This is a genomic window from Streptomyces krungchingensis, from assembly GCF_054729265.1.
This window is the reverse complement of record NZ_JBPUKY010000001.1, coordinates 5538680-5594498: the sequence shown is the minus strand read 5'-3', so window position 1 is coordinate 5594498 and position 55819 is coordinate 5538680. Positions and strand designations below refer to the sequence as shown.

Below are 55819 nucleotides of genomic sequence, written 5' to 3'. Positions count from 1 at the left end.
CGAACGCAGCCGAGCGTCTGGAGAAGGCCGGATTCCGCCAGGTCGCCGAGACCGACGCGTGGGACGGGACGAGCGGCGGGAAGTACGTACTGCGCGGAGGCGCCATCGTCGCCTGGTACGTGCCGGAGGGCGCCCAGCCCCACACCCCCTTCCGGATCGTGGGCGCACACACCGACTCCCCGAACCTGCGCGTGAAGCCGCAGCCCGACACCGGCGCGCACGGCTGGCGCCAGGTGGCCGTGGAGATCTACGGCGGCCCCCTGCTGAACTCCTGGCTGGACCGGGACCTCGGCCTCGCGGGCCGGCTCTCGCTGCGGGACGGCTCCACCCGCCTGGTGAACATCGACCGCCCCCTGCTCCGCGTACCCCAGCTCGCCATCCACCTGGACCGCTCGGTCAGCGCCGACGGACTCAAGCTCGACAAGCAGCGCCACATGCAGCCCGTCTGGGGACTCGGCGAACCCCGCGAGGGCGACCTGATCGCCTTCCTGGAGGAGGAGTCCGGACTGCCGGCGGGCGAGGTCACCGGCTGGGACCTGATGACCCACTCCGTCGAACGCCCCGACTACCTGGGCCGGGACAGAGAACTGCTGGCGGGTCCGCGCATGGACAACCTGCTGTCCGTGCACGCGGGCACCGCCGCCCTGGCCGCGGTCGCCACGGCCGACTCGCGGCTCGGGTACATCCCCGTCCTCGCGGCCTTCGACCACGAGGAGAACGGCTCACAGAGCGACACCGGCGCCGACGGCCCGCTCCTGGGCAACGTGCTGGAACGCTCGGTGTTCTCGCGCGGCGGCTCCCTGGAGGACCGGGCACGCGCCTTCGCGGGCACCGTCTGTCTGTCCTCCGACACGGGCCACGCGGTCCACCCCAACTACGCCGAGCGGCACGACCCGACGCACCACCCCCGCGCCAACGGCGGCCCCATCCTCAAGGTCAACGTCAACAACCGCTACGCCACCGACGGTTCGGGCCGCGCCGTGTTCGCCGCCGCCTGCGAGAAGGCCGGCGTGCGCTTCCAGACCTTCGTCTCCAACAACGCCATGCCCTGCGGCACCACCATCGGCCCCATCACCGCCGCACGGCACGGCATCAGGACCGTCGACATCGGCGTGGCCATCCTGTCCATGCACAGCGCCCGCGAACTCTGCGGCGCCGACGACCCGTTCCTCCTGGCCAACGCCCTGGTGGCCTTCCTGGAGGGGTAGTTCACCCACCCCTGCCGCCGCGACGGGCGATCGCCTCCGCATGGCCGGGCCCGAGCCGGGTACCCGGGTCGGGCCCGGGAAGACACCGTGTCTGCTCCGGGATGCCGAGCCAAGGAGGCGACACTCATGGGCCTGGGCGGATGCATCATCCTGATCGCCGCAGGAGCGATCCTCACGTTCGCGACCGACTGGAACATGGAGGGGGTCAACCTCGACCTCGTCGGCGTCATATTCATGATCGTCGGACTGATCGGGGTGGCGACCTTCAGCAGCATCGCCCGGCGCAGGCGCGTCGTGGTGCCGCCCACCACCCCGGTCGTGGAGGAGGAGCGCCACCACCCGGGCGGCTACAGCAACGGATACGGCGCCTGAGCACCCACACGGCCGGACGCCCCGGGCCGGCAGCGGCCGGCCCGGGTCCGCCCCTCACTCGTCCATGCCGGCGAGAACCAGCGGCAGCCGGTCCGTACCCGACGCGGTGAGCCGGACCGGCACACCCCAGTCCTGCTGGTGCACATGGCAGGCCGGGTACTCGTTGGCCGGGTCGTCGTCGCACGACGCCGCCATCGCCGACACGTGCAGAACACCCTCCGTCACGGCCGGATCGAGCTCCAGCACCCGCGAGAGATCGGTCCCCGCGCCCTCGCCGCCCCGCAGCAGCCCGGGCGGCGTCGACGAGACCAGCAGACGGGTCGACGGACCGTAGCGGGTGTCGAGCTTCTGACCGGCCGGAGCCTGGAAGATCACATCCAGGCGCAGCTCACCCGGCGCGACCTCCGTGGCCGCCCGCTGAGTGCGGTGGGCGACCGCCTCGACCCGCACGGCCTCCTCGGGCAGCCGCAGCCGCGTCAGCCGGTGGCGCGCCGACTCCACGACCACGATGTCGTCCCCGACGAGCACCGCGTCGCTCGGCTCCCGCACGTCCGTGGCGAGCGTGGTCACCTCGCCCGTCGCCGGGTCGTAGCGGCGCAGCGCGTGGTTGTACGTGTCGCTGACGGCGACCGAACCGTCGGGCAGCGCCGTCACCCCCAACGGGTGCTGCAGCAGCGCCTGCCCGGCCGGACCGTCACGGTGCCCGAAGTCGAAGAGCCCGGTCCCCACCGCCGTGTGCACCGTCCCGTCGAGGTCGACCCAGCGCAGCGCCGACGTCTCGGAGTCCGCCAGCCAGAGCCGGTCGGCGGTGGCGGCGAGCCCGGACGGCTGCGCGAACCAGGCCTCCTCGGCCGGCCCGTCGACCAGCCCCTCGTTCGTCGTGCCCGCGGCGACGCCGACCGTGCCCCGCGCGGGGTCGTACGCCCACAGCTGGTGGACCCCGGCCATCGCGATCCACACCCGTCCGCCGAACACGGCCACGTCCCACGGCGACGACAGGTCCACCTCACGCGCGGGCCCGGACGTCGGCGACCCCTGCCACCACTGGCGGCCGGTGCCCGCGAGCGTCGTGACCTCGCCGGTGGCCAGGTCCAGGCGGCGCAGGGCGTGGTTCACGGTGTCCGCGACGACGACCGTGCCGTCGTCGAGCAGAGCGAGACCCTGAGGCTCGCTGAACCCGGCCTCGTCGGCCGGGCCGTCCACGAAGCCGCGCGCACCCGAGCCGATCCGCCGGATCACCGACTCGCCGTCCTCCGCCAGCTCCACGAGCTGGTGCCGGGTGGTATCGCTGACCAGGAGGTTCCCGTTCGGCAGGGCGAGCGCCTTGCCGGGGAAGCGCAGCACGGTCGGCTCGGGCTCGGGCGCCACGTACGGCCCGTCACCGCGCCGCAGGGTCCCCTTGGCCTCGTGCTCGGCCTCCAGCTCCTCCACCAGCCGGGCGATGGCGTGCGCGTGCCCCTCCCCGGCGTGCTGGGCGACCACGTACCCCTCGGGGTCGATCACGACGAGCGTCGGCCACGCGCGCACGGCGTACTGCTTCCAGGTGGCGAGCTCGGGATCGTCCAGCACCGGGTGCTCGACCCCGTACCGCTCGACGGCGTCGACGACCGCCTGGTGCTCGGCCTCGTGCACGAACTTGGGCGAGTGCACTCCGATGATCACCACGGTGTCGCGGTGCTTCTCCTCCAGCTCCCGCAACTCGTCCAGGACGTGCAGGCAGTTAATACAGCAGAAGGTCCAAAAATCGAGAATTACGACGCGTCCTCGCAGGTCGGCGAGGGTGTACGGGGTGCCGCCCGTGTTCAGCCAGCCGCCCTTGCCGTTCAGCTCGGGGGCGCGGACGCGGACGCGGCGGGTGGTGGGGGCCGGGGCGGAGTCGTTCATGGATCAAGGGTGCCACCACGCGCCGGCACTCAGCTCAGCGCGTGTCCCGTGGTCGCGTCCACGTGGTCCGGGACGTCGTCGTGGCGGTCGCCGACGGTGAGGGTGCCGGTGGGCTCGAACATCAGGATCGAGGCGCCGTGCGGGGCGACCGGCTTGTGCTCCGTGCCGCGCGGCACGGTGAAGACGGAGCCCTTGGGCAGGACGACGGTCCGTTCGCCGGCCGCCTCCCGGAGCGCGATGGTCAGCTCGCCCTCCAGGACCAGGAAGAACTCGTCGGTGTGGTCGTGGACGTGCCAGACGTGCTCGCCCTCGACCTTGGCGACGCGTACGTCGTAGTCGTTGACGGCGGTGACGATGCGCGGGCTCCACAGTTCGGTGAAGGAGGCCAGGGCGCCGGACAGGGAGACGGGGTCGCTGCTCATGGACTCATCCTCGGCCTGGCCCGGCCTCCGGACGAGTGCTAGAAATCGCATATGGCGCAACGATCCTCTCAGTCCGGTCCGGCGGGAGGCGCACCGCTCGCCGCCCGGGCCCCGTCCCCCGCCGCGCGGGGCGTGCACCGTGTCGTCCTCGTCGTCGACGAGAACTCCAACCCCTTCGAGATGAGCTGCGCGATCGAGGTGTTCGGGCTCCGCCGGCCGGAACTGGGGCGGGAGCTCTACGACTTCGGGCTCTGCGCCGCCGGGGAGCGGACCCGGATGCGGGACGGGTTCTTCACGCTCACCGGTGTGGACGGGCTGGAGGCGGCCGACGGGGCGGACACGCTGATCGTGCCGAACCGTCCGGACACCGGCACGCCGCGCTCCCCCGAGGTCCTGGACGCCGTTCGCCGGGCGCACGAGCGGGGGGCCAGGCTGATCGGGTTCTGCTCCGGTGCGTTCACCCTCGCGGAGGCCGGGCTGCTGGACGGGCGGCGGGCGGCCTGCCACTGGATGTGGGCGGATGCCTTCCGGGCGCGGTTCCCGCGGGTCCGTCTGGAGCCGGACGTCCTGTTCGTGGACGACGGGGACATTCTCACCGCGTCGGGGAGCGCGTCCGCGCTGGATCTCGGGCTGCATGTCGTGCGACGCGACCACGGCGCGGAGATCGCCAACGCCGTCTCGCGGCGGCTGGTCTTCGCCGCGCACCGTGACGGCGGGCAGCGCCAGTTCGTGGAGCGGCCGCTGCCGGAGGTGCCCGACGAGTCCCTGGCCCCGCTGCTGGCCTGGGCGCAGGAGCGGCTCGGTGAGCCGCTGACGGTCGCGGATCTGGCCGTGCGGGCGGCGGTGAGTCCGGCGACGCTGCACCGGCGTTTCCGTGCCGAGCTCGGCACCACCCCGCTGGCGTGGCTGACGGGTGAGCGGGTGGCGCTCGCCTGCCGGCTCATCGAGCGGGGGGAGGAGCGCCTGGACGTGGTGGCGGACCGCAGCGGTCTGGGGTCCGCCGCGAACCTGCGGGCGCGGCTGCGGCGGGCGACGGGACTCAGCCCGTCGGCCTACCGGCGGCGTTTCGGACCGCCTGCCGGGGAAGCGGTGAGGGCATGAGATTCCTCGTACGCGACCGGCTCCTCGGCTTCGGCGACGACTACTGGATCGAGGACGACCGCGGCAACAAGGTCTTCCTCGTCGACGGCAAGGCCATGCGTCTGCGGGACACCTTCGAGTTGAAGGACACGCGCGGGCGCGTCCTGATCGACATCCACCAGAAGATGCTCGCCCTGCGCGACACGATGATCATCGAGCGGGACGGCGATCCGCTGGCGACCATCAAGCGCAAGCGTCTGTCCCTGCTCCGCAACCACTACCGGGTGTCGCTGGTCGACGGCACCGAACTCGACGTGAGCGGCAAGATCCTCGACCGTGAGTTCGCCATCGACTACGACGACGAACTCCTCGCTCAGATCTCCCGTCGCCGGCTCCACGTCCGTGAGACGTACGGGGTCGACGTCGTACGGGACGACGCCGACCCGGCGCTGCTGATCGCGGTGGCGGTGTGCGTGATCCACCTGGCGGAGAAGGAGCGTGGCGAGGACTGAGGAGGGGCGCGGGGGCCGGGCGGTCCGGTCCCGTCAGGCCTGTCGCCGGGGTGTGTCCAGCCCCAGCAGGCGGTCCTTCAGCGCGGGGAACTGCTCGCGCGTGTCGGCGACCTTGGCGGGGTCGAAGTCCACGGTGAGGACTTCCTCGCCGGCTCCGGCCTCGGCGAGGACCTCTCCCCACGGGTCGACCACGAGGGAGTGGCCGGCCTGGGCGACTCCGGCGTGCGTGCCGGCCGTTCCGCAGGCGAGGACGTAGGCCTGGTTCTCGACGGCGCGTGCCTGGGCGAGCAGTGTCCAGTGGGAGCGGCGCCGTTCGGGCCAGCCGGCCGAGAGCACGAGGGTCTCCGCGCCGGCGTCGACGAGTCCGCGGAAGAGTTCGGGGAAGCGGAGGTCGTAGCAGGTGGCGATGCCGACCACGGTCTCGGGCAGACGGACCGTCACCAGTTCCGATCCCGCGCCCATCAGCACGGCCTCGCCCTTGTCGAAGCCGAAGCGGTGGATCTTCCGGTACGAGGCGGCGAGTTCACCGGAGGGGGAGAAGACGAGGGACGTGTTGTAGAGGGGGCCTTCGGGGGCCCGCTCGGGGATGGAGCCGGCGTGCAGCCAGACACCCGCGTCGCTCGCCGCCTTGGCCATCACCTCGTAGGTGGGTCCCTCCAGCGGTTCGGCCTCGGTCCGGAACCCCTCGTAGGCGAACGCGCCGGTCGTCCACAGCTCGGGCAGCACGACGAGGTCGGCTCCGGCTTGTTCTCGTACGAGAGACGCGACACGCTGCCGACGCGATTCGACCGATTCGGCGTCGTTTACGTCGATCTGGAGGAGAGAGGCGCGCACACTACCACCGTCCTGGCATTCGAGCCGTCGATACGGGCCTACGATCGTCACACGAAAGCACTGCCGGGGTGCCTCACAGCAGCGTAACTTAGCGTCCCAAGACACCCGCTGCCTGTGCACTGCCCGCGTCCAACCGCCCGAGGGGTCCCGTTCCGTGAGTCTGCATCCCAGCCTTCAGTCCTACGCCGACGCCTGGACCCACTCGATCGAAGCGATATCAGAGCTGGTGCAGCCGCTCGTGGAGGGCGAGTGGAACCGGCGAACGCCCTGCCCGGGCTGGTCCGTGCGCGACATCGTGTCGCACGTCATCGGGCTGGACTGCGAGATGCTCGGCGACCCGCGGCCGATCCACACGCTCCCCCGCGACCTGTACCACGTGACGAACGAGTACCAGCGGTACATGGAGATGCAGGTCGACGTGCGGCGCCACCACACCGCGCCGGAGATGACGTCCGAGCTGGAGTACACGATCATCCGCCGCAACCGGCAGCTGCGGAACGAGACCAGGCAGCCCGACAGCAAGGTGCGCGGCCCCCTCGGCACCGAGATCACCCTCGAACAGGCCATGCGGAACCGCGCGTTCGACGTGTGGGTGCACGAGCAGGATCTGCGTACGGCGCTGGGCCGGCCGGGCAATCTCGACTCCCCGGGCGCGGCCGTCGTCCGTGACCAGCTCCTCGCGGCGCTGCCGAAGACCGTCGCGAAGGACGCCGGTGCTCCCGCGAACTCCGCGGTGGTCTTCGACGTCCACGGCCCCGTCGAGTTCCTGCGCACGGTCCGCGTCGACGCCGACGGCCGCGGCACGATAGACGGTGCCCCTTCCCTCGGCCCCGCCGCCTCGCTCTCCCTGGACTGGGAGACGTTCGTCCGGCTGGCCTGCGGCCGTGTGCACCCCGACGCCGTCGCCGACCGCATCAAGACCGAGGGCGACCCGGATCTGTCGGCGGCCATCCTGCGGAACTTCGCGGTCACCCCGTAGGCGGCTCCGCCCGTCCGGCCGGGGGTTGTCCCCGGCCGGGGCAGGGCGTCCCGGCCGGGTCGCGGCCAGGGGGTTTCGTCCCCTAGGCCGGCACGTGCACCGTCTCCACCCGGCTGGCGACCAGCCGTTCCCGCTCGCGCCGGGCCACCCGCCCGCGGAGCCGGAAGATCTGGCTCAGTCCGACGGCCTGGAGGACGAACACGGCGGCGAAGGCCACGCGGTAGTTGTCACCGGTCGCGTCGAGCAGCACGCCGATGGCCAGCAGGGTCGTCATGGAGGCGACGAAGCCTCCCATGTTGGTGATGCCGGATGCGGTGCCCTGCCGCTCCGGCGGGTTGGCCGGCCGGGCGAAGTCGAAGCCGATCATCGAGGCCGGTCCGCAGGCCCCCAGCACGGTGCACAGCACGATGAGCACCCACATCGGCGCGCGGTCCCCGGGGTAGGCGAGCGTGCCGGCCCAGACGACCGCGGTCGCGGCCACCGTGCCGAGTGCCAGCGGCAGCCGTGCCGAGTGGTGCCGGGCGACGATCTGCCCGTACACGAGGCCGACCACCATGTTGGAGAGCACGACGAGCGTCAGCAGTTCGCCGGCGGTCGCGCGCGAGAGTCCTTGTGCCTCGACGAGGAACGGCAGGCCCCACAGCAGCAGGAACACCATCGCCGGGAACTGTGTCGTGAAGTGCACCCACATCCCGAGCCGGGTGCCGGGTTCCCGCCAGGACGCGGCGATCTGCCGGCGCACGTACGCGGAGCCCCGGTGCGGGAAGGGCTCCGGGTCGTGGCCGTCGGGGTGGTCCTTCAGGAACAGCAGCAGGAGCACCAGCACGACGACTCCGGCGAGCGCGCTGCCCGCGAACGCGGCGGTCCAGCCGACCCCGTGCAGCAGCCGTGCGATGACGAGGGTCGAGACGAGGTTGCCGGCCATGCCGACCAGGCCGGCGAGCTGCGCGACCAGCGGGCCGCGGCGGGCGGGGAACCAGCGGGTGCCGAGCCGCAGCACGCTGATGAAGGTCATCGCGTCACCGCAGCCGAGCAGCGCGCGCGAGGCGAGGGCCGTGCCGTAGGAGGGGGAGAAGGCGAAGCCCAGCTGTCCGGCGGTGAACAGCAGGACTCCGATGGTCAGCACCTTCTTGGTGCCGAGCCGGTCGACCAGCAGGCCGACGGGTATCTGCATGCCCGCGTACACGAGGAGCTGGAGGATCGAGAAGGTGGACAGTGCCGAGGCGTTGACGTGGAAGCGGTCCGCCGCGTCGAGGCCGGCCACTCCCAGTGAGGTCCGGAAGATGACGGCGACGAAGTAGACGGCGACGCCGATGCCCCAGACGGCGATGGCGCGCCGTCCGCCGGGCGGGTCGCCGGGGAGGGTCGCGGTGCTCATCGGACCTCGCCCCGCGCCAGGTTGGAGAACCAGCTGACGTGCCGGTGGATGATGTCGACGACGGCCTCGGCGTCACCGGAGCGCAGCGCTTCGAGGATCTCCTCGTGCTCGGTGAGCGTCTTGGTGATCCGGTCGGGGTGGGCGTGCATCACGGCGACTCCCATCCTCAACTGCCGGTCGCGTAGCTGGTCGTAGAGCCGGGAGAGGATCTCGTTGCCGCCGCTGCGGACGATCTCGGCGTGGAAGCAGCGGTCGGTGACGGCGGCGCCCGCCAGGTCTCCGGCGGCGGCCTGCTCCTTCTGCCGTTCGAGGAGTTCCTCCAGCCGGGCGATGAGCTGCGGCGGGGCCGGGAGGGCCTTGCGTGCGGCGTGCTCCTCGACGAGCTGACGGGTCTCGACGACGTCCGCGATCTCCTGGGCGGAGACGGGCAGGACGAGTGCGCCCTTCTTCGGGTAGAGCTTGATGAGCCCTTCGACCTCCAGGCGCAGCAGGGCCTCGCGCACGGGTGTGCGGGAGACGCCCACGGCCTCGGCGAGCTCGCCCTCGGTGAGCAGCGTGCCGCCCTCGTAACGGCGTTCCAGCACGGCCTGCTTGACGTGTGCGTAGACGCGGTCGGCGGCGGGCGGCTGTTTCACGGGCTGCTTCACGTCCTGCTGCGCCCGCTCGGCGGGCCGGTCGGCGGAGTCGTGCACGTGCGGGTCGGCGGGCGCGGGCGGAGCTGAGGGCATGCGCACATCATAGATACAACACGTACGCATGCTGCCGGACGTTTCAGCATGCGGACCCCGAAGCCCCCTCATGTAACCCAGGTCACACAATTCCCACCCCATCGCCGTACATCCCTTTGCGCGCCTCAAGAGTCCGTACGTGAGACGGCACTCTCATGTGCCGACCTCCCAGGGGCATTTCGCGCATTCGGAGCGTTCATTTTGATTACCGGCATTAAGGGCACGCGTTTCCGCAGGGCCGCCGCTGTGACCGTCACGACCGGCGCCGTCCTGGCGGCCGGAGCCTTCGGCGCGGCACCCGCGGGCGCCGTGACCACGCCCACGATCGCCGCCAAGGGCGGCTACGTGATGAACAACGGCACGGGCACGACCCTCTACACCAAGGCCGCGGACACCAGGCGTTCCACCGGCTCCACCACCAAGATCATGACGGCCAAGGTGGTGCTGGCCCAGTCGAACCTGAACCTCGACGCCAAGGTCACGATCCAGAAGGCGTACAGCGACTACATCGTCGCCAACAACGCCTCCCAGGCCCACCTGATCGTCGGTGACAAGGTCACCGTCCGTCAGCTCCTGTACGGGCTGATGCTGCCCTCCGGCTGCGACGCCGCGTACGCCCTCGCCGACAAGTTCGGCACCGGCACGACCCGTGCCGCCCGCGTGAAGTCGTTCATCGGCAAGATGAACGCCAGCGCGCGCAGCCTCGGCCTGACGAACACGCACTTCGACTCGTTCGACGGCATCGGCCACGGCTCCAACTACTCGACGCCGCGCGACCTGACGAAGCTCGCCAGCAGCGCGATGAAGAACTCCACGTTCAAGACGATCGTGAAGACGCAGAACACCCGGCAGAAGGCCACCACCAAGAGCGGCGGCTACCGCTACTACGACTGGGAGAACACCAACAAGCCCCTGCTGACCGGCTACAGCGGCACCATCGGCGTCAAGACCGGCTCCGGCCCCGAGGCCAAGTACTGCCTGGTCTTCGCCGCCACCCGCAACGGCAAGACGGTCATCGGCACGGTGCTCGCCTCCACCTCGATCACCGCCCGCACCTCGGACGCCAAGAAGCTGCTCACCTACGGCTTCGCCAAGTAGGTCCGCACACGCGCGAGAAGGGGCCCGCCGCGGCACGCGGCGGGCCCCTTCGCCGTTCCCGGGCGGACACTCCCGGTCAGGCCGTTCCCGGTCAGCCGTGCATGAGCGGCGAGCCGTAGAGATCCTTGGTGATCGCGCCCTTGCCGTCACCCTCGATGTCGTAGACGACGGTCGAGTCCGAGGACCAGTAGAGGTCCTTGTTGTACGTCACCGACGGCACGGTGCAGGTGCTCGCGGGACCGGGCTCACCGGGGCCCGAGTAGTTGCTGTTGAACAGGGACGTCCAGTCGCACGTCTTCGACGAGACGACGGTGTCGCTGCCGCCCGAGTCGGAGCGCGACTCGACCCGCGTGGTGATCTTGAACGAGGTGAACCTCTTGCCGTTGTCGATCACCTGGTCGTCGACGATGTTCCAGGTGACGTTGCTCGACGCGGTCATCTTCCCCGAGGTGACGTCGGCACAGTTCTCTATGTAGTACGTCGTCGCGGGCTTCTGGCCCGGGAAGATGATGTCGAACTGATGGGTGAACGCGTCCGAGCAGCTGCTCACCGCGGCCGCCGGGGAGGCGAAGGCGATACCGCCGGCGAGCGCGCCGCCCACGAGCGCGAACGTGGCGAGAGACTTTCCGACCGTCAAGGGAATTCCTTTCGAGAAGGGCCCACGTCCGTAAGAGTGGGCCCGCCGCAGCATTTCCGCGTCGGCGGGCACATACGGGATGACGGTTCGGCGCCGGGTTCTTCGAGACCCGGCCGGGCGCGCGGAGTTCGGCACGTCCGCAGCCCCTTCCCCCGCTTTTCCCCCCGCCCTGCGCCGGATGGTTGGTCGTACCTCCCGACGGAGGTGATCTTAGGCAGCCGAAGATCGGGAAATGTAGGGGAATTCGCAGCTTGGCTCATTTACGCCAAAGGGGCGCCCCTCTCCTTCGAGAGGGGCGCCCCTTCAGGCGTTCCGGGTCACGCCCAGCTGATCAGCCGCTTCGGCTGCTCCAGGATCGCCGCCACGTCGGCGAGCACCTTGGAGCCGAGCTCGCCGTCGACCAGGCGGTGGTCGAAGGAGAGCGCCAGCGTGGTGACCTGGCGGGGCTTGACCTTGCCCTTGTGCACCCAGGGCTGGAGCTTGATCGCACCGACCGCGAGGATCGCGGACTCGCCGGGGTTGAGGATCGGCGTGCCCGTGTCGACTCCGAAGACACCGACATTCGTGATGGTGACGGTGCCGCCCTGCATCGCTGCGGGCGACGTCCTGCCCTCGCGCGCCGTGGACACCAGCTCCGCCAGCGACTCGGCCAGCTGGGGCAGCGTCTTGCCGTGCGCGTCCTTGATGTTCGGGACGATCAGTCCGCGGGGCGTGGCGGCGGCGATGCCCAGATTCACGTAGTGCTTCTGGACGATCTCCTGGTTGGCCTCGTCCCAGGACGCGTTGACCTCGGGGTTGCGCTTGATCGCGACCAGCAGGGCCCGGGCGATGAGCAGCAGCGGGTTCACCCGCAGCCCCTGCATGCCGTAGACCTCGGGGGACTGCTTGATCTCCTCGACGAGCTTCATCGTGCGCGTCACGTCGACCGTCACGAACTCGGTGACGTGCGGCGCGGTGAACGCCGAGCCGACCATCGCGGCCGCCGTGGCCTTGCGGACGCCCTTGACCGGGATGCGGGTCTCGCGCGCCGCGTCGTGGGCGACGGCCGGCGCGGGCGCCTGGGCCGGGACGGGAGCCGGGGCCTCCGTCACGACGGGCGCCTGAGCGGGGGCCGGGGCCACCGCCGCGTGCACGTCCTCGCGCGTGATGATGCCGTCCGGGCCCGACGGGGTGACCGTCGCCAGGTCGACGCCGAGGTCCTTGGCGAGCTTGCGGACCGGGGGCTTGGCCAGCGGGCGCTCCTTGGCGGCCTGGCCGTGGCCGTTGAGCTCGCCCTGGATCGCCGCGGCCGCGGGGAACTCGGCCTGCTGGGCCGGGACCTCGGTGCCCTTGCGGGGGCGGCGCTTGGTGGAGGACTCGGCGACGCCGTACCCGACGAGGACCGGCTTGCGGCCCTCGGACTTGGGTTCCTCGGCGGCAGGAGCCTCCGCGGGGGCCGCGGCCGGTGCGGGAGCCTCCGCGGCACCGCCGGACACGTCCACCGCGATGATCACCTGGCCCACGTCCACCGTCACCCCCTCGGGGAAGCGGAGTTCGCGGACCACACCGTCGAACGGGATGGGCAGCTCCACGGCGGCCTTGGCGGTCTCGACCTCGCAGACGACCTGGCCGTCCGTGACGGTGTCACCGACCTGGACGTACCACTTGAGGATCTCCGCCTCGGTGAGCCCCTCGCCCACGTCGGGCATCTTGAACTCGCGGAGCCCCGACGCGTTCTCAGTCATCGTCGTCACGACCCTCTCCTCAGTACGCCAGCGAGCGGTCGACGGCGTCGAGCACCCGGTCCAGGCCCGGAAGGTACTCCTCCTCCAGGCGCGCCGGCGGGTAGGGGGCGTGATAGCCGCCGACCCGCAGGACGGGTGCCTCCAGGTGGTAGAAGCACCGCTCGGTGATCCGGGCGGCGATCTCCGCGCCCGTACCGAGGAAGACCGGGGCCTCGTGCACCACGACCAGGCGGCGGGTCTTCTCGACCGAGGCCTGGACGGAGTCGAAGTCGATGGGGGACATCGAGCGCAGGTCCAGGACCTCGATCGACTTGCCCTCCTCCTCGGCCGCCGCGGCGGCCTCCAGGCAGACCTTCACCATCGGTCCGTACGCGGCGAGGGTCAGGTCGGCGCCCTCGCGCACCACACGCGCCTTGTGCAGCGGGCCCGGGATCGCGTCGGTGTTGACCTCGGCCTTGTCCCAGTAGCGCCGCTTCGGCTCGAAGAAGATCACCGGGTCGTCGCTCTGGATGGCCTGCTGCATCATCCAGTAGGCGTCGCTCGCGTTCGACGGGGAGACCACCTTCAGGCCCGCCACGTGCGCGAACAGCGCCTCGGGGGACTCGGAGTGGTGCTCGACGGCACCGATGCCGCCGCCGTACGGGATACGGATCACGACGGGGAGCTTGATCTTGCCGAGCGCCCGCGCGTGCATCTTGGCGAGCTGCGTGACGATCTGGTCGTACGCCGGGAAGACGAAGCCGTCGAACTGGATCTCCACGACCGGGCGGTAGCCGCGCAGGGCCAGGCCGATCGCGGTGCCGACGATGCCGGACTCGGCGAGCGGGGTGTCGATGACCCGCTCCTCGCCGAAGTCCTTCTGCAGACCGTCGGTCACCCGGAAGACACCGCCGAGCTTGCCGACGTCCTCGCCCATGATGAGGACCTTGGGGTCGGCGTCGAGGGCCGTGCGCAGCGATTCGTTGATCGCCTTGGCCAGCGCCATCTTTTCCGCAGCCATCGTTACTTGCCCTCCCCTGCGTCCGCGAACGACGCCTGGTAGGCGGCGAACTGGGCTCGCTCCTCGTCGACGAGCGCGTGCCCGTCCGCGTACACGTTCTCGAAGATGGCGAAGTGGTCCGGGTCAGGCATGGCCCGGACGACGTCGCGTACTCGCTTGCCCAACGCTTCGCTCTCGGCCTCGAGTTCCGCGAAGAATGCCTCGTCCGCGTGGTTCGAGGCCTCCAGGTAGGTGCGCAGGCGCAGGATCGGGTCCTTCGCCTCCCACGCCTCGCGCTCCTCGTCGGCCCGGTACTTCGTCGGGTCGTCGGAGGTCGTGTGCGCGCCCATACGGTACGTGTACGCCTCGACGAGGGTGGGGCCCTCGCCGCGGCGGGCGCGCTCCAGCGCCCACTTGGTGACCGCGAGGCAGGCCAGCACGTCGTTGCCGTCGACGCGGACGCCGGGGAAGCCGAAGCCCTGCGCGCGCTGGTAGAGCGGCACGCGGGTCTGCTTCTCGGTCGGCTCGGAGATGGCCCACTGGTTGTTCTGGCAGAAGAACACGACGGGGGCGTTGTAGACCGCGGAGAAGGTGAAGGACTCGGCGACGTCGCCCTGGCTGGAGGCGCCGTCACCGAAGTACGCGATCACGGCCGAGTCCGCGCCGTCCTTGGCGACGCCCATGGCGTAGCCGGTGGCGTGCAGCGTCTGCGAGCCGATGACGATCGTGTACAGGTGGAAGTTGTTGCTGTTCGGGTCCCAGCCGCCGTTGTTCACACCCCGGAACATGCCGAGCAGGTTGGTCGGGTCGACCCCGCGGCACCAGGCGACGCCGTGCTCGCGGTAGGTCGGGAAGACGTAGTCGTCCTCACGGGTGGCGCGCCCGGAACCGATCTGGGCGGCCTCCTGGCCGAGCAGCGAGGCCCACAGGCCCAGCTCGCCCTGGCGCTGGAGGGAGGTGGCCTCGGCGTCGAAGCGGCGGGTCAGCACCATGTCCCGGTACAGGCCGCGCAGGTCCTCGGGGGTGATGTCGGCGACGTACGGGTCGTACGTGGCGTCCTTGACCCGCTTGCCCTCCGGGGTCAGCAGCTGAACGAGCTCGGGCCCGGCGCCCGTCGTGCCGGGCGACTTCTTGGCGGCCGCGCCGGTGCGCTTGCTCGCGGCGGTCTTCCTGCCGGTCGCGCCGGCGCCCTTGGTACCGGTCGTCCCGGTGCTCGCGGCGCTCTTCGTACCGGCGCTGCTTCGCGGCTTGCGCGCGGCAGTGCTCTCCACGGTCACGTGTGCTCCTCCGTCGGTCCGGCCCCCGGGGTTGCCGGGTGGCTGGGGATCCCCCTTGCCCTTTTCCGAGCTCGGGGGAGCGGCTCGCCTGTTCCGGTTCCCGTGCACGGGGTGGGTGCCACTCGGCCGGGAACAGGCGTGACAGGTGCCCCGGCGAGCGCCCTGCAACAGCCACGTTACCCAGTGCTTCACAATTCTGTGAAACCCCTCCTGACCTGCGATTTTTGTAGGAATTCCAAGTACTTTCAAACGTGGAATTCCTACTACATCAAGTCGTGGGGAACACCTGCTGGTCACAGCACTGGTCACAGGCCTTGCAAGGGGCCGGAACACGGGCACGTTATCCCGGCCACCCCGGAGACGGGAAGAGTTCACTTGGGGCAATGCCGATGACCATGTGTGACACTGACACCGTGCACCAAACCGGGAAAATCACCGTATTTCTCCTCGACGACCATGAGGTCGTCCGGCGTGGCGTCCATGAGCTGCTGTCCGTCGAGGAGGACATCGAAGTGGTCGGCGAGGCCGGTACCGCGGCCGACGCGCTGGTGCGGATTCCGGCCACCCGCCCGGACGTCGCCGTCCTGGACGTACGCCTGCCGGACGGCAGCGGTGTGGAGGTCTGCCGCGAGATCCGGTCCCGGGACGAGGACATCAAGTGCCTGATGCTGACCTCGTTCGCCGACGACGAGGCCCTGTTCGACGCGATCATGGCCGGGGCCTCGGGATACGTCCTGAAGGACATCCGCGGCGACGAGCTCCTGTCCGCCGTGCGCGACGTCGCGGCCGGGAAGTCCCTGCTCGACCCGGCGGCCACGGCCCGCGTCATGGCGCGGCTGCGCAACGGCGGCACCAAGGACGACGGCAAGCTCGCACAGCTCACCGATCAGGAACGCAAGATCCTCGACCTGATCGGCGAGGGACTCACCAACCGCGCCATCGGCGAGCGGCTCCACCTCGCCGAGAAGACGATCAAGAACTACGTGTCGAGCCTGCTGGCCAAGCTGGGCATGGAGCGGCGCTCGCAGGCCGCCGCCTATGTGGCCCGCAAACAGGCGGAGCGGCAGCACAGCCGCTGAGCGCGGACCCGGCCGGCCCGCGCCGCCGGCCGCCCATTCGGGACCTATGGCCCCTGCATGAGGGGCGGGCGCCCCTTTTTTCGCCGCCCGCGGGTGCCGGAGATTGGGGGCATGCCCACCGACGAACGGCGCGCCGACACGAGGTATGCCGACGACCAGCCCGCCGGAGAGCCTTCCACCGCCACGCGGTCCCGCATCGAGCGGTCCCCCACCGGACAGTCCCCCGCCGACCGCCTCGCCGTGCACCTGATCGGCAGCGCCGAGTACGGCCGTGTGGCCACCAGCAAGCGCGCGCTGCCGCTCCTCGCGCTCGCCCGCCACATCGTGTCGGACGGGCGCGTCCTGCTGCGCATGTCCCGCAGCCTCGGCTATCCGGACGCCTGCGCCGGCAGCGTCGTCGCGTACGGCACCGACAACGTGGGCTCCGCGCGGCCCGGCGAGGCCCTGTGGTCCGTGCAGATCGTGGGTCAGTGCGAGCCGGTCGAGCCGACCGCGGCCCAGCTGGAGCTCTTCGGGCCGGTGCCGCCCCTCGCCGACGGCGAGCCGTACGAGCCGGTCTACCTGGGCATCGAGCCGCGGCTCTGCACCGTCCACTCGGCGGACGGAGGCCTGGAACGGCGATTCCGGCACATCCTGTGACCATCGCGTGATCGAACACGACTGTGTGTGACAAGTACGAGGTCAGAGCCCCTGCTCGTGCCCTACCATCTGGCGCGTGCCGGGCTCATCCGTACCACCCCTCGTGTCTCACGCGCCCCCCTTGGGCGCCCTCCTCCGCCAGTACTCCGCCGGTTCCGCGCTGACCTGCGACCCCGTCGACCAAGGGCTGCTGAACCGCGGCTACCGGCTGTGCACCACCCGGGGCCGGTACTTCCTGAAACACCACTTCGACCCGGAGACCGCCGACCCCGCCGCGATCGCCCGCCAGCACCGGGCGACCCAGCGCCTCGCCGACCTGGGCGTCCCGGTCGCCCCGCCGCTGGCCGGCGCCGACGGACGCACGGTCGCCGTGGTCGGGGGCCACGCGTACGCCCTGCACCCGTGGATCGACGGAGGGCACCGGCACGGCGGCCAGCTCAGCACCGAGCAGTGCACACGCCTGGGGGCGCTCCTGGGCGTCGTACACGCCGGTCTGGAGCGGGTGATGCCGGCACAGGGGCGAACGCCCGCGAGACGGGCGGCCTGCGCCGATCCCGCCGACACCTTCGCGCTCATCGACCGGCTGCTCGCCATGGTGCGACGCCACCGCCCCGCCGACGCCTTCGACGAGCTCGCCCGGCACCGGCTCCTGGAGAGGCGCGCCCTGCTGGAACGGCACGCCGACCGCCGTCCTGCGCACGGCGGTTCGGTCGGCTGGGTGCACGGCGACTTCCACCCCTTCAACCTGCTCTACCGCGACGGGGAACCCGCCGCGATCGTCGACTGGGACCGGCTGGGCGTCCAGCCCCGCGCCGAGGAGGCGGTACGCGCCGCGATGATCTTCTTCGTACGGCCCATCGGTTCGCTCGACCTGACGAAGGTGCGGGCCTACGCGCGCGCGTACCGGCGCACCGCCGACGCCGGCCCCGCCGAACTCGCCGCCGCCGTGCACCGCGTGTGGTGGGAGCGCCTCAACGACTTCTGGATGCTGCGCTGGCACTACGAGCGCGGGGACACCCGTGCCGACCCGCAGTTCCCGGCGGCCTCGGCCCTGGTGATGTGGTGGACACGGGAGTACGAGTCCGTGTGCGAGGCGTTCGCGGGATGACCGGCCGTCCAGGACGCTCCGCACCCGCACGCGCGCGTGCCACCCCGGCAACGGAACGCGCGCGTGCCGCCCGTTTCCGGGCCGCACGCGCGCGTGGACGGTCTTCTCGCCCCGGGGCGGTCAGCCCCGGACGGTCACGCTCAGGGACCCACCCCGTCGGTGGCCCCGGTGCCGCCCTCCGTCGGGTCGACGGTCTCCGTCGGGTCCTGCGTCGGCGTCGTCGGGTCCTCCGTCGGCTCCTCGGTGGTCGGCGTCGTCTTGGTCGGCTCGTCCGTCGGCTCGTCCGTCGGCTGGGCGGTGTCGCTCGCGGAGGGCGTGTACGACGGTGTGTAGTCGGGGTCGCCGCCGGTGGTCGACGAGTCCTCGGTGGACGTGTCCGTCTCCTCGTCGGTGGCCTCGTCGCTCGGCGCCTTGCTCGACCGGTCGTCCGTGCGGGAGTGGGTGGCGCTCGGCGACTTCGTGGTGTCCGTGCCTCCGCCCGCCTCGCCGCCGGTCTTGTTCAGGGCGAGCGCGACACCCGCCGCGATCGCGATCACCGCGAGGACCGCGAGCATCCACAGCTTGCCGCGGCCGCCGCCGCGGTTGCCGTGCCCCTCGAAACCGCCGTCGTCCCCGCCGCCGTAGGGCGGGATGATCGGCGCGGGGATCTGCGTGGTGCCCGACTCCCCGGGATGCGGCAGCGCCGTCGTGCCGGCGAAACCGGAGGCAGGGGTGTGCAGACCCTCGTGCATGGTGACGGGGCCGGTGTTCCAGGTGCCGGTGTGCCCGCCCTGGTCGTAGAGCATCTGGAGGGCGTACTGGACGAGCCCGCGCATCTCCTCGGCCGTCTGGAACCGGTCGTCCGGCTCCTTGGCGAGTGAGCGCATGACCAGCCCGTCGAGCTCCGGCGGCGCCGCGTCCGAGGCCTCGGACGGGGGCACCGGAATGTCCTGGACGTGCTGGTAGACCACCGACAGCGGCGTCTCGCCGGTGAACGGGGGCCGCAGCGCCAGGAGTTCGTACAGGAGGCAGCCGGTCGCGTACAGGTCGGAACGGTGGTCGACGGCCTTGCCGAGCGCCTGCTCCGGGGAGAGGTACTGCGGGGTGCCCATGACCATGCCGGTCTGGGTCATCGTCGACTGCGCGCCGTGCAGGGCGCGGGCGATGCCGAAGTCCATCACCTTCACCGCACCGGTGTTGGTGATGATGACGTTCGCCGGCTTGATGTCGCGGTGCACGATGCCGTGCTGGTGCGAGTAGGCGAGCGCCTCCAGGACCCCGGAGACGATGATCAGCGCCTGCTCGGGGCCCGGGGCCTCGGCGTTGATCAGCAGATCCCGGATCGTCCGGCCCTCGACGATCTCCATCACGATGTACGGGACGACACCGTGGCCGACCACGTCCTCGCCGGAGTCGTACACCGCCACGACCGCATGGTGGTTGAGCCCGGCGACCGACTGGGCCTCACGCGTGAAGCGGGCCTTGGACACCGGGTCCTCGGCCAGGTCGGAGCGGAGCAGCTTGACCGCGACGGTTCGTCCGAGGCGCACGTCCTCGGCCGCGAACACCTCGGCCATGCCGCCCCGGCCGAGTCTGCGGGTCAGCCGATATCGGCCGTCGCCGACCAGCCCGCCGTTACCCCACATCTCCGGCGCATCTGACATACCGCCGCCAGTCGCCTCGGGGTCGGACGGGCCCTGAGCGCGCTGCTGCTGTGCCATCGGTCCTCGCCGTCGTTTCTGCCCGCGGTCTGCGCGGTGGTTGTTACGGTCTCCGTCGGGCCACGCTACAGGCTCTGCGCAAGGCACCGGTCCGGGATGAAAGTGAGATGGACCGGCCATCAAACCCGGCGCGGGTCCACGCGTGCAAATTCTGTGTACCGGGCGTACGCCGGCTGTAACGCTTCCGCGACGCTTCTTTCGCAGACGGTCACGGAACGGGCACCGAACTTGACGTGTCGGTGCCCTGGGGCAGACTTGGCCGGGAATAAGCCAATCGATCACCGAAGACCGGTCGCATCGCAGCAGTCGCGCCGGACAATCGATCACGGACCGCGGGAGCAACCAGCCGCTGCCGCCGCGCCGATGGGGGACGCAGAACATGAGCCAGGACGGCGCACAGGGCCGGTACGCGGGGCGTGCGGTCGCCGGCGGCCGCTACCAGCTGCGCGATCTGCTCGGCGAGGGCGGCATGGCCTCGGTGCACCTCGCGTACGACTCGGTGCTCGACCGACAGGTCGCGATCAAGACCCTGCACACCGAGCTCGGTCGTGAACAGGCGTTCCGTGAGCGGTTCCGGCGCGAGGCCCAGTCGGTGGCCAAGCTCACGCACACCAACATCGTCTCGGTCTTCGACACCGGCGAGGACGACCTCGACGGCATGACCACCCCGTACATCGTCATGGAGTACATCGAGGGCAAGCCGCTCGGCTCGGTCCTCGACGCGGACATCCAGCAGTACGGGGCGATGCCCGCCGACAAGGCCCTGAAGATCACCGCGGACGTGCTGGCCGCGCTGGAGATCAGCCACGAGATGGGCCTGGTCCACCGCGACATCAAGCCGGGCAACGTCATGATGACGAAGCGCAACGTCGTCAAGGTGATGGACTTCGGCATCGCCCGCGCCATGCAGTCCGGCGTCACCTCGATGACGCAGACCGGCATGGTCGTCGGCACCCCGCAGTACCTCTCCCCGGAGCAGGCGCTCGGCCGCGGCGTGGACGCCCGGTCCGACCTGTACTCCGTCGGCATCATGCTCTTCCAACTGGTCACCGGACGCCTGCCGTTCGAGGCGGACTCGCCGCTGGCCATCGCCTACGCGCACGTCCAGGAGGAGCCGGTCGCGCCCTCCTCGGTCAACCGCTCGCTGCCGCCGGCGGTGGACGCGCTGGTCGCCCGCGCCCTGAAGAAGAACCCGAACGAGCGCTTCCCCAGCGCCGAGTCGATGCGCGACGAGTGCCTGCGCGTGGCCCAGTCGTTCCAGGCCGTCGCGCCGAGCATCGTGCCCGGCGCCCAGACGTCGAGCGGCGCGGGCGTCGGCTCCGCCGTCTTCCCGCCCGTCGACCAGGGCACCCCGGCCCCGGGCCCCGTGCAGACGCCGTACCAGCCGGGCCCGTACGGCACGCCGACCCCGGCACCGACGCCGTCCCCCGCGTACGGCTATCCGCAGCAGGGCGGCTACCAGTCGCCCCCGCAGACCTCCGCCTACTCCCCGCAGCAGGGCACGTCGACGCCCCCGCCGTACAACCTGACGCCCCAGACGCCGTCGCCCGCCTCGGGCGGCTCCGGCCGCAAGAGCAACCGCGGCATCGTCATCGGGTCGATCGTGGTGGCTCTCGTCGCGATCGGCGGCCTGATCACGGCGCTCGCGATGAACGGCGGCAGCGACGACAACAACAAGGGCGGCGGCGACGCCAGCAAGTCGCCGACCGTGGTGGCGGGGCACAAGGGTCCGGACACGTCGAAGACGATCGAGACGGAGAAGTGCACCGACCCCCAGGAGTCCTACGACGACCCGGACAAGATCATGGTCCCGGACTTCCAGTACAAGAACCTGAAGTCGGTGAAGTCCTGCTTCCAGGCCGCCGGCTGGCAGATGAAGGTGACCCGCGTCGACGAGAACACCTACGGCGAGGACACGATCATGGATCAGTTCCCCTCCGCCGACACGGACGTCGACCCGAAGAACATGCCGGAGATCGAGCTCAAGGTCTCCTCGGGCGACCCGGCCTGACCCCGGCGACGTCCCGCACCACCACGGCGACGGGCCCGGCACTTCGGTGCCGGGCCCGTTCCGTCTCGTCAGGGGTGGAGCCTGGGCCTACAGGTACGGTCCGCCGGAACGGCCGCCGGAGCGAGGGTCCTCGTCCCCCTCGGCACCGCCGACCCCGGGTGGGAGAGCGCGGCGCATCGACTCCAACTGGGCCCTGGCCGCCATCTGCTGCGCGAACAGCGTCGTCTGGATCCCGTGGAAGAGTCCCTCCAGCCAGCCCACCAACTGGGCCTGCGCGATCCGCAGTTCGGCGTCGCTCGGGGTCGCCTCGTCCGTGAAGGGCAGGGAGAGCCGCTCCAGTTCCTCGACGAGTTCCGGCGCCAGGCCGTCCTCCAGCTCCTTCACGGAGCTCGCGTGGATCTCCTTGAGCCGCACCCGGCTGGCCTCGTCCAGAGGTGCGGCGCGCACCTCCTCCAGCAGCTGCTTGATCATGCTGCCGATGCGCATCACCTTGGCCGGCTGTTCCACCATCTCAGTCACCGGGACCTCGCGGGAGTCCTCGTCTCCGGTGCCGCCGAGAGCCATCCCGTCCTGGCCGACGACCAGGATCTGAGGGTTCTCCGGCGACCTGTCGTTCCTCGGCATCTCCATGCCGCCATTCTCTCGCACGCCTCCACCCCATCACGGTGGTGCCCCCCGCGCAGGATGATCCACCCCGTACGCGGGCTCCGTCTTCCACCGCGCGCCGTGCGACGGTCACGGACCGTCGACGTGACCCGGCGGACACCGGTCACGCTCCGTGGAGATTGCCGCGTGCGGGCGACCACATTCCGTTCATGCACCGGCATGGACCGTCACGCTCCGTCGAGATGCCGGGCGCACCGCGTCATGTGAGGCTGATCCCGTCCGACTTCCGCGACCCGACCCGTACCGGGAGGGGGTCACCGGTGTGACTCCATGGCTTCGAACGCTGCACACGACCGGACTGCTGCTGGTCATCCTGACCGCCGCCGGCCACCACCCCTCGTATGCCGCCGCGCCCGTCCCGCACGCGCCCGGCCCGGCCCCGTACGCCGCACCCACCCCGGACGGCAGCGCCTCCGCGCCCCGGTCCGGGGACCCCACGGCGCACGCCACCGCCTCCGCCTCCGCGTCCCGGTCCGCAGACCCCGCCGCGTCCACCGGCACCCCCACGCCGCGCGCCACGAAGTCCGCCCCGAGCGCCGACTCCTCCCGCGCGGGGAGCCTGGCGGGTGAGGGACGTGTCCGCCCCGGGCGTCCGGACCCGGACCCCACGGACCCCTACGACGCCGAGGACTCGGGGGACACCGACGAGACCGGGAACACCGCGGACGAGGACACGGAGCCCACGTACGGCGACACCGACCCCGGCGCCGACACGGACCCGAGCGGCGACCCCGAGGCCGCCGTCCCGGACAACTCGGCGGCGGGCATCGCCCCCGAGCCGTCACGGAGCGACCCGGCGTCCGAGCCGCAGACCGTCGCCCACCCCGAGCCCGAGTCCGAGCCGGTGCTCGAGATCCTGCCGCTGGGCAGCGGGCTCATCCTCATCGGCCTCGGGCTCGGCCTGGCCTTCCTGGCCCTGCGGGTCCGCGTCCGCTGAGACGGGCTCCCGCGGCGGGGGTCCCGCGCGGGGTGCAACCCGTATGGCGGAACCTCGCGAGCCGGGCCCCTGCAAGGCCCGGCCGAGCGGGAGGTGACCCGAACGGCCGAGCCTTGCGGGACGAGCCCCGTGAGCGGTGCGGCCCTCGTGAGCGGCACAAGGTCTGTGGGGAGCGCGAGCCCCGGGCTCGTGTCCCGGGAGCGGTGTGAGCCCCGTGACGTGCCGCGCCCGCTGAGCGGCCTCTAGGAGGTCACGAGCAGCACCTTTCCGATGTGTCCGCTCGCCTCCAGGACCCGGTGGCCCTCCGCCGCGTCGCTCATCGGCAGCTCACGGTCGACGATCGGACGTACGTGACCGGAGTCGATCAGCGGCCACACGTGCTCCCGCACCGCAGCCACGATGGCCGCCTTCTCGCCGAGCGGACGGGCGCGCAGCGAGGTCGCGCTGATGGCGGCACGCTTGTTGAGGAGCGTGGCGATGTTCAGCTCGCCCTTGATGCCGCCCTGCATGCCGATGATCGCGAGCCGTCCGTTGGCGGCCAGGGCCCGCACGTTCCGGTCGAGGTACTTGGCACCCATGTTGTCGAGGATGACGTCGGCACCCGCGCCGTCCGTGGCCTGCTTGATCTCCTCGACGAAGTCCTGTTCGCGGTAGTTGATCAGGATGTCCGCGCCGAGCTCGGCGCAGAAGTCGAGCTTCTCCTTGCTGCCCGCCGTCACCGCGACCCTCGCGCCGACCGCCTTCGCCAGCTGGATCGCCATGGTGCCGATGCCGCTGGAACCGCCGTGCACCAGCAGGGTCTCGCCGGGGCGCAGGTGGGCCACCATGAAGACGTTCGACCAGACGGTGCAGGTCACCTCCGGCAACGCGGCGGCCTGCCGGACGTCCAGGTCCGCGGGCACGGGCAGCAGCTGCCCGGCCGGCACGGCGACCTTCTGGGCGTATCCACCGCCCCCGAGCAGCGCGCACACCTCGTCGCCGACCGCCCAGCCCGAGACGCCGGGACCGAGGGCGACGACACGGCCCGAGCATTCGAGTCCGGGGTACGGCGACGCCCCGGGCGGCGGGTCGTACAGGCCCTGCCGCTGCAGCAGATCGGCGCGGTTGACGGCGCTGGCCGCCACCTCCACCAGCACTTCTCCATCGGCGGGTACGGGGTCCGGGACCTCGTCCCACACCAGCGCCTCGGGCCCACCAGGTTCAGGAATCGTGATCGCGTACATGAGAGGGACGCTACTCCTCGGCAACGCGGCGACGCGGCTCGGTCACGGCGCGCGGCGCCGGCGGATCCGGCCGGCCGGGCCGGGGGACCGGCGGCTCAGGTCCGCGGCAGCGGCCGGATGTCGGGGGTGACCTGGGTGCCAGGGGTGGCCCGCGCGATGGTGATGAGACGGTCCGTCAACTGGAGTGCTCCGACGGCCGGATCGTCGTAGCCGAGCACCCGGTGCCCCCGTACGACACTCACCACCAGGTCGTCCGTCTCGCGTACGCCCTTGCCCACCTCGGCCTTTATGACCGGTCGTTCGACGATGTCGAGGCCGGTGCCCTGCTGGATGAGGTCCTCCATGACCATGCCCGCGGCGGGGCTGAGCACCGAGAGCCCGAGCAGTCGGCCCGCGGCGCTGGCGCTGGTGATGACCGCATCGGCGCCGGACTGCTGGAGCAGCGGCGCGTTCTCCTCCTCCCGCACCGCTGCGACGATCTTCGCGGAGCGGTTGAGCTGCCGGGCGGTCAGCGTGACCAGTACGGCGGTGTCGTCCCGCTGGGTGGCGATGATGATCTGCCGCGCCTTGTGGACCTCGGCCCGCATCAGCACATCGCTGCGCGTCGCGTCGCCGATCACTCCGGCGTAGCCGTCGGCCGTCGCCGCCTCGATCACCTTGGAACTCGGGTCGACGACCACGACCTGCTCCTTCTTCAGCCCGGTCGCACAGACGGTCTCGATGGCCGACCGCCCCTTGGTCCCGAAACCGACAACGACGGTGTGATCCCTCAAGGCCGCCCTCCAGCGGTTCAGCCGCCACTCCTCACGGGTCCGTTCCGTGAGGACTTCCAGCGTGGTGCCGACCAGGATGATCAGGAACAGCACACGCAGCGGCGTGATGACGAAGATGTTGGTGAGCCGGGCGGCGTCGCTGACCGGGGTGATGTCGCCGTATCCCGTGGTGGAGAGGGTGACGGTCGCGTAGTACAGGGCGTCCAGGAAATCGACGGAGCCGTCCGAGCTGTCGTTGTACCCGTCCCTGTCCAGCCAGACGATCACCGCCGTGGCGACCAGCAGCGCCAGCGCCATCGCCAGACGTTTGACGACCTGGCGGATCGGGCGTTCCACGACTTTCCGCGGGAGCTTCACCCGATGGGTCACGAGATGTTCGCCCGCTTGGCGGGCGATCGCGTCATGGCCCGGAAGTTTCACGTGAAACACACCCCGTTCGGTCTCATCGGAACCGCCCCCCGTCTCGGGCTCTTCGGATCTGTACGCCGCTCGCGTTCACCGGAACCGGATCCCGCCCGGAATCATGTGACGCACACGTCGATACCCGCGGTTGCCCAGGGCAGGTCCAGGAGTTCGAGCTCCTGTCCCGCCCGTGCCCCGCCCGGCGGGATCACGGCGAGGGCGTCGGACGCCGCGATGCCCCGCAGCATCGCCGGACCGTTGTAGTGCAGCGGCACGGCCCGGTCGGCACGCAGCGCCACGGGGACGAGCCGGGTGTCGTACGGGTGGCCGTGCACGGCTTCCTGGAGGGGCAGCGTGTACGGCTCGGGGGCCACGCGTCCGGCGAGGGTGCGCAGCAGGGGTTCGGCGAGCGTGAGCAGCCCCGAAACAGCGGCCAGGGGGTTGCCGGGCAGGCCGACGAGATGCTGGTCCTCCTTGGTGCGGGCCAGCAGCATCGGATGCCCGGGGCGCACCTTGACGCCGTCCACGAGCAGTTCGGCGCCGATGCGGTGCAAGGTGGGGTGCACGTGGTCGACGGGACCGGCGGCGGTGCCACCGGTGGTGACCACCAGGTCGGCCGAGGAACCGGTGATCGCCTTGTGCAGCGCCTTGGCGTCGTCGCCGAGCCGGCGCACCGCGACGACCTCGGCGCCGAGCGCCCGCAGCCACGGTGGCAGCATCGGGCCGAGCGCGTCCCTGATGCGCCCCTCCTGGGGCAGCCCCGAGGAGAGCAACTCGTCCCCGAGGACCAGGACTTCGACGCGCGGGCGGGGAACGGCGGAGAGCGTGTCGTATCCGGCGGCCGCCGCGAGGCCCAGTACGGCGGGGGTGATCACCACACCGGCCGGGAGCAACTGGTCGCCCGTGCGGCACTCCTGGCCACGCGGACGGATGTCCTGTCCGTGCACGACCTCCCGGGTCGCGAACAGCCGGCCCTTGTCGTCGATCCGCCCGTGCTCGCTGCGCATGACGGCCGTGGCGTCCTGCGGGATACGGGCCCCGGTGGCGATCCGCACCGCTTCGCCGTCGGTGAGCGCCTCCGGCTCCGCCTGTCCGGCGAGCACCCCTTCCTCCCGGACCTCCCAGGGTCCGGGTCCCGCGACCGCCCATCCGTCCATCGCGGAGGTGTCGAAGGAGGGGAGGTCCGTGAGTGCGGTGAGGGGGGCGGCGAGGACGAGGCCGAGCGAGGCGTCGAGGGGCACGGAGACGGGGGTCCGGCGCGGCAGCGAACGGGCGGCGCGTTCGGCGACGGCGCGGGCCTCGGGCCAGGGCGTGGCCTTGTGGTGCGCGTCGGACCGACGGGCCTTCGACTCGCCCTCGGGCGCGGGAGCGGGCACGGAACCGGTCCCGGCGGCCGTCCTGGTCTCCGGCTTCACCAGGGCGAGTGCCTCCTCGACGTCGAGGTCGTCCGCCTCCTGGCTGTCCGGGGTGCGGGCGGCCGTCATCCGGCGTCCGGCTTGGCGTCGGGGGTGTCCTCGTCCGCCCAACGCAGCGCCAGCGCGGCGGCCTTGCGGGCGGCCTCGGCCACCGCGTCCGGGCCGCCACCGGCCTGTGCGGCGGCGTATCCCACGAGGAAGGTGGTCAGGGGGGCGGCGGGCCTGGCCACGCCGTGCGCGGCGTCCCGGGCCAGGTCGAGCAGGGCGCCGGTGTCGACGTCCAGGTCGATGCCCAGCTCGTCCTTGACTGCGGAGATCCATTCATCCAACACGTGTCCATGCTCCCTGATGCGTGCCCGCGCGGCGGCGATGTCGTCCCAGGTGTCGCAGTCGAAGGACGCGACCGGGTCGGAGATACGGGTGAGGTCGAGCGCGGCGACGAGCCGCCGCAGCGGCAGCCCGGTGAGACCACCGTGAGCGGCGGCGAGCGCGGCCAGTTCGCGGCGCAGGGCCGACGCCCGGTAGGCGGCGACGAGCGGCTGATCACGCCCGTCGTCATCGACGAGCAGCACGCCGTCGGGCACGGCGGCCCGCACCGGGGCGGCGTCGGGGTCTCCTGAGGGCTCCGGGGCGCCCTCAGGGCGAAGTGCGTCCAGCAGCCGCCCCACCGTCCCGTCATCGAGGAACGGCAGATCGGCGGAGAGCACCAGGACGTGTTCGGAGGAGGTGTGGCTCAGCCCCGCGTCCAGCGCCGCGAGCGGTCCCCCGCCGGGCGGGTCCTCGCGGGCCCACACCACGGGACGGGCGGTGGTTCTGGGTTCGGCCACGACCACCGTCGTGGCGGCGTCGGCGCAGGCCGCCAGCACCCGGTCGAGCAGCGCCCGGCCGCCCACCCGCACTCCGGGCTTGTCCGCGCCGCCGAGCCGCCGCGCGGCGCCGCCCGCGAGCACGACGGCGTCGTACGCGGCTTCGGGACCGGGCGTGCCCGGCGGTCCGGGGGCCACCGGTGGGCCGGGGGTGCCCGGTGGCTCGTAGGCGGTCATCCCCCGAGTATGGGCGTCCGATGGATCATTGCCACCCCCGCGCACAGCATGTGGACGGGGATGGCAGACCCGAGGGGCGCTAGAGGGTCCGCAGCAGCACCGCCGGTTGTTCCACGCAGTCCGCCACGTAGCGCAGGAAGCCGCCCGCGGTGCCGCCGTCGCAGACCCGGTGGTCGAAGGTGAGCGAGAGCTGGACGACCTGCCGCACCGCGAGCTCGCCCTGGTGCACCCACGGCTTGGGGACGATCCGGCCGACCCCCAGCATGGCCGCCTCGGGGTGGTTGATGATCGGCGTGGAACCGTCGACGCCGAACACCCCGTAGTTGTTCAGGGTGAAGGTGCCGCCCGTGAGGTCCGCCGGTGTCAGGGACCCGGTCCGGGCGGCCTCCGTCAGCCGGGCGAACTCCGCGCTCAGCCCCTCCGCGTCCCGCGTGTGCGCGTCTCGGACGACGGGGACGACGAGCCCCCGCTCGGTCTGCGCGGCGAAGCCCAGGTGCACCTGGTCGAAGCGGACGACCTCGCGGGCGTCCATGTCGACGGTCGAGTTGAGCTCGGGGAAGCGCGCCAGCGCGGCCGTGCAGATCCGGGCCAGCAGCGCGAGCAGGGAGATCTTCGGGCCGCCGGCCGCGTTCATCGCGGCGCGTGCCTGCATGAGTTCCGTCGCGTCGGCGTCCACCCAGCAGGTCGCGTCGGGTATCTCGCGACGGCTGCGGGAGAGCTTGTCGGCGACGGCACCGCGGACACCCCTCAGGGGCGTGCGCAGACCCTGCGCGGAGGACGGCGCCCCCGCGGGCACCGGCGCGACGGGCAGCGCCGCCCCGCGGGCCGAGGGCGGGGTGTGCAGGATCCCCTCGGAAGTGGCGGCGGGAGACGCCGACGCCGGCAAGGGGGTCCGGGCCCGCCCGCTGCCCGCGCGCAGCACGTCCTCGACGTCCGCCCGCAGGATCAGGCCGTCGGGGCCGGAGCCCGCCAGCTCCCGCAGATCCAGCCCGTTCTCCCGGGCGAGCCTGCGGACGAGCGGGGAGATGACGGGGACGGGGCCTTCGGCATGCGGGTGCGCGGCCGGCGCCGTCCCGCGGCCTGCCGGAACGGGCGTCCCGTTGCGGTTCCCGCCCTCGGAGGGGCCGGTGGTCCGGCGAACCGGAGCCGCGCCCGTGGGCGGCCGCACCCTCCTGCGCCGCGCCGGAGGCGCTCCCGTGCCGTACCCCACCAGGACGTTGCCCGATCCCTCGTCGGCCGCGGTGTCGCCGCCGGCCTCCGTGGCGGGAGCCGGCGCGCCCACGGCGACGGTCAGCAGCGGTGCCCCGACGGGCAGTTCCGTGCCCTCCTCGCCGAAGCGGGCGGTGACCACACCCCCGTAGGGGCACGGGACCTCGACCATCGCCTTGGCGGTCTCGACCTCGACGACCGGCTGGTCGATGGCGACGACGTCACCGACCTCCACCAGCCAGCGGACGATCTCCGCCTCGGTGAGCCCCTCCCCGAGGTCGGGGAGCTTGAACTCCAGCACCTGGGCCATCAGCTCTCCGCCTCCCATTGCAGGCGCCCCACGGCGTCCAGGATCCGGTCGACGCCGGGCAGGTGGTGCCGCTCCAGCATCGGCGGCGGATACGGGATGTCGAACCCGGCGACGCGCAGCACCGGTGCCTCCAGGTGGTGGAAGCAGCGCTCGGTGACCCGCGCCGCTATCTCGCCGCCGGGGCCGCCGAAGCCGCCCGACTCGTGCACGACCACCGCGCGGCCGGTGCGGCGCACCGACGCGGCGACCGTCTCGTCGTCGAACGGCACCAGTGAGCGCAGGTCGACGACTTCGAGGTCCCAGCCCTCGGCGCGTGCGGCCTCGGCGGCTTCGAGGCAGACGGGGACGGACGGCCCGTACGTGATGAGCGTGGCGCTGCGGCCCGGGCGGCGCACCACCGCGCGGCCGATCGGCTCCACGACCGAGGGCTCGTCCGGGTTCCAGGAGTCCTTCGACCAGTAGAGCCGCTTCGGCTCCAGGAAGACGACCGGGTCGTCGGAGGCGATGGAGGCGCGCAGCAGGCCGTACGCGTCGGCGACCGTCGCGGGCGTGACGACATGGAGCCCCGGAGTCGCCATGTAGTACGCCTCGGAGGAGTCGCTGTGGTGCTCGACGCCGCCGATGCCGCCGCCGTACGGGACGCGGATGGTGATCGGCAGCGGCATGGCGCCCCGCGTGCGGTTGCGCATCCGCGCCACGTGCGAGATCAACTGCTCGAAGGCCGGGTAGGCGAACGCGTCGAACTGCATCTCGACGACCGGCCTGAGGCCGTACATGGCCATGCCGACGGCGGTGCCGAGGATGCCCGCCTCGGCGAGCGGGGTGTCCGTGCACCGGTCCTCGCCGAACTCCTTGGCGAGCCCGTCGGTGACCCGGAAGACGCCGCCGAGGGTGCCGACGTCCTCGCCCATGACGTGGACCGCCGGGTCCTCGGCCATGGCGTCACGCAGCGCGCGGCCGAGGGCCTGGGCCATGGTGGCCGGTTTCAGGGCAACGGTGGTCATCGGCCGGCTCCTTCGGGCCCGTGGTGGTGCGGACCGTCCGCCTCGGCGTCGAGTTCCGCCCTCAACTGTGCTTCCTGCTCGAGGAGCTGAGGGGTGGGCTGGGCGTAGACGTGGGCGAACAGGTCCATGGGGTCGAGCACCGGGTCCTGGTTCATGCGCTCGCGCAGGTCCGCGGCCATCGTCTCGGCGTCCTCACGCACCTCCCCCATCCCCTTGTCGTCGAGCAGGCCGCGTTCGGTCAACTCGCGTTCCAGGAGCACGATCGGGTCGTGCGCGCGCCAGGTCTCGACCTCGGCGTCGCCCCGGTAGCGGGTGGCGTCGTCCGCGTTCGTGTGGGCGTCGATGCGGTAGGTCACGGCCTCGACGAGCGTCGGCCCGCCGCCCGCGCGCGCGTGGGCGATGGCCTCGCCGAGCACCTGGTGCACCGCCACCGCGTCGTTCCCGTCGACCAGGCGGCCCGGCATCCCGTAGCCGACGGCCTTGTGGGCCAGCGACGGGGCGGCGGTCTGCTTGGCGAGCGGTACGGAGATCGCGAAGCCGTTGTTCTGCACGAGGAAGACGACCGGGGCCTGCCACACGGCGGCGAAGTTCAGCGCCTCGTGGAAGTCGCCCTCGCTGGTGCCGCCGTCGCCGACCAGGGCGAGCGCGACCACGTCGTCGCCCTTGAGGCGCGCGGCGTGCGCGAGGCCCACGGCGTGCGGCAGCTGGGTGGCGAGCGGGGTGGACAGCGGGGCGATGCGGTGCTCACGCGGGTCGTACCCGGTGTGCCAGTCACCGCGCAGGAGGGTGAGGGCCTCGACCGGGTCCAGACCGCGGGCCACGGCCGCGAGGGTGTCGCGGTAGCTGGGGAAGAGCCAGTCCTGCGCCTCCAGGACGAGCGCGGCGGCGACCTCGCAGGCCTCCTGGCCGGTGCTGGAGGGGTACACGGCGAGACGGCCCTGCTTGGTCAGGGCGGTGGCCTGTGTGTTGTAGCGGCGACCGCGCACCAGCTCCGCGTACAGCCTGCGCAGCAGGCCCGGATCGGCCTGCGCGGCTGCCTCGGTGCCGAGGACGCGGTACGGCAGCGCGTCGGGCAGCAGCGGCGCGGGGTCGGTGCGGGGCTGCCAGGCGGGCGGCGGCGTTGGCCGGTAAGCGCCTCGCTGCTCCATGACCGTCATGACGGCACCTCCTCGTGGGAGCGGCTTCGGACGCCTCACGGGTGTGACGCGCCTCACCTACCGATTGTTCGGTCGTCGGCACATTTTGGCTACAGGCGCCGCCAGGCTGTGGACAAACGGTTCTGCACAGCCTGAGATGGACGCAGTACGTCCATGGTAGGGAGGCGGGGGGACATGGCACCTGAACAAATGGCCGAGCCACCGGAGGCCGGCCCGGCCCCGCCGCCCGCCCGACCGCTCGACGCCATCGATCAGGACATCCTGCAGATGCTCCAGGCGGACGGCCGCGCGTCGATACGCTCCGTGGCCGAACGGGTCCATGTGTCGCGGGCCAACGCCTACGCACGGATCAACCGCCTCATCGAGGACGGCGTGATCCGGGGCTTCGGCGCCCGCGTCGACCACGAGCGCGCGGGGCAGGGCACATCGGCCTACATCACCCTCAAGATCGTGCAGAACTCCTGGCGCACCGTGCGCGAGCAGCTGCGGCTGCTGCCGGGGGCCTCCCACATCGCGCTGGTGGGCGGCGACTTCGATGTCCTGCTGCTGGTGCACACGCCGGACAACAGGGCGCTGCGCGAGCTGGTGCTCACCCGTCTCCAGGCCATCCCTGAGGTGCTCAGCACACGCACGCTGCTGGTGTTCGAGGAGGAGGACCTGGAGCCGGAGGGCTGAGCCCGTGGCCCCAGGGGCCCTCAGGACTCCTTGCGCAGTCCCCCGAAGACCAACTGCACGACCGCTTCGGCCACTTCGCGCTCGCCCATGCCCCGGCCGTCCGGCCGGTACCACTCCACCAGCGAGTTGATCATCCCGAAGACCAGCCGGGTCGCCAGCCGGACCTCCACGTCCGGGCGCACGTCGCCATCGGCGGCGGCCGCCTTCAGCAGTTCGGCCACCTGGTGGTCGAAGTCGCGGCGCCGCTCCAGGGCCCACCGCTCGGTGTCCGTGTTGCCGCGCACCCGCAGCAGCAGCGTCACGTACGGCAGCTCGGCCGTGAGCACCTCGACCATGCGCCGCACGACGTACTCCAGGCGCTCCACGGCACGACCCTCGCGCGCGTGCTCCTCGTCGAGGATCCCGAAGAGGCCGTCGAGGGCGCGGCTGACGGCGCGGCGCAGCAGCTCCTCCTTGCCCGCGACGTGGTGGTAGATCGAGGACTTGGAGATGCCGGCCGCCTTGGAGAGGTGCTCCATGGAGGTGCCGTCGTAGCCACGCTCGTTGAAGACCTGCACGGCGACGGAGAGCAGCGTCTCCGGCGTGTAGGTGTCGCGCTTGGCGGTGGTCATGAGGTGCCCTCCCGCTTCTCGGTGGCGTACGCGTGGCGGTAGAGCGCGAGGGACGGCGCGTAGCGCCCGGAAGGGTCCCGCTGGTGCAGGTCGTCCAGCAGGGAGCACGCCCAGCTCCGGCCGAGCCTGCGGGACCATTCGAAGGGGCCGAGCGGGTAGTTCACGCCGAGGCGCATCGCCGTGTCGATGTCCTCCTCGGTGGCCACGCCCTTGGCGACGGCGTCGTGCGCCAGGTCGACGATCCGGGCCACCGTACGGGCGACGATCATGCCGGGCACGTCCCCGATGACGCTGACGTCCTTGCCGAGCGCCTGGAAGAGGCCGACGGCCTCGGAGAGCGTCTGGGGAGCGGTGTCCTGGGAGGCGGAGAGGGCGATCCGGGTCGCCTTCCGGTAGTCGAGCGCGAGGTCGAAGTAGACGACGTCGCGGAACTCGACCGAGGTCTGGCCGTCGGCGAGGGCCAGCTGGCCGCCGCCGGGCAGTACGAGGCGGGTTCCGTGGTCCTCCTCGTCCTCGCGGACCTGTATGCCGGCCTCGCGTATCAGGTCCAGGAGCTCCGCGGCGGGGCCCAGATCGCCCTCCGCCACGACGTACGCGGGCGGCTGCGCCTTCTCCGCGGTGTGCGGCTCGGCGGGCCCGGCGCCGTCCCCGTAGTCGTACCAGCCGTGGCCGGACTTGCGGCCGAGCCGACCCGACTCGACGAGGCGCCGCTGCGCGAGCGAGGGCGTGAAGCGCACGTCCTGGAAGAAGGACTGCCACACGGAGTGGGTGACGGATTCGTTGACGTCCTGGCCGATCAGGTCGGTCAGCTCGAACGCGCCCATCCGGAACCCGCCCGACTCGCGCAGGACCGCGTCGATCGTGGCCGGGTCGGCGGCCTGCGCCTCGTGGACGGCGAAGGCCTCGGCGTAGAAGGGCCGCGCGATGCGGTTGACGATGAAGCCGGGGGTGTCCGCGCAGGCGACAGGGGTCTTCCCCCAGGCGCGGGCCGTCTCGTACGCGCGCGTGGCCGACGTGACGTCGGTGGCGAAGCCGGAGACCACCTCGACCAGGGGCAGCAGGGGAGCCGGGTTGAAGAAGTGCAGCCCGACCAGGCGGCCGGGACTGCGCAGGGCGCCGCCGATGGCCGTCACGGAGAGGGAGGAGGTGTTCGTGGCGAGCAGGCAGTCCTCGCCGACGACGTCCTCCAGCTCCCGGAACAGCTGCTGCTTCGCGTCGAGCTGCTCCAGGACGGCCTCGACGACGAGCGCGCAGTCCGCCAGCTCGGCGAGGTCGCGGGCGGGGTGCAGCCGGGCGCGCGCGGCGTCCCGCTCGGCACCGGTCAGCCGGTCCTTCTCGACGAGCCGGTCGAGCCGGGCGCCGATCGCTTCGGCGGCCGCCTCGGCCCGCCCGGGAAGCGCGTCGTGGAGCCGCACCGGATGGCCCGCTACCAGCGCGACCTGGGCGATGCCCTGGCCCATGGTGCCGGTGCCGACGACGGCCACGGGGCTGCTGAGGTCGATAGCTGTCATGTGCGCGATCCTCCCGCACGGGGTTTTCCACAGATGCGGCGGACCCCCTTGTCCCGACCGATCGTTCGGTTACTCTAACTCTGTCCGTCCATTCCTGCCCAGCTCGTGGGCTCAAAGAAGAGCTCTTGAGACGAGGAGTTGGTCCTTGATGGCCGCCGAACTCACCGCGCACCAGCTGATCGCCCAGCACCGGCCCACCCTCGACCAGACGCTGGAAGCGATCCGCACACGCGCGTACTGGTCCCCCCACCCCGAGCACCCCAAGGCGTACGGAGAGCACGGCAGCCTGGGCATGGCCGAGGGCAAGGAAGCCTTCGACGCCCTGCTCGGCACCCGCCTCGACCTCGGCCAGCCCGGCACGGACGACTGGGTGGGCGACGAGACCTCGCCGTACGGGATCGCCCTGGGCGTCACCTACCCGCACGCGGACATCGACGTCCTGCTGCCCGCCATGCGGGCCGGACAGCGGGCCTGGCGCGACGCCGGCGCGGAGATCCGCGCCGTGGTCTGCCTGGAGATCCTCAAGCGGATCAGCGACCGGACGCACGAGTTCGCGCACGCGGTCATGCACACCAGCGGCCAGGCCTTCATGATGGCGTTCCAGGCGGGCGGCCCGCACGCCCAGGACCGTGGCCTGGAGGCCGTGGCGTACGCCTATGTGGAGCAGGTCCGCACCCCCGACACCGCGGAATGGACCAAGCCCCAGGGCAAGCGCGACCCGCTCGCGCTCACCAAGCAGTTCACGGCGGTGCCGCGCGGCATCGCGCTGATGATCGGCTGCAACACCTTCCCGACGTGGAACGGCTATCCGGGCCTGTTCGCCTCCCTCGCCACGGGCAATGCGGTGCTGGTCAAGCCCCACCCGCGCGCGGTGCTGCCGCTCGCGCTCACCGTCCAGGTCGCGCGCGAGGTGCTCGCCGAGGCGGGCTTCGACCCGAACCTGGTGGCGCTGGCCGCCGAGCGCCCCGGCGAGGGCATCGCCAAGACCCTGGCCGTGCGGCCCGAGATCCGCATCATCGACTACACCGGCTCGACGGCCTTCGGCGACTGGCTGGAGAGCAACGCCCGCCAGGCGCAGGTCTACACGGAGAAGGCAGGCGTCAACACGGTCCTCGTGGAGTCGACCGACGACTACAAGGGGATGCTGTCCAACCTGGCCTTCTCCCTGTCCCTGTACAGCGGCCAGATGTGCACGACCCCGCAGAACCTGCTGATCCCCCGCGACGGCATCCGCACGGACGAGGGCCCCAAGTCCTACGACGAGGTGGTCTCCGACCTCGCGAAGTCGGTCGGCGGCCTGCTCGGCGACGACGCCCGGGCGAACGCACTGCTGGGCGCCATCGTGAACCCGGACGTGAAGGCGCGCCTGGAGGCCGCCGCCGGTCTCGGCGAGGTCGCCCTGCCCTCCAGGGAGATCAGCAACCCCGAATTCCCGAACGCGGTCGTGCGCACCCCCGTCATCGTGAAGCTCGACGGAGCCAAGCCGGACGACGAAGCCGCCTACATGAACGAGTGCTTCGGCCCCGTCTCCTTCGCCGTGGCGATGGACTCGGCCTCGGACGCCGTGGAACTGCTGCGGCGGACGATCAGGGACAAGGGCGCGATGACCGTCGGCGCGTACACCACCGACGAGGAGGTCGAGCAGGCCGTGCAGGAGGCCTGCCTGGAGGAGTGCGCCCAGCTCTCCCTGAATCTGACCGGCGGGGTCTACGTCAACCAGACGGCGGCCTTCTCCGACTTCCACGGCTCCGGCGGCAACCCCGCGGCGAACGCGGCACTGTGCGACGGCGCGTTCGTGGCCAACCGCTTCCGGGTGGTCGAGGTGCGCCGGGAGGCGTAGCAGCGGCTCAGGCGGGTGCGCCCTCGGTCGCGCTCCAGTGGAACAGCGTCATGGCCACACTGGTCGCGAGGTTGTAGCTGGAGACCTGGGGGCGCATCGGCAGGGCCACCAAGTGGTCGGCCCGGGCGCGCAGTTCGGGCGACAGACCGGTGCGCTCCGAGCCGAAGGCGAGCACGGCGTCGTCGGGAAGCTTCAGCCCGCGGATGTCCTCGCCCTCGGGATCGAGGGCGAACATCGGCCCCGGCGGCAGTTCGTCGACCGTCAGCCGCTCCACGGCGGTCGCGAAGTGCAGTCCCGCCCCACCGCGCACGACCGTGGGGTGCCAGGGGTCGAGTGTGCCCGTCGTGACCACTCCGGTCGCGCCGAAGCCCGCGGCCAGCCGGATCACCGCGCCGGCGTTGCCCAGGTTGCGGGGGTTGTCGAGGACCACCACGGGCGTGCTGCGCCCGGTGCGCGCCAGGATCTCCAGGTTGGCGGCACGGGAGGGACGTACGGCCAGCGCGGCGACCGAGGTGGGATGCGGGCGGGGCACGAGCGCCTTCAGCGTCGTCTCCGGGATCTCGGTCAGGAGCGCTTCGAGAGCGTCACGCACGTCGGGAGCGAGTTCGTCGGCCAGTTCCAGGGCCGCCCGCCGGTCGGTGGTGACGGCCACCGGGACGTCGGCCCGGAAGCGCACCGCGTGCTTGAGGGCGTGGAATCCGTCGAGCAGCACGGAACCGTCGGCGAGCCGGTGCCAGGTGCGTACGGCATCCGGTCGGCCCTCGTCGCCCGGACCGTCCGCTGCGGACGGTCCGGCGCCGGATTCCGGCCGGGCGAAGGCCCCCGACCCGTCGACGGCGTCCGCCCCGGCTGTGGTTTCCGGCGCGTCGGCGTCCCTCTCGTTCATGCCGTGAAGCCTACGTGCGTGTGCTCGTTCTGCTTTGCGGAGCGGGTCTCGGGCTCCCGGGGCCCCGGCAGCGCGGGACGGTGGCCCGGGGCCAGCACGGCACGCCCGCGAGCCGCCCATCCGCCGACGCGCCGCAGGAAGGACGTCGGCAGGAACACCGCGTCCGCCGCGATCATCGCGAGCGAGAAGAACGGCAGTCCGAGGACCACGGCGATCACGGCGTGCTCGGTCATCATCGCCGCCAGCAGGACGTTCTTGACCCGCCGGTTGAACAGCGTGAAGGGGAAGGCGACCTGCACGATGACCGTCCCGTACGTCACCAGCATCACCATCGTGCCGTGGGAGGCCATCAGGTGCGACAGGGCGGGCCAGGGCGAGAAGTAGTCCAGGTTCAGCGGGTAGTAGACCGCCGTGCCGTCCTGCCAGCGCGAGCCCTGGATCTTGTACCAGCCGGCGGTCGCGTAGATGAGGCACGCCTCGGCCATGACGACGACCAGAGCAGCGTTGTGCACGAGGTTGGCCACGACGTCCAGCAGGATGCGCGGCTCGGCGGTACGCGCCCGGGTCCCGACGGCCCACCACAGGGCCTGAATCGCCAGCAGCCCCCAGAAGATCATCAGCCAGCCCGTGCTCAGCCGGCCCGCGAACGAAGCCGCGGCCAGCGCCAGGCACATCACCCCCCACAGGGCGATGCCGACCCGGTCGAGAGCGGGGGGCTGCCCCGGCGCGCGTGTCTCCCGCGCGCGCCGTGCCTGCCGCGCGTCCAGCGACCACACCTGGCCGCAGCGCGTGAACACCAGGTAGATCGCCATCAGGTGGATGACGTTGTCGCCGCCGTCCCCCATGAAGACGCTGCGGTTCTGGAGGGACAGCACCCCGATCATGAAGAGCACGGACGTCGTGCGGGTCCGCCAGCCCACGAGCAGCAGGGCGCTGGAGAGGACGGCGAGGGCGTAGAAGGTCTCGAACCATCCCTGGCTGTCCGACCACAGCAGTGCCGAGAAGGCGCCGTTGCCCGAGACGGACTGCTGGGCGAGGTCCCAGCTCCACGGCGATTCGGGCCCGTACAGCTCCTGGCGGTGCGGGTATTCGCGCAGCAGGAACAGCAGCCAGGTGGCGGAGAAGCCGATACGGATCACGGCGCTCTGGTACGGGCCGAGCGCGGACTCGGTGACCTGGCTGATGCCACGGGAGACCGCCGGGGCGAACCGGTTCATCGGGCGCTCGCCTCCGTCAGCCCGCCCTCGCGGTCGCTGTCGGGGACGATCCACCAGGGCAACTCGCGGACGACGGGCTTGTCGGACACCTTCTCCTCGCTCCACTCGGGGGCCGGCACGTTGGTGGCGCTGGAGCGGACCTGGATGCGTTCGACGACGGCACCGGCGCCGCCCGCGTGCTCGCGGGCGAGGCGCATGACGGCGATCCGGCGCAGATAGCGCTCGGAGAGGTCGCCGCGCAGGCCCACGGGACGGTTCTTGCTGTCGTGCGTGCCGGCGTAGTAGTCCCACGCCCGGCGCAGTTCGTTCTGCTGGGTGTGGCTGGGCAGCAGATTGCCCTCGATGGCCTCGCCGTCGAGGGCGGACAGGTCGTACCAGCCGGTCTCGCGGCTGATGCCGTCCGGGGTGCGGACCAAGGCGCGGACCTGGACCGAGACGTTCTGCTGCAACGGGTTGGGAGCGAAGAGCTTCCAGTTCTGCTCGAACTCCGGGTAGATCCAGTCGTCGATCGCGCGGCCGTGCTGCTTGGTCATCGTGTTCGACGGCGCGACGTGCAGGAAGACCATGCCGAGGTGCACAAGGGTGACCACGGCGACCACGGCGAGCGCGAAGGCGGCGGCGACCTGGGAGCGGAGGGGAAGGGCGGCTATGCCCGCGGTCGGGCCGCGGGACCGCCCGGGGCCGGGGCCGCCTGAGACGGGGACGGGGGCACCGGGGCCGCCCGGGACGGGGTCACCGGGATCGCCCGGGGCACCGGGGTCATAGAGATCACCGGGACCGGGATGGCCCGGACCGGGCGCGGCACGACCGGGATCGGCGGGACGCGGACCGGCCGGGCGGGGGGCGGCGGCCGCGTACACGTCGGCGCCGCGATCGATCTCGTCGCGTGCGGTGCCTCCACCGCGCTCATCCGCGTCAGGCCCGGCATCGCCCCTCACGGCGGTACCGGCCTCCACGTGACCCCGGACGGCGGCGTCGGCCTCCGCGTCACCCCGGACAGCGGCGTCGGGCTCCCCGTCACCCCGGACAGCGGTATCGGGCTCCGCGTCGTCAGCCATGGCTCCGTCGGACGCCGGGGCGTCGCTCACGGCCCCGTCGGGCCCGGCCCCGACATCCGCGGCCTCGTCCCCGCCCCCGGCGGAGTCGCCGGGCGGCCCGTCCGCCCCCGGCCGGGTCTTCGGTCCCTCGTCGTACGCGTCCAATTCCGCCCCGATTCACGATCCCGAACCCGAATGCCGGTGGTCCGCGGGCACCGTGCGCTCACGCCACTCCCGGCTTGTACCACCGCTGCGCACAGCACCGCCCGCACCGCGAGGTCCGCACCGGAACCGTACTCGGACCGGCCGGTCCGGCACAGCCTCCTGAGCCACAGCGATCACAGGGCGGCCCACGAGGTTATCCACAGCGGTTGACACCTTACGGCGCTCGACCGACCATTGATTCGAAGCGAACCGAACGATCGGTCGGTCGGGAGAGAGGTCGAGGGGGACCGCATGGCGACAGCAGCAGCGCACCACACGGCCCGCGCGCAGGCGGACGGACAGGACGAAGCCGCGCACGCAGCGGCGTACGAAGCCGTCTTCGACGCCGCGGTGGCGGCGGACGAGCGCATCGAGCCGCGTGACTGGATGCCCGACGCCTACCGCTCCACCCTGGTCCGGCAGATCGCGCAGCACGCGCACTCCGAGATCATCGGCATGCAGCCCGAGGCCAACTGGATCACACGCGCGCCCTCGCTGCGCCGCAAGGCGATCCTGATGGCCAAGGTCCAGGACGAGGCCGGGCACGGCCTGTATCTGTACAGCGCGGCCGAAACCCTCGGCACCGGCCGCGACGAGCTCCTCGACAAGCTGCACACCGGCCGCCAGAAGTACTCGTCGATCTTCAACTACCCGACGCTGACCTGGGCCGACGTCGGCGCCATCGGCTGGCTGGTGGACGGCGCCGCGATCACCAACCAGGTCCCCCTGTGCCGCTGCTCGTACGGACCGTACGCGCGCGCGATGGTCCGCATCTGCAAGGAGGAGTCCTTCCACCAGCGCCAGGGGTACGAGCTGCTGCTGGCCCTCAGCCGCGGCACCCCCGAGCAGCACGAGATGGCGCAGGACGCGGTGAACCGCTGGTGGTGGCCCTCCCTGATGATGTTCGGCCCACCCGACGACGAGTCCTCGCACTCCGCGCAGTCGATGGCATGGAAGATCAAGCGCCATTCGAACGACGAGCTGCGTCAGCGCTTCGTGGACATCTGCGTGCCCCAGGCGGAGTCGCTGGGCCTGACCCTCCCCGACCCGGACCTCGTGTGGAACGAGGAGCGGGGACACCACGACTTCGGCGCGATCGACTGGACGGAGTTCTGGGAGGTCCTCAAGGGCAACGGCCCGTGCAACGAACAGCGCATCACCCAGCGCCGACGCGCACACGACGAGGGCGCCTGGGTACGGGAGGCCGCCGCGGCGTACGCGGAAAAGCAGGCCACCCGGGCGGAGCCGCCCGCCGGACACAGCGACCAGCAGAGCAACGGCACGGGCAGCCTCCAGGGCGACGAGCCCGCGGGCACGGCCGACGAGTACGGGAAGGCACGAGCATGACGACCAACGACTGGCCTCTGTGGGAGGTCTTCGTGCGCTCCCGCCGCGGCCTCTCCCACACGCACGCCGGCAGCCTGCACGCACCGGACGCGGAGCTGGCCCTGCGCAACGCACGCGACCTGTACACCCGCCGCGGCGAGGGCGTCTCGATCTGGGTCGTCCCCTCCGCCGCCATCACGGCCTCCTCGCCCGACGAGAAGGACCCGTTCTTCGAGCCCGCCGCGGACAAGCCGTACCGGCACCCGACGTTCTACGAGATCCCGGAAGGGGTGAAGCACCTGTGACCGCCTCCACGTCCGGGACGGCGACCGACGCGGTCCTCGCCCTCGGCGACGACGCCCTGGTGCTCTCGCACCGGCTGGGGGAGTGGGCCGGCCACGCGCCCGTCCTCGAAGAGGAAGTCGCCCTCGCCAACATCGCGCTCGACCTGCTGGGCCAGGCACGGGTTCTGCTGTCCATGGCCGGTGACGAGGACGAGCTGGCGTATCTGCGCGAGGAGCGCGCCTTCCGCAACCTCCAGCTCGTCGAGCAGCCGAACGGCGACTTCGCGCACACGATCGCCCGCCAGCTGTACTTCTCCACCTACCAGCGGCTCCTGTACACCCAGCTCGCCGAGGGCACCGGTCCCTTCGCGCCGCTCGCCGCGAAGGCCGTGAAGGAAGTCGAGTACCACCAGGACCACGCCGAGCAGTGGACCCTGCGGCTCGGCGACGGCACGGAGCTCAGCCATGAGCGCATGCGGCGTGCGACCGAGGCGCTGTGGCGGTTCACCGGCGAGATGTTCCAGCCGGTCGAGGGCGTGGACGTGGACTGGGTAGGAATGCGGGCCGCCTGGCTGGAGTCCGTGGGCGACGTCCTGCGCCGCGCGACCCTCGCGCTCCCCGAGGGGCCGGCGTCCGGAGCGTGGACGGCCGGCGCCGGACGACAGGGCCTGCACACCGAGTCCTTCGGGCGGATGCTCGCCGAGATGCAGCACCTGCACCGCAGTCACCCGGGGGCGACATGGTGACGACCACCGCTCTCGAAGAGGAGCTCCGCAGGCTGGCCGGGTCCGTGCCCGACCCCGAGCTGCCCGTGCTCACCCTGGAGGAGCTCGGCGTGCTGCGCGCCGTACGGGTGCATGACGCGAACTCGGTCGAGGTGGACCTGACCCCGACGTACACCGGCTGCCCGGCCATCGAGGCGATGTCCGTGGACATCGAGCGGGTGCTTCACGAGCACGGCATACGGGAGGTCGCCGTCCGTACGGTGCTCAGCCCCGCGTGGTCGACCGACGACATCTCCGACGAAGGCCGCCGCAAACTGCGGGAGTTCGGGATAGCGCCACCGCGCGGCGGCCGTCCCACGGGCCCGGTGACGGTCGAGTTGGGTCCGACGCGGACGACCCTGTCCGCCTCGCGCCCGCAGCAGACCGAGCCCGTCCACTGCCCGCTCTGCGGATCGGCGGACACCGAGCTGCTCAGCCGCTTCTCCTCCACCGCGTGCAAGGCGCTGCGGCGCTGCCTGTCCTGCCGCGAGCCGTTCGACCACTTCAAGGAGCTGTGATGGCCCGCTTCCACGCGCTCCCGGTGGCCGCGGTCGACCGGCTCACCGACGATTCGGTGGCCCTGACCCTCGCCGTGCCGCCCGCCCTGCGCGAGGAGTACCGGCACGCGGCCGGCCAGCACCTCGCCCTGCGCTGCACGATCGACGGCGAGGAGATTCGCCGGACGTACTCGATCTGCTCACCGGCACCCGCACCCGGCGACGAGGGCCCGCACACCCTGCGGGTCGGGGTGCGGCTGGTCGACGGCGGAGCCTTCTCGACGCACGCGCACAAGGAGATCGCCGTCGGCGACGACGTCGAGGTGATGACTCCGGCGGGCCGTTTCACCCTGGAGCCGGCCGCCGGGCTGTACGCGGCGGTGGTGGGCGGCAGCGGGATCACCCCGGTGCTGTCGATCGTCTCCACGTTGCTGGCCAGGGAGCCGGAGGCGAGGTTCTGCCTCGTCCGCAGCGACCGGACGACCGCCTCGACGATGTTCCTGGAGGAGGTCGCCGACCTCAAGGACCGTTATCCGCAGCGGTTCCAGCTGGTGACGGTGCTCTCCCGGGAGGAGCAGCAGGCCGGACTGCCGACCGGCCGGCTCGACCAGGAGCGGCTCACCGGACTGCTCCCGGCCCTGCTGCCGGTGGACCGGGTGGCGGGCTGGTTCCTGTGCGGGCCGATGGGGCTCGTGCAGGGGGCGGAGCGTGCGCTGCGCGGGCTCGGGGTGTCGCGGACCAGGATCCACGAGGAGATCTTCCACGTGGACGCCGGTGCCGCCGCCGCGGTCCCCTCCACGCGCCCGGCGCCGGCACACAGCACGGTGACCGCACGGCTCGACGGACGCGGTGGCACCTGGCCCGTCCAGGACGGCGAGTCGCTGCTGGACGCGGTGCTGCGCAACAGGCCGGACGCGCCGTACGCCTGCAAGGGCGGCGTGTGCGGCACCTGCCGGGCCTTCCTGGTCTCGGGCGAGGTCCGGATGGACCGCAATTTCGCGCTGGAACCGGAGGAGACCGAAGCCGGGTACGTACTGGCCTGTCAATCCCATCCGGCCACGGAGAAGGTGGAGTTGGACTTCGACCGGTAGGCCTGCCGGCACCGACCGTTCCCTTCTTGTAGAACCTGTTCTATCTTGACGCTCCGTCAGATCAGAGGCTCCGGGGGGCTTTTGCCCCCGCTTCGGACCTCCGGTCGGTTGGCCGGCGCGTGGGAGGACAGGACCCGTGGACTTCACCTTCACCGAGGAGCAGCAGGCGGCGGTCGAGGCGGCGAAGGCGGTGTTCGCCGGGGTCGCGCCGGACGGAGTACCCAGCCCCGCGCTCACCCCCGGCGCCATCGCCGAGGACTTCGACCGCGGCCTGTGGGCGAAGCTCGCCGACGCGGATCTGCTGAGCCTGCTGATCGACGCGGAGTACGGCGGAGCGGGGCTCGACGTGGTGGCCCTGTGCCTGGTGCTGCGCGAGTCGGCGCGGGTGCTGGCGCGCGTACCGCTGCTGGAGAGCAGCGCGGCAGCGGTGGCCGTGCAGACGTACGGCGGTGAGGAGTTGAAGGCCGAGCTGCTGGAGCGCGCGGGCCGGGGCGAGCTCGTCCTGACCGTCGCCGCCAGTGGCCGGACGGGGCACGACCCGGCCGAACGCGCCGTGACCGCACGGCGGGACGGTGACATGTGGGTGCTGGACGGCTCCCAGACGGCGGTGCCCTGGGCGTACGACGCCGACCTCGTCGTCGTGCCCGCGCACACGGAGGCCGACCGGACCGTCCTCGCGTTCGTCCCCCGCGACCACGAAGGCGCCGTGCTCGCCGAGCAGATCTCCACCACCGGGGAGCGGCTCGGGGAGCTGCGCCTGGAGTCGGCGCGGATCGCCGACCGGTATGTGATCGACGCGGAGGGCGCCTGGGACGCCCTGCGTGAGCTGCTGGCCACCGGGACGTGCGCGCTGGCGCTCGGGCTCGGGGAGGCCGTGCTCGGGATGACCAGTGAATACACCGGCAAGCGGGAGCAGTTCGGATTCCCCGTCGCCACCTTCCAGGCCGTCGCCGTACAGGCCGCCGACCGGTACATCGACCTGCGTGCCATGGAGGTGACCCTGTGGCAGGCCGCGTGGCGGATCGGGACCGGGGCAGCAGGTGCGCTGCCGGCGTCCGGGGACGTGGCCGTCGCCAAGATCTGGGCCTCGGAAGGCGTACGACGGGTGGTGCAGACGGCACAGCATCTGCACGGGGGCTTCGGCGCCGACACCGACTATCCGCTGCACCGGTACCACGCCTGGGCCAAACAGCTGGAGCTGTCGCTCGGCCCGGCCGCGGCGCACGAGGAGGCCCTGGGGGACCTGCTCGCGGCGCATCCACTGGGCTGAGGCCGAATACAGGCCGGGACGGACGTCACGGCTGGCCTCGCGTGACAGCTTTCCCGCACGCCCGACGGACCGCCCGCACGCTCCGACGGAATCCCGCATGCCCGACGGAACTCCCGCATGCCCGACGGAACTCCCGCAGACCCGGTGGCGTCCCGCGGACCCGGCAGTTCTCCCATGTCCGGCAGCTCGCCCGGCGACATCTCGGATAGCTCCCCCGGCGACCCGGCTGCGGCGCGAAGCCCGGTCGCCGGACGAAGGACATCGGTCGCCGGTCCCAGTCGCCGACCGATGGACGCCGGGCACCGGACACCGAACACCGGCAGATGGACGGCGGGCACCGGACGCCAGGCGCCATGCGCCAGGCGATGGGCGATGGGCGATGGGCGAGGGGCGAGGGAATCGCTAGACGACGGCGCCGGGCTGGCCCTTGTCGTCGACGACGGGGCGGCCGGCCGCTTCCCAGGCCTGCATGCCGCCGTCGACGTTCACGGCGTCGATGCCCTGCTGGACCAGGTACATGGTGACCTGGGCGGAGCGACCGCCGGACCGGCAGATGACGTTGACGCGGCCGTCCTGCGGGGCGGCCTCGGTCAGCTCGCCGTAGCGGGCGACGAACTCGCTCATGGGGATGTGCAGCGCCCCCTCGGCATGCCCGGCGTCCCACTCCTCGTCCTCCCGGACGTCCAGCAGGAAGTTCTCGTCCGTGAGATCCCCGATCCCGACGGTGGGCACAGCAGCTCCGAAACTCATGTCCCCGACGCTACCCGACCGCAGCCGCAACCCGATCCCCGCAGGACTCCCCCGGTCCCGAGGGACTCTCCCGGTCCCTTCCAGGTCCCTCAGGCCCTACGCGGCCTCACTGAGCCTGGGCTATCAGCGCCGCCAGCTCCGCCTCGCGCTCGCCGACCTGGGCCAGCAACTGTTCGGCGATCTCCTCCAGAAGACGGTCCGGGTCGTCCGGGGCCAGCTTCAGCATCGCGCCGATGGCGCTCTCCTCCAGCTCATGGGCGACGAAGGCGAGCATCTCCTTGCGCTGGGCGAGCCATTCGAGACGGGCGTAGAGCTCCTCGCTCCGGGTCGGCTTCCACTCCTCGGGCACCGGCCCCGCGGCCCACTCCGCGGAGAGCTCCCGCAGCAGCGCCTCGTCTCCCCGGCCGTAGGCGGCGTTCACCCGGGCGATGAACTCGTCACGCCGCTTGCGCTCGTCCTCGTCCTGCGCCAGATCGGGGTGCGCCTTGCGGGCCAGCTCGCGGTAGAGCTTGCGGGCCTCCTCGCTGGGGCGCACACGCTGCGGAGGCCGTACGGGCTGGTCCGTGAGCATCGCCACGGCCTCGGGGAACAGGCCCTCCGAGTCCATCCAGCCGTGGAACAGTTCCTCGACCCCGGGCATGGGCATGACCCGAGCCCGCGCTTCGTGCGCCTTGCGCACGTCCTCCGGGTCGCCGGTGCGCGCGGCCCTGGCCTCCGCGATCTCGGCCTCCAGCTCGTCGAGCCGGGAGTACATCGGGCCGAGCTTCTGGTGGTGCAGCCGCGAGAAGTTGTCCACCTCGACCCGGAAGGTCTCCACGGCGATCTCGAACTCGATCAACGCCTGCTCGGCCGCCCGCACGGCCCGCTCCAGCCGCTCCTCGGGGCGCGGCTCGCCCTCGGCGGCGGCCTGCGAAGCCGACTCACCCTGGCCGGATGCCTCCTGCTCGGAAGCCACGCCCCCGGCAGGCGCCTGCCGCTCGGAAGCCTCACCCCCAGCGGACGCCTGCCGCTCGGAAGCCTCACCCCCAGCGGACGCCTGCCGCTCGGAGGCCTCACCCCCAGCGGGAGCACTCTGCGCCGAAGCCTCACCACCGGCGGACGTCTCCTGTCCGGAGACCTCACCCCCGGCGGACTCCCGCTGCTCGGACATCACGCCCTCCTGGGCACCGGACTGCTCACGAACCCCCTCGTCGGTGGGCTCGGACTGGCTCTGCTCGGCTTCCGGCGTCGTCACCCGACCAGCGTAGGCCACGGTGCTCCGGGGCCCTGCCGAGAGCGTCGTTTCCCCGCTCGCCGCCCCGTCCCGGAGCTCAGCCCCGTCAGGGACGGCCGCCGGAGCGTCAGACATCCAGCTGCGCCGCTATCCGGCCGTCCCGGACCGCCGCGACCAGCTCCGCGTGGTCGGCCTCCGTGCGGTCGGCGTATGCCACGGCGAACGACGCGACGGCCTCGTCCAGCTCCTCGTTCTTCCCGCAGTAGCCGGCGATGAGGCGTGGGTCGGCGCTGTGGGCATGGGCCCGGGCCAGCAGGGCGCCGGTCATGCGGGCGTAGTCGTCGACCTGGTCGGCGGCCAGCGCGGCAGGGTCGACGCTGCCCTTGCGGTTGCGGAACTGGCGGACCTGGAAAGGACGGCCGTCGACCGTGGTCCAGCCGAGCAGGATGTCGCTGACGACCTGCATGCGCTTCTGTCCGAGGACGACGCGGCGGCCCTCGTGCGGCACCTCGGGCACCTGGTGTCCGGCGGTCGCCAGGTGGGGGAGCAGCGCCGAGGGGCGGGCCTCCTTCACCTGGAGGACGAGGGGTTCGCCGCGGTGGTCGAGCAGCAGGACGACGTAGGACCGGGTGCCCACGCTGCCGGTGCCGACGACGCGGAAGGCGACGTCGTGCACCGCGTACCGGGCGAGGAGGGGGAGACGGTCCTCGGAGAGCGTCGTCAGGTAGTGCTCCAGGGACGCGACGACCGCCGCGGCCTCCGCGTCGGGTACGCGGCGCAGCACCGGCGGGGCGTCCACGAACCGGCGCCCGCCGCCCTCCACCGCTTCCGTCGCCTTGGCGGCGAACCGCCCGCTGGTGTTGGCCCGCGCCTTCTCCGAGACCCGCTCCAGCGTGCCGAGCAGGTCGTGGGCGTCGGTGTGCGAGACGAGTTCCTCGTCGGCGATCGCGTTCCACGCGTCGAGGACGGGCAGTCCGGCCATCAGCCGCATGGTGCGGCGGTACGCGCCGACCGTGTCGTGCGCGGCGGTGCGGCAGGTGTCCTCGTCCGCCCCGGCCTCCCGGCCGGCGAGCACGAGCGAGGTGGCGAGCCGCTTGAGGTCCCACTCCCACGGGCCGTGCACGGTCTCGTCGAAGTCGTTCAGGTCGATGACGAGGCCGCCCCGGGCGTCGCCGTACAGGCCGAAGTTGGCCGCGTGGGCGTCTCCGCAGATCTGGGCGTCGATGCCCGTCATGGGGGTGCGCGCGAGGTCGTACGCCATGAGGCCCGCCGAGCCGCGCAGGAACGCGAAGGGGGTGGCGGCCATCCTGCCGACCCGTATCGGGGTGAGGCCGGCGATGCGGCCGCGGTTGGACTCCTCGACGGCGGCCACGGCGTCGGGCCGGTCGGCGTCCTCGGTCAGCTCGGCGTGCGCGGCACGCGGCACCCGCTTGCGCAGGGCCTTGCCCGCGTCCTTGGGCGAACCCTGCGCCGGCCACGCGGCGAACCCCGGCACGGCATACCCTCGCGCCGCGGCCCCGGACTCCGGTCGCCGCCGACCCTGCGGCTGCTGCCCCTCCGCGTGCTTCTGCTGGTCCGGAATCGCTGTACCGAGCTCGGTCACTGCGACCGCCTCCCCCGTGCACGAACATCAACTCGTGCTGACCGTACAGCCGGTCGGCGAAACACGTCAGACCCTGTGGACAACTCCGCTGCGGGGCCTGTGGACAAGTCCACGACGCCCAGCCCTCGCGGGCCGGCCCGTCACTTCCTGAGTGCCTCCGGGCACGGTCCCTGTTCGGGGAGATAGCGCTCGGCCCACGCCCCGAGCTCCTTGAGCGCGGGTTCCAGGGCGGCGCCCGCCTCCGTCAGGCGGTACGAGACCCGCAGCGGGGGACCTTCGTCGACCTCGCGCACCACCAGGCCCGCCGCCCCGAGTTCGGTGAGCCGGTCGGAGAGCATCCGCTCGCTGATGCCGGGGATCGCCCGGCGCAGCTCGGTGAAGTGGACCGGCCGTTGCAGCAGGACGGCCACGACCAGGCCCGTCCAGCGCTTTCCCAGCAGATGGAAGACGCGCGCCATGCCGTCGTCGACCTTCTGGCACGGCCCCGCTTCGTGGATTCCCCGTTCCGGCATGGCTCCAGAGTACTGCGTCCCCGTTGGGGGATGAAAAAAAGTAAGTAGCTGTGTTATCTCTAGTCGAGTACGAAAAAGAAGCTACCGAGCTTCTTGCACCGACCCGGCCCCAGCCGTGCGCGGATGCCCCCGCGCACGCCTGGACGACCCCGGCTCACCCCTTGTCTGGAGAACCCATGGCCACCCTGCTGCACATCGACTCGTCCGTCTTCACCGGCTCCGCCTCCTCCTCCCGTTCGGTGACGGACACCTTCCGCAAGAGCTGGGAGGAGCAGCACCCGGAGGGCACGGTCGTCTACCGCGACCTCGCCGCCGACCCCGTGCCGCACATCACCGCCGATTCCCACACCGCCGGTTTCGTCGCCCCGGACGCGCACACCCCCGGGCAGGCCGCGGCCTTCGCCGAGCGCCTGAAGCTCATCGAGGAGCTGGAGGCCGCCGACGCCATCCTGATCGGCGCCCCCATGTACAACTTCGCCATCCCCTCGACCCTCAAGGCGTGGCTGGACAACGTGTTCCTGGTGGGCCGCACCGCCATGGCCGAGGACTCGAAGCTGAAGGGCAAGCCCGTCACGGTCGTCGCCAGCCGTGGCGGCTCCTACGCGCCGGGCACCCCGCGCGAGGCCTACGAGTACGTGCAGAACTACCTGGAGGCCGTCCTTCGCGACACCCTCGCCCTGGACCTCACCTTCATCGTCCCGGAGCTGACGATGGCGCCGCAGAACCCGGCGATGTCCGAGCTGGTCCCCCTCTTCGAGGCGTCCCGCACCAAGGCCCACGAGGACGCGAGCACCAAGGCCAAGGAAATCGCCTCGCGCTTCGCCGCCTGAGACGGACCCGCGCGAACGGCGGCGTGAAGCCGCCGCGCAAGGCGGCGCACGGCGGCACGAGCGGCACAACGGCGTGCCGACTCGTGCCAAGTCGTGCCGAGCCGTGCGGACCGCCCGCGGCGGACCCGTACGGCCGCGGCGTAAAGCCGCCACATACGGCGGCGCACGGCGGCACGAGCGGCACAAGGGCGTGCCGACTCGTGCCAAGTCGTGCCGAGCCGTGCGGACCGCCCGCGGCGACACGAGGCGGGGTGTGAGTTCCCGCCCCGAAGAGCGTTCGTGCGCACTCCTGACGAGCGCGCCGTGTGATTGTCCTCACCCGAGATGATCATGCGGCGCGCTCTCGCGTCGCCGGAGTCGCGAAGCTCACGGGAGGCGAAGCTCACGAGGGCACGGAAGCCCACGAGAGACCGGGCTCACGCGAGACGAGCCTCACGGAAGACGAAGGCCGCGCACGCGGAGACGCTCCGGACAACGCGAAAGCCCCGCAGGTCCAAGACCTGCGGGGCTTTCAGCTGGTGCGCGAGGGGGGAGTTGAACCCCCACGCCCTTGCGGGCACTGGAACCTGAATCCAGCGCGTCTGCCTATTCCGCCACCCGCGCATTGGGTGTGTCGTCCGTCTCTCACCGAGTGGTGCGAGCGCCTGCCGACATCCAGAACATTAGCACGCTGTCAGGGGTGGATTCACATCCCTTTCCCGCTGCCCCAAGGGGCGGCCGACCCCGCTCTGTCCCAGGCCACCACGCCCATGAGCGCCTCCGCGCCCGCCGCACGTCTCGACCGGAACCTGTTCACGTATCAACCTCGTACCGGTCCTGAGCATCTCCCCAGGAGCCGGACGGCCCGCACAGTCAGGTGCGGGACACTGGTTGTGGGGCGCCTCTACGATCCTGGGCAGGAGTAGTGCCGGGAAGAGTTCGAAGAGGGGTCCCCGCGGGAACCTCGGGAGGGGACTTCGGAAGGCGTCGACAACCCGTCGACCGGGCCGACAGGGGGAACCAGCCGATTTCCCGACGCGTGGATACGATCAGTAAGCAGTACCAGGACGACAGCGACAGGCAGTACCAGGACAGCGTCCGCCGCCAGGACGAAGAAGGCAGCAAGCTGTACCAGGACGGCTACGAAGGAGGAGGTGCCCCATGGGAGTCCTGAAGAAGTTCGAGCAGCGTCTCGAAGGTCTGGTCAACGGCACCTTCGCCAAGGTGTTCAAGTCCGAGGTCCAGCCCGTGGAGATCGCCGGCGCGCTCCAGCGCGAGTGCGACAACAACGCCACGATCTGGAACCGCGACCGGACCGTCGTCCCCAACGACTTCATCGTGGAGCTGAGCACGCCGGACTTCGAGCGCCTCAGCCCCTACTCCGGCCAGCTCGGCGACGAGCTCGCCGGCATGGTGCGCGACTACGCGAAGCAGCAGCGCTACACCTTCATGGGCCCCATCAAGGTCCATCTGGAGAAGGCGGACGACCTCGACACCGGTCTGTACCGGGTGCGCAGCCGTACGCTCGCCTCCTCCACCAGTCAGGCTCCGGAGCGTGCCCCCGCGGGCCCGGCCCCTGCGGCCCCCCGCGGCCAGGGTGGCTACGGCTACCCGCCCGCGGCCGCTCCTCCCATGCCGTCCGCGCCGCCGCCCGGCGGTCGATCCGGAGGCGCGCCCATGGGGGCCCGGCCGCCGGCCGGCCCCGGACCCGGCGCCCGTACACGGCACTGGATCGAGATCAATGGCACCCGCCATCAGATCTCCCGCCCGACGCTGGTGCTGGGTCGCAGCACCGACGCCGACGTGCGGATCGACGACCCCGGCGTCTCGCGCCGGCACTGTGAGATCCGGACCGGAACGCCCTCGACGATCCAGGATCTCGGGTCCACCAACGGCATCGTGGTGGACGGGCAGCACACCACCCGCGCTACGCTCCGCGACGGCTCGCGGATCGTCGTGGGCAGCACCACCATCATTTACCGGCAAGCCGAAGGGTGAAGCGGGGGCAATGTCAGAGCTGACCCTCACGGTCATGCGGCTGGGTTTCCTGGCCGTACTGTGGCTGTTCGTGATCGTGGCCGTGCAGGTCATCCGCAGCGACCTGTTCGGAACGCGCGTCACGCAGCGCGGCTCGCGCCGGGACGCCTCCCGGCAGCAGCCGGCCGCACGCCAGGCCGCGCCTCCGCCCCAGCGCCAGCAGCAGCCGCCGAGCAGCGGCGGCCGGCAGCGCCGAGGTGCCCCCACCAAGCTGGTCGTCTCCGAGGGCACCCTCACGGGCACCACGGTGGCGCTCCAGGGGCAGACGATCACGCTGGGCCGCGCACACGACAGCACGATCGTGCTGGACGACGACTACGCGTCCAGCAGGCATGCCAGGATCTACCCGGACCGGGACGGCCAGTGGATCGTCGAGGACCTCGGCTCCACCAATGGCACGTATCTCGACCGGAGCCGACTGACGACTCCCACGCCCGTACCGCTGGGCGCGCCGATCCGCATCGGCAAGACCGTCATCGAGCTGCGGAAGTAGTACGACAATGAGCGAGCGGAGCGAGCACGCAGCGGCGGTCCACACGACGGACCCCGGCGCGCTCCCGACCGGAGGGTGGGCACCGTGCGGATGTACCCGGAGCCGACGGGCGAGGTGCGCATGAGTCTGTCACTGCGCTTTGCCGCCGGATCGCACAAAGGCATGATCCGTGAGGGCAACGAGGACTCGGGCTACGCGGGTCCGAGGCTGCTCGCGATCGCCGACGGGATGGGCGGCCAGGCCGCCGGCGAGGTCGCCAGTTCCGAGGTGATCTCCACCATCGTCGCGCTCGACGACGACGTGCCCGGCTCCGACATCCTCACCTCGCTCGGCACCGCCGTGCAGCGGGCGAACGACCAGCTCCGGATGATGGTCGAGGAGGACCCCCAGCTCGAAGGCATGGGAACCACCCTCACGGCACTGCTGTGGACCGGCCAGCGGCTGGGCCTCGTGCACGTCGGCGACTCCCGCGCGTACCTGCTGCGGGACGGCGTGCTGACGCAGATCACCCAGGACCACACCTGGGTGCAGCGGCTCGTCGACGAGGGACGCATCACCGAGGAGGAGGCCACCACCCACCCGCAGCGCTCCCTGCTGATGCGCGCGCTGGGCAGTGGCGACCACGTCGAGCCCGATCTCTCGATCCGCGAGGTCCGTGCCGGCGACCGTTACCTGATCTGTTCCGACGGCCTCAGCGGCGTCGTCTCCCATCAGACGATGGAGGACACCCTCGCCAGCTACCAGGGCCCGCAGGAGACCGTGCAGGAGCTCATCCAGCTCGCGCTGCGCGGTGGTGGCCCGGACAACATCACGGTCATCGTGGCCGACGTCCTCGACATCGACTCCGGTGACACCCTGGCCGGGCAGCTGTCCGACACCCCGGTCGTGGTGGGCGCGGTCGCCGAGAACCAGCACCAGCTGCACGACAACGGCGCCATGCAGACGCCCGCGGGCCGTGCCTCCCACCTCGGCCGCCCGGTGCCCGGGCAGGGCGGGGGCGGCGAGTTCGGCCCGCCCGGCAGCGGCGACACCACCGGGTACGTGCCGACGGACGGCTTCAACGCCTACTCCGACGAGGACTTCGTCAAGCCCCGCACCGGGCGCAAGTGGCTGAAGCGGTCCTTCTACATCACGCTGGCCCTCGCCGTGATCGGCGGCGGCCTGTACGGCGGCTACCGCTGGACGCAGACGCAGTACTACGTCGGCACCAAGGGCGAGCACGTCGCCCTGTACCGGGGCATCAGCCAGGACCTGGCCTGGGTCTCGCTCTCGAAGGTGGAGAAGGACCACCCCGAGATCGAACTCAAGTACCTGCCGCCGTACCAGCAGAAGCAGGTCGAGGCGACCATCGCCGAAGGCGGCCTGGGCGACGCCCAGTCGAAGATCGACGAGCTCGCCGTGCAGGCGTCCGCGTGCAAGAAGGACGCCGAGCGCCGCCGCGCCGAGACCGAGAAGAACGCGAAGACCGGTGAGGGCGAGGCCGGCGGGACCACGGGAACCACAAAGACCTCCCTCACGTCCAAGGCCACGTCCACGCCGACGCCGACACCGTCGAACTCGGCACCGTCGTCCTCCAAGTCCACGACCGCACCCACTCCCACACCCGGCCCCAGCCTCTCCGACGAAGAGCAGAAGCTGGTCTCGCTGTGCGGTAAGCAGTAAGCAGCCGTGAGGGGCCCTGTCACACGATGAGCAGTAGTACCAACACGCCGACGCACCACACGTCCACGATCGGCTCGATCGGCGCACCGAGCCGGCGCAACACCGAGCTGGCACTGCTGGTGTTCGCCGTTGTCATCCCGGTGTTCGCCTACGCCAACGTGGGTCTCGCCATCAACGACGAGGTCCCCGCGGGCCTGCTGAGCTACGGCCTGGGCCTCGGTCTGCTGGCCGGTGTGGGCCACCTCGTCGTGCGCAAGTTCGCGCCGTACGCCGACCCGCTCCTGCTGCCGCTGGCCACGCTGCTCAACGGCCTCGGACTGGTGATCATCTGGCGGCTCGACCAGTCCAAGCTGCTGCAGTCGATCGACCAGGCGGGCACCGCGGCGCCGCGCCAGCTGCTCTACACGGCGCTGGGCATCGCCCTGTTCGTCGTCGTGCTGATCTTCCTGAAGGACCACCGCGTCCTGCAGCGCTACACGTACATCTCCATGGTCGGCGCGCTGTTCCTGCTGCTGCTCCCCCTGGTCCCGGGCCTCGGCGCCAACATCTACGGCGCCAAGATCTGGATCTCCGTCGCCGGCTTCTCCATCCAGCCCGGTGAGTTCGCGAAGATCGTCCTGGCGATCTTCTTCGCCGGCTACCTGATGGTGAAGCGGGACGCGCTCGCACTGGCCAGCCGCCGCTTCATGGGCCTGTACCTGCCGCGCGGCCGCGACCTCGGCCCGATCCTCGTGGTCTGGTTCATCTCGATCCTGATCCTGGTCTTCGAGACCGACCTCGGTACGTCGCTGCTGTTCTTCGGAATGTTCGTCATCATGCTGTACGTCGCGACCGAGCGGACCAGCTGGATCGTCTTCGGTCTGCTGATGTCCGCGGCCGGCGCCGTCGGTGTGGCCTCCTTCGAACCGCACGTCCAGCAGCGTGTCCAGGCCTGGCTCGACCCCATGCGCGAGTACAAGCTGAGCCAGGCCGGCGCCCCCGGCGTCCACTCCGAGCAGGCCATGCAGGCGCTGTGGGCCTTCGGCTCCGGCGGGACCCTCGGCACCGGCCTCGGCCAGGGCCACTCCGAGCTCATCCGGTTCGCCGCCAACTCCGACTTCATCCTCGCCACCTTCGGCGAGGAGCTCGGCCTGGCCGGCATCATGGCGATCCTGCTGATCTACGGTCTGATCGTCGAGCGCGGCATCCGCACCGCCCTGGCCGCCCGGGACCCGTTCGGCAAGCTCCTCGCCGTCGGCCTGTCCGGCGCCTTCGGCCTCCAGGTCTTCGTCGTCGCCGGCGGCGTCATGGGCCTGATCCCGCTCACCGGTATGACGATGCCGTTCCTGGCCTACGGCGGTTCCTCCGTGATCGCCAACTGGGCACTGATCGGCATCCTGATCCGGATCAGCGACACGGCCCGCAGGCCGGCGCCCGCCCCCGCCCCGAACCCCGACGCCGAGATGACCCAGGTGGTCCGCCCGTGAACAAGCCCCTGCGCCGGATCGCGATCTTCTGCGGGCTTCTCGTCCTCGCCCTGCTCATCCGCGACAACTGGCTCCAGTACGTCAAGGCCGACGAGCTGAAGGCCGACCCGAAGAACCGCCGGGTGAACATCGAGCGCTACGCCACCCCGCGCGGCGACATCATCGTGGACGGCAAGGCGATCACCGGTTCCTCGAAGTCCAAGACCGGTGACTACGAGTACAAGCGCACGTACAAGGACGGCGCGATGTGGGCGCCCGTCACGGGCTACGCCT

At 71.6% G+C, this 55819-nt stretch carries 53 protein-coding genes and 1 tRNA gene (2 of these 54 cut by a window edge); 26 read left to right on the top strand and 28 right to left on the bottom strand.

Going from position 1 to position 55819, the window contains the following annotated elements; genetic code table 11:
• Together ACSYGO_RS24650 and ACSYGO_RS24645 are read left to right on the top strand one after the other, a co-directional pair.
• Positions 1–1208, top strand: partial view of a M18 family aminopeptidase gene (locus tag ACSYGO_RS24650; protein ID WP_426677006.1) — the 3' portion only. It extends 88 nt beyond the left edge of the window; 1208 of the gene's 1296 nt are visible here — the last part of the coding sequence; the start codon falls outside the window, past its left edge; its stop codon occupies positions 1206–1208.
• A 126-nt stretch (positions 1209–1334) separates the two neighbouring features.
• Positions 1335–1580, top strand: a complete 246-nt coding sequence (locus ACSYGO_RS24645) for a DUF6458 family protein (RefSeq protein ID WP_426677007.1) — start codon at positions 1335–1337, stop codon at positions 1578–1580.
• A gap of 54 nt (positions 1581–1634) precedes the next feature.
• Here the strand turns inward: ACSYGO_RS24645 and ACSYGO_RS24640 are convergent, their stop codons facing one another.
• Both ACSYGO_RS24640 and ACSYGO_RS24635 read right to left on the bottom strand, forming a co-directional pair.
• Entirely contained in the window at positions 1635–3464 is a 1830-nt protein-coding gene (locus ACSYGO_RS24640; protein WP_460387661.1) for a thioredoxin-like domain-containing protein, read from the bottom strand.
• Between the two features lie 29 nt (positions 3465–3493).
• The gene (locus ACSYGO_RS24635; protein ID WP_426677009.1) at positions 3494–3886 is read right to left on the bottom strand and encodes a cupin domain-containing protein; all 393 of its coding nucleotides are present in this window, start codon (positions 3884–3886) and stop codon (positions 3494–3496) included.
• Positions 3887–3937: 51 nt separating this feature from the next.
• Between ACSYGO_RS24635 and ACSYGO_RS24630 the strand changes: the two genes are divergently transcribed.
• Together ACSYGO_RS24630 and ACSYGO_RS24625 are read left to right on the top strand one after the other, a co-directional pair.
• Complete coding sequence (locus ACSYGO_RS24630) at positions 3938–4987, top strand: GlxA family transcriptional regulator (RefSeq protein ID WP_460387659.1); 1050 nt, start codon at positions 3938–3940, stop codon at positions 4985–4987.
• The gene (locus ACSYGO_RS24625) at positions 4984–5478 is read left to right on the top strand and encodes an LURP-one-related/scramblase family protein (RefSeq protein WP_432172889.1); all 495 of its coding nucleotides are present in this window, start codon (positions 4984–4986) and stop codon (positions 5476–5478) included. Before ACSYGO_RS24630 ends, ACSYGO_RS24625 begins: the two co-directional genes overlap by 4 nt.
• 33 nt (positions 5479–5511) lie before the next feature.
• Here the strand turns inward: ACSYGO_RS24625 and ACSYGO_RS24620 are convergent, their stop codons facing one another.
• A complete protein-coding gene (locus ACSYGO_RS24620; protein WP_460387656.1) occupies positions 5512–6312 on the bottom strand; it encodes a carbon-nitrogen family hydrolase in 801 nt (266 codons plus the stop codon).
• A 154-nt stretch (positions 6313–6466) separates the two neighbouring features.
• Between ACSYGO_RS24620 and ACSYGO_RS24615 the strand changes: the two genes are divergently transcribed.
• Complete coding sequence (locus ACSYGO_RS24615) at positions 6467–7291, top strand: maleylpyruvate isomerase family mycothiol-dependent enzyme (protein WP_432186267.1); 825 nt, start codon at positions 6467–6469, stop codon at positions 7289–7291.
• A gap of 82 nt (positions 7292–7373) precedes the next feature.
• Here ACSYGO_RS24615 and ACSYGO_RS24610 read toward each other — a convergent pair whose 3' ends face one another.
• Together ACSYGO_RS24610 and ACSYGO_RS24605 are read right to left on the bottom strand one after the other, a co-directional pair.
• The gene (locus ACSYGO_RS24610; protein WP_432172886.1) at positions 7374–8669 is read right to left on the bottom strand and encodes an MFS transporter; all 1296 of its coding nucleotides are present in this window, start codon (positions 8667–8669) and stop codon (positions 7374–7376) included.
• Positions 8666–9397: a GntR family transcriptional regulator gene (locus ACSYGO_RS24605; RefSeq protein ID WP_426677014.1), complete on the bottom strand. Its 732-nt coding sequence runs from the start codon at positions 9395–9397 to the stop codon at positions 8666–8668. The genes ACSYGO_RS24610 and ACSYGO_RS24605 overlap by 4 nt, the downstream gene beginning before the upstream one ends.
• Before the next feature lie 201 nt (positions 9398–9598).
• On the opposite strand from ACSYGO_RS24605, the gene ACSYGO_RS24600 reads away from it, so the two are divergent.
• Positions 9599–10495: a D-alanyl-D-alanine carboxypeptidase family protein gene (locus ACSYGO_RS24600; protein ID WP_426677015.1), complete on the top strand. Its 897-nt coding sequence runs from the start codon at positions 9599–9601 to the stop codon at positions 10493–10495.
• Between the two features lie 91 nt (positions 10496–10586).
• Here ACSYGO_RS24600 and ACSYGO_RS24595 read toward each other — a convergent pair whose 3' ends face one another.
• From ACSYGO_RS24595 to pdhA (ACSYGO_RS24580), 4 genes are all read right to left on the bottom strand, one after another.
• Positions 10587–11132 (bottom strand): hypothetical protein, encoded by a 546-nt coding sequence (locus tag ACSYGO_RS24595; RefSeq protein ID WP_426677016.1) that lies wholly within the window; start codon positions 11130–11132, stop codon positions 10587–10589.
• Between the two features lie 317 nt (positions 11133–11449).
• Positions 11450–12865 (bottom strand): dihydrolipoamide acetyltransferase family protein, encoded by a 1416-nt coding sequence (locus ACSYGO_RS24590; RefSeq protein ID WP_432186264.1) that lies wholly within the window; start codon positions 12863–12865, stop codon positions 11450–11452.
• A 10-nt stretch (positions 12866–12875) separates the two neighbouring features.
• Positions 12876–13856, bottom strand: a complete 981-nt coding sequence (locus ACSYGO_RS24585) for an alpha-ketoacid dehydrogenase subunit beta (protein ID WP_095935502.1) — start codon at positions 13854–13856, stop codon at positions 12876–12878.
• A 2-nt stretch (positions 13857–13858) separates the two neighbouring features.
• Positions 13859–15112 (bottom strand): pyruvate dehydrogenase (acetyl-transferring) E1 component subunit alpha, encoded by a 1254-nt coding sequence (pdhA, locus tag ACSYGO_RS24580; protein ID WP_426677019.1) that lies wholly within the window; start codon positions 15110–15112, stop codon positions 13859–13861.
• 413 nt (positions 15113–15525) lie between these two features.
• Between pdhA (ACSYGO_RS24580) and ACSYGO_RS24575 the strand changes: the two genes are divergently transcribed.
• The 3 genes from ACSYGO_RS24575 (at position 15526) to ACSYGO_RS24565 (ending at position 17938) form a co-directional block, all read left to right on the top strand.
• Positions 15526–16191, top strand: coding sequence for a response regulator (locus tag ACSYGO_RS24575; protein WP_460387653.1), 666 nt, complete (start codon positions 15526–15528; stop codon positions 16189–16191).
• Between the two features lie 111 nt (positions 16192–16302).
• Positions 16303–16830, top strand: coding sequence for a pyridoxamine 5'-phosphate oxidase family protein (locus ACSYGO_RS24570; RefSeq protein ID WP_460387651.1), 528 nt, complete (start codon positions 16303–16305; stop codon positions 16828–16830).
• A 103-nt stretch (positions 16831–16933) separates the two neighbouring features.
• Positions 16934–17938 (top strand): phosphotransferase, encoded by a 1005-nt coding sequence (locus tag ACSYGO_RS24565; RefSeq protein WP_432172943.1) that lies wholly within the window; start codon positions 16934–16936, stop codon positions 17936–17938.
• A 140-nt stretch (positions 17939–18078) separates the two neighbouring features.
• Here ACSYGO_RS24565 and ACSYGO_RS24560 read toward each other — a convergent pair whose 3' ends face one another.
• Entirely contained in the window at positions 18079–19638 is a 1560-nt protein-coding gene (locus tag ACSYGO_RS24560; protein WP_426677022.1) for a protein kinase domain-containing protein, read from the bottom strand.
• 379 nt (positions 19639–20017) lie between these two features.
• Between ACSYGO_RS24560 and ACSYGO_RS24555 the strand changes: the two genes are divergently transcribed.
• Positions 20018–21649, top strand: a complete 1632-nt coding sequence (locus ACSYGO_RS24555) for a protein kinase domain-containing protein (RefSeq protein ID WP_426677023.1) — start codon at positions 20018–20020, stop codon at positions 21647–21649.
• Positions 21650–21736: 87 nt separating this feature from the next.
• Here the strand turns inward: ACSYGO_RS24555 and ACSYGO_RS24550 are convergent, their stop codons facing one another.
• Positions 21737–22279 carry a bacterial proteasome activator family protein gene (locus ACSYGO_RS24550; protein ID WP_426677024.1) on the bottom strand — a complete coding sequence of 181 codons (543 nt, stop codon included), beginning with the start codon at positions 22277–22279 and terminating at the stop codon, positions 21737–21739.
• A gap of 298 nt (positions 22280–22577) precedes the next feature.
• Between ACSYGO_RS24550 and ACSYGO_RS24545 the strand changes: the two genes are divergently transcribed.
• Positions 22578–23252 (top strand): hypothetical protein, encoded by a 675-nt coding sequence (locus ACSYGO_RS24545; RefSeq protein ID WP_426677025.1) that lies wholly within the window; start codon positions 22578–22580, stop codon positions 23250–23252.
• A gap of 242 nt (positions 23253–23494) precedes the next feature.
• Here ACSYGO_RS24545 and ACSYGO_RS24540 read toward each other — a convergent pair whose 3' ends face one another.
• From ACSYGO_RS24540 to pdhA (ACSYGO_RS24510), 7 genes are all read right to left on the bottom strand, one after another.
• Positions 23495–24475, bottom strand: coding sequence for an NAD(P)H-quinone oxidoreductase (locus tag ACSYGO_RS24540; protein ID WP_426677026.1), 981 nt, complete (start codon positions 24473–24475; stop codon positions 23495–23497).
• Between the two features lie 95 nt (positions 24476–24570).
• Positions 24571–25677, bottom strand: coding sequence for a potassium channel family protein (locus ACSYGO_RS24535; protein ID WP_432172881.1), 1107 nt, complete (start codon positions 25675–25677; stop codon positions 24571–24573).
• A 92-nt stretch (positions 25678–25769) separates the two neighbouring features.
• Positions 25770–27134, bottom strand: coding sequence for a molybdopterin molybdotransferase MoeA (locus ACSYGO_RS24530; RefSeq protein ID WP_426677028.1), 1365 nt, complete (start codon positions 27132–27134; stop codon positions 25770–25772).
• Entirely contained in the window at positions 27131–28108 is a 978-nt protein-coding gene (locus ACSYGO_RS24525) for a DUF6457 domain-containing protein (protein WP_460387649.1), read from the bottom strand. Before ACSYGO_RS24525 ends, ACSYGO_RS24530 begins: the two co-directional genes overlap by 4 nt.
• Before the next feature lie 79 nt (positions 28109–28187).
• Positions 28188–29627 (bottom strand): dihydrolipoamide acetyltransferase family protein, encoded by a 1440-nt coding sequence (locus ACSYGO_RS24520; protein ID WP_460389757.1) that lies wholly within the window; start codon positions 29625–29627, stop codon positions 28188–28190.
• Positions 29627–30631, bottom strand: coding sequence for an alpha-ketoacid dehydrogenase subunit beta (locus tag ACSYGO_RS24515; RefSeq protein ID WP_028799339.1), 1005 nt, complete (start codon positions 30629–30631; stop codon positions 29627–29629). The genes ACSYGO_RS24520 and ACSYGO_RS24515 overlap by 1 nt, the downstream gene beginning before the upstream one ends.
• Entirely contained in the window at positions 30628–31788 is a 1161-nt protein-coding gene (pdhA, locus tag ACSYGO_RS24510) for a pyruvate dehydrogenase (acetyl-transferring) E1 component subunit alpha (RefSeq protein ID WP_460387647.1), read from the bottom strand. Before pdhA (ACSYGO_RS24510) ends, ACSYGO_RS24515 begins: the two co-directional genes overlap by 4 nt.
• A gap of 174 nt (positions 31789–31962) precedes the next feature.
• Here pdhA (ACSYGO_RS24510) and ACSYGO_RS24505 point away from each other — a divergent pair, with 174 nt between their 5' ends.
• The gene (locus ACSYGO_RS24505) at positions 31963–32463 is read left to right on the top strand and encodes an Lrp/AsnC family transcriptional regulator (RefSeq protein WP_426677031.1); all 501 of its coding nucleotides are present in this window, start codon (positions 31963–31965) and stop codon (positions 32461–32463) included.
• A gap of 20 nt (positions 32464–32483) precedes the next feature.
• Here ACSYGO_RS24505 and ACSYGO_RS24500 read toward each other — a convergent pair whose 3' ends face one another.
• Together ACSYGO_RS24500 and ACSYGO_RS24495 are read right to left on the bottom strand one after the other, a co-directional pair.
• Positions 32484–33074 carry a TetR/AcrR family transcriptional regulator gene (locus ACSYGO_RS24500; protein ID WP_426677032.1) on the bottom strand — a complete coding sequence of 197 codons (591 nt, stop codon included), beginning with the start codon at positions 33072–33074 and terminating at the stop codon, positions 32484–32486.
• Positions 33071–34585 carry a 3-hydroxyacyl-CoA dehydrogenase gene (locus ACSYGO_RS24495; RefSeq protein WP_426677033.1) on the bottom strand — a complete coding sequence of 505 codons (1515 nt, stop codon included), beginning with the start codon at positions 34583–34585 and terminating at the stop codon, positions 33071–33073. Before ACSYGO_RS24495 ends, ACSYGO_RS24500 begins: the two co-directional genes overlap by 4 nt.
• Before the next feature lie 148 nt (positions 34586–34733).
• On the opposite strand from ACSYGO_RS24495, the gene paaN reads away from it, so the two are divergent.
• A complete protein-coding gene (gene paaN / locus ACSYGO_RS24490; RefSeq protein ID WP_432172876.1) occupies positions 34734–36425 on the top strand; it encodes a phenylacetic acid degradation protein PaaN in 1692 nt (563 codons plus the stop codon).
• Positions 36426–36432: 7 nt separating this feature from the next.
• Here the strand turns inward: paaN and ACSYGO_RS24485 are convergent, their stop codons facing one another.
• From ACSYGO_RS24485 to ACSYGO_RS24475, 3 genes are read right to left on the bottom strand one after another with little or no spacing between them, the layout of a single operon-like run.
• Positions 36433–37311, bottom strand: coding sequence for a TrmH family RNA methyltransferase (locus ACSYGO_RS24485; protein ID WP_460387644.1), 879 nt, complete (start codon positions 37309–37311; stop codon positions 36433–36435).
• Entirely contained in the window at positions 37308–38528 is a 1221-nt protein-coding gene (locus tag ACSYGO_RS24480) for an HTTM domain-containing protein (RefSeq protein WP_460387643.1), read from the bottom strand. Before ACSYGO_RS24480 ends, ACSYGO_RS24485 begins: the two co-directional genes overlap by 4 nt.
• Entirely contained in the window at positions 38525–39586 is a 1062-nt protein-coding gene (locus tag ACSYGO_RS24475) for a DUF5819 family protein (RefSeq protein ID WP_435222655.1), read from the bottom strand. The genes ACSYGO_RS24480 and ACSYGO_RS24475 overlap by 4 nt, the downstream gene beginning before the upstream one ends.
• A gap of 435 nt (positions 39587–40021) precedes the next feature.
• On the opposite strand from ACSYGO_RS24475, the gene paaA reads away from it, so the two are divergent.
• The 6 genes from paaA (at position 40022) to ACSYGO_RS24445 (ending at position 45001) form a co-directional block, all read left to right on the top strand.
• Positions 40022–41116, top strand: a complete 1095-nt coding sequence (gene paaA, locus ACSYGO_RS24470) for a 1,2-phenylacetyl-CoA epoxidase subunit PaaA (RefSeq protein WP_426677038.1) — start codon at positions 40022–40024, stop codon at positions 41114–41116.
• On the top strand, positions 41113–41400 hold the full coding sequence (gene paaB, locus ACSYGO_RS24465) for a 1,2-phenylacetyl-CoA epoxidase subunit PaaB (protein ID WP_095935482.1): 288 nt from the start codon (positions 41113–41115) through the stop codon (positions 41398–41400). Before paaA ends, paaB begins: the two co-directional genes overlap by 4 nt.
• Positions 41397–42125: a 1,2-phenylacetyl-CoA epoxidase subunit PaaC gene (gene paaC, locus ACSYGO_RS24460; RefSeq protein WP_432172874.1), complete on the top strand. Its 729-nt coding sequence runs from the start codon at positions 41397–41399 to the stop codon at positions 42123–42125. Before paaB ends, paaC begins: the two co-directional genes overlap by 4 nt.
• Positions 42119–42661 (top strand): 1,2-phenylacetyl-CoA epoxidase subunit PaaD, encoded by a 543-nt coding sequence (gene paaD, locus ACSYGO_RS24455; protein WP_432172873.1) that lies wholly within the window; start codon positions 42119–42121, stop codon positions 42659–42661. The genes paaC and paaD overlap by 7 nt, the downstream gene beginning before the upstream one ends.
• Entirely contained in the window at positions 42661–43731 is a 1071-nt protein-coding gene (locus ACSYGO_RS24450) for a 2Fe-2S iron-sulfur cluster-binding protein (protein WP_435222648.1), read from the top strand. The genes paaD and ACSYGO_RS24450 overlap by 1 nt, the downstream gene beginning before the upstream one ends.
• 136 nt (positions 43732–43867) lie before the next feature.
• On the top strand, positions 43868–45001 hold the full coding sequence (locus ACSYGO_RS24445; protein ID WP_460387639.1) for an acyl-CoA dehydrogenase family protein: 1134 nt from the start codon (positions 43868–43870) through the stop codon (positions 44999–45001).
• Between the two features lie 402 nt (positions 45002–45403).
• On the opposite strand, the gene ACSYGO_RS24440 is transcribed toward ACSYGO_RS24445, so the two are convergent.
• The 4 genes from ACSYGO_RS24440 to ACSYGO_RS24425 all read right to left on the bottom strand — a co-directional run bounded on the left by ACSYGO_RS24440 (position 45404) and on the right by ACSYGO_RS24425 (position 49079).
• Positions 45404–45751, bottom strand: coding sequence for a rhodanese-like domain-containing protein (locus ACSYGO_RS24440; protein ID WP_095935477.1), 348 nt, complete (start codon positions 45749–45751; stop codon positions 45404–45406).
• A 106-nt stretch (positions 45752–45857) separates the two neighbouring features.
• Positions 45858–46706: a J domain-containing protein gene (locus ACSYGO_RS24435; protein WP_460389756.1), complete on the bottom strand. Its 849-nt coding sequence runs from the start codon at positions 46704–46706 to the stop codon at positions 45858–45860.
• A gap of 385 nt (positions 46707–47091) precedes the next feature.
• A complete protein-coding gene (locus ACSYGO_RS24430) occupies positions 47092–48459 on the bottom strand; it encodes a DUF2252 domain-containing protein (RefSeq protein WP_460389755.1) in 1368 nt (455 codons plus the stop codon).
• Positions 48460–48707: 248 nt separating this feature from the next.
• Positions 48708–49079, bottom strand: coding sequence for a winged helix-turn-helix transcriptional regulator (locus tag ACSYGO_RS24425; RefSeq protein ID WP_426677043.1), 372 nt, complete (start codon positions 49077–49079; stop codon positions 48708–48710).
• Between the two features lie 176 nt (positions 49080–49255).
• Between ACSYGO_RS24425 and ACSYGO_RS24420 the strand changes: the two genes are divergently transcribed.
• Positions 49256–49909 carry an FMN-dependent NADH-azoreductase gene (locus ACSYGO_RS24420; RefSeq protein WP_426677044.1) on the top strand — a complete coding sequence of 218 codons (654 nt, stop codon included), beginning with the start codon at positions 49256–49258 and terminating at the stop codon, positions 49907–49909.
• A gap of 516 nt (positions 49910–50425) precedes the next feature.
• Here the strand turns inward: ACSYGO_RS24420 and ACSYGO_RS24415 are convergent.
• Positions 50426–50512 (bottom strand) — tRNA-Leu (locus ACSYGO_RS24415).
• Positions 50513–50927: 415 nt separating this feature from the next.
• On the opposite strand from ACSYGO_RS24415, the gene ACSYGO_RS24410 reads away from it, so the two are divergent.
• The 6 genes from ACSYGO_RS24410 to ACSYGO_RS24385 form a co-directional block, all read left to right on the top strand.
• Complete coding sequence (locus ACSYGO_RS24410) at positions 50928–51062, top strand: hypothetical protein (RefSeq protein ID WP_426677045.1); 135 nt, start codon at positions 50928–50930, stop codon at positions 51060–51062.
• Positions 51050–51886: an FhaA domain-containing protein gene (locus ACSYGO_RS24405; RefSeq protein WP_432172870.1), complete on the top strand. Its 837-nt coding sequence runs from the start codon at positions 51050–51052 to the stop codon at positions 51884–51886. Before ACSYGO_RS24410 ends, ACSYGO_RS24405 begins: the two co-directional genes overlap by 13 nt.
• Before the next feature lie 10 nt (positions 51887–51896).
• Positions 51897–52418, top strand: a complete 522-nt coding sequence (locus ACSYGO_RS24400; RefSeq protein ID WP_095935472.1) for an FHA domain-containing protein FhaB/FipA — start codon at positions 51897–51899, stop codon at positions 52416–52418.
• Between the two features lie 90 nt (positions 52419–52508).
• Complete coding sequence (locus ACSYGO_RS24395; protein WP_460389754.1) at positions 52509–54080, top strand: Stp1/IreP family PP2C-type Ser/Thr phosphatase; 1572 nt, start codon at positions 52509–52511, stop codon at positions 54078–54080.
• Positions 54081–54106: 26 nt separating this feature from the next.
• Positions 54107–55546, top strand: coding sequence for an FtsW/RodA/SpoVE family cell cycle protein (locus ACSYGO_RS24390; RefSeq protein WP_095935471.1), 1440 nt, complete (start codon positions 54107–54109; stop codon positions 55544–55546).
• Positions 55543–55819 carry the 5' portion of a peptidoglycan D,D-transpeptidase FtsI family protein gene (locus ACSYGO_RS24385; protein ID WP_426677048.1) on the top strand. The gene runs 1193 nt beyond the window's last position, so only the first 277 of its 1470 coding nucleotides appear in the window; the start codon lies at positions 55543–55545; the stop codon falls past the right edge of the window. The genes ACSYGO_RS24390 and ACSYGO_RS24385 overlap by 4 nt, the downstream gene beginning before the upstream one ends.

Coding starts and splice junctions, on each gene's coding strand:
- ACSYGO_RS24645 (WP_426677007.1), top strand. CDS start 1,335: ATGGGCCTGGGCGGATGCATCATCCTGATCGCCGCAGGAGCGATCCTC.
- ACSYGO_RS24640 (WP_460387661.1), bottom strand. CDS start 3,464: ATGAACGACTCCGCCCCGGCCCCCACCACCCGCCGCGTCCGCGTCCGC.
- ACSYGO_RS24635 (WP_426677009.1), bottom strand. CDS start 3,886: ATGAGCAGCGACCCCGTCTCCCTGTCCGGCGCCCTGGCCTCCTTCACC.
- ACSYGO_RS24630 (WP_460387659.1), top strand. CDS start 3,938: ATGGCGCAACGATCCTCTCAGTCCGGTCCGGCGGGAGGCGCACCGCTC.
- ACSYGO_RS24625 (WP_432172889.1), top strand. CDS start 4,984: ATGAGATTCCTCGTACGCGACCGGCTCCTCGGCTTCGGCGACGACTAC.
- ACSYGO_RS24610 (WP_432172886.1), bottom strand. CDS start 8,669: ATGAGCACCGCGACCCTCCCCGGCGACCCGCCCGGCGGACGGCGCGCC.
- ACSYGO_RS24605 (WP_426677014.1), bottom strand. CDS start 9,397: ATGCCCTCAGCTCCGCCCGCGCCCGCCGACCCGCACGTGCACGACTCC.
- ACSYGO_RS24585 (WP_095935502.1), bottom strand. CDS start 13,856: ATGGCTGCGGAAAAGATGGCGCTGGCCAAGGCGATCAACGAATCGCTG.
- ACSYGO_RS24570 (WP_460387651.1), top strand. CDS start 16,303: ATGCCCACCGACGAACGGCGCGCCGACACGAGGTATGCCGACGACCAG.
- ACSYGO_RS24560 (WP_426677022.1), bottom strand. CDS start 19,638: ATGGCACAGCAGCAGCGCGCTCAGGGCCCGTCCGACCCCGAGGCGACT.
- ACSYGO_RS24555 (WP_426677023.1), top strand. CDS start 20,018: ATGAGCCAGGACGGCGCACAGGGCCGGTACGCGGGGCGTGCGGTCGCC.
- ACSYGO_RS24550 (WP_426677024.1), bottom strand. CDS start 22,279: ATGGAGATGCCGAGGAACGACAGGTCGCCGGAGAACCCTCAGATCCTG.
- ACSYGO_RS24540 (WP_426677026.1), bottom strand. CDS start 24,475: ATGTACGCGATCACGATTCCTGAACCTGGTGGGCCCGAGGCGCTGGTG.
- ACSYGO_RS24530 (WP_426677028.1), bottom strand. CDS start 27,134: ATGACGGCCGCCCGCACCCCGGACAGCCAGGAGGCGGACGACCTCGAC.
- ACSYGO_RS24525 (WP_460387649.1), bottom strand. CDS start 28,108: ATGACCGCCTACGAGCCACCGGGCACCCCCGGCCCACCGGTGGCCCCC.
- ACSYGO_RS24520 (WP_460389757.1), bottom strand. CDS start 29,627: ATGGCCCAGGTGCTGGAGTTCAAGCTCCCCGACCTCGGGGAGGGGCTC.
- ACSYGO_RS24515 (WP_028799339.1), bottom strand. CDS start 30,631: ATGACCACCGTTGCCCTGAAACCGGCCACCATGGCCCAGGCCCTCGGC.
- pdhA (WP_460387647.1), bottom strand. CDS start 31,788: ATGACGGTCATGGAGCAGCGAGGCGCTTACCGGCCAACGCCGCCGCCC.
- ACSYGO_RS24505 (WP_426677031.1), top strand. CDS start 31,963: ATGGCACCTGAACAAATGGCCGAGCCACCGGAGGCCGGCCCGGCCCCG.
- ACSYGO_RS24500 (WP_426677032.1), bottom strand. CDS start 33,074: ATGACCACCGCCAAGCGCGACACCTACACGCCGGAGACGCTGCTCTCC.
- ACSYGO_RS24495 (WP_426677033.1), bottom strand. CDS start 34,585: ATGACAGCTATCGACCTCAGCAGCCCCGTGGCCGTCGTCGGCACCGGC.
- paaN (WP_432172876.1), top strand. CDS start 34,734: ATGGCCGCCGAACTCACCGCGCACCAGCTGATCGCCCAGCACCGGCCC.
- ACSYGO_RS24485 (WP_460387644.1), bottom strand. CDS start 37,311: ATGAACGAGAGGGACGCCGACGCGCCGGAAACCACAGCCGGGGCGGAC.
- ACSYGO_RS24480 (WP_460387643.1), bottom strand. CDS start 38,528: ATGAACCGGTTCGCCCCGGCGGTCTCCCGTGGCATCAGCCAGGTCACC.
- ACSYGO_RS24475 (WP_435222655.1), bottom strand. CDS start 39,586: ATGGCTGACGACGCGGAGCCCGATACCGCTGTCCGGGGTGACGGGGAG.
- paaA (WP_426677038.1), top strand. CDS start 40,022: ATGGCGACAGCAGCAGCGCACCACACGGCCCGCGCGCAGGCGGACGGA.
- paaB (WP_095935482.1), top strand. CDS start 41,113: ATGACGACCAACGACTGGCCTCTGTGGGAGGTCTTCGTGCGCTCCCGC.
- paaD (WP_432172873.1), top strand. CDS start 42,119: ATGGTGACGACCACCGCTCTCGAAGAGGAGCTCCGCAGGCTGGCCGGG.
- ACSYGO_RS24450 (WP_435222648.1), top strand. CDS start 42,661: ATGGCCCGCTTCCACGCGCTCCCGGTGGCCGCGGTCGACCGGCTCACC.
- ACSYGO_RS24440 (WP_095935477.1), bottom strand. CDS start 45,751: ATGAGTTTCGGAGCTGCTGTGCCCACCGTCGGGATCGGGGATCTCACG.
- ACSYGO_RS24425 (WP_426677043.1), bottom strand. CDS start 49,079: ATGCCGGAACGGGGAATCCACGAAGCGGGGCCGTGCCAGAAGGTCGAC.
- ACSYGO_RS24420 (WP_426677044.1), top strand. CDS start 49,256: ATGGCCACCCTGCTGCACATCGACTCGTCCGTCTTCACCGGCTCCGCC.
- ACSYGO_RS24405 (WP_432172870.1), top strand. CDS start 51,050: ATGGGAGTCCTGAAGAAGTTCGAGCAGCGTCTCGAAGGTCTGGTCAAC.
- ACSYGO_RS24400 (WP_095935472.1), top strand. CDS start 51,897: ATGTCAGAGCTGACCCTCACGGTCATGCGGCTGGGTTTCCTGGCCGTA.
- ACSYGO_RS24395 (WP_460389754.1), top strand. CDS start 52,509: ATGTACCCGGAGCCGACGGGCGAGGTGCGCATGAGTCTGTCACTGCGC.
- ACSYGO_RS24390 (WP_095935471.1), top strand. CDS start 54,107: ATGAGCAGTAGTACCAACACGCCGACGCACCACACGTCCACGATCGGC.